Genomic DNA, 57671 nt, shown 5'->3' with positions numbered 1-57671 from the left:
AGATTACCCGGCACTAGTGAGACGTCCGCTTACGGTTTATGCGGATCAGTCTGTTTCGGTTGGCTTTAATGAAAAACGCTTCACTGAAAAGCTAGGGATCAAGTGATGGATGCTAGTGTGTTGTCGATTGTCACGGTACTTGCGAGCGTCTGTGCTGCCATCTTTGCCGGCCTGGCTTGGCTGCGGGCGCAGCGGGCTGGCGGCACCGCTAGTGAGCCCAAGCTTGATCAGATTTTGAGCGCACAAGAGAGACTTGAGCGCAGCTTAAGGCAAGAGCAGACCGAGGCACATCGTCAGTTACGCACCGAGTTAGCAGAGTCCTCGCGCGCACTACGCGCTGAGCTCGCTCAGAGCGATAACGATTTTCGCGCAGCCATGGCTCGCGACGCAGCCGCTGGGCGCACAGAAAGTGCAGAATCGCTCAACCGTTTCGCAATGGGGTTCTCTGAGCAGCTGCAAGCACTGATCCAAGCCAACGAGCGTCGGATCAACGAATTACGCACCGCCGTTGAAGAGCGCTTATTGTCCTTACAAACGGATAACTCCGCCAAGCTTGACGAGATGCGACGAACAGTCGATGAAAAACTCCATGCAACCCTTGAACAGCGTTTGGGCGAATCCTTTAAGCTTGTTTCTGATCGCCTAGAGGCCGTACACAAAGGCTTAGGTGAGATGCAGACACTTGCCGCAGGGGTAGGTGATCTCAAACGCGTACTGACCAACGTAAAGTCCCGTGGGACATGGGGTGAGGTCCAGTTGGCACGCCTCATCGAAGACAGCATGACGCCGGATCAATACGCTCGTAACGTCAAAACGGTTCCGGGTAGCGATGCACAGGTCGAATTCGCGGTGCGTTTGCCAGGGCAAGGTCAATTTGATGAGCCTGTTTGGTTGCCGATTGACGCTAAGTTTCCCAAAGAGGAATATGAGCGTTTAATGGATGCGCACGAACTCGCTGATCGCGACGCGATGAAGGCTGCCGGGTCGGCACTGGGCCGCGCGATCGAACTGCAAGCCAAGACGATTGTCAGCAAGTATGTATCGCCACCACACACGACTGATTTTGCAATCATGTTTTTGCCGAGTGAAAGTCTTTATGCCGAGGTGTTGCGACAGCCAGGCCTTCTAGACAAATTGCATGACCTGCGTGTGAACGTGGCAGGTCCTGCCAACTTAGCGGCGTTGCTCAATAGTCTACAGATGGGTTTCCGCACCCTCGCCATTCAGCAACGCTCCTCTGAGGTATGGCAGGTTCTCCGTGCCGTGAAGACAGAGTTTGGCAAGTTTGGCGACACGTTGGCAAATGTTAAGAAGTCGCTTGATACGGCGAGCAATCGCATCGGACAAACCGAATCTCGTACCCGTATGATGTTACGCAGTTTGAAAAACGTCGAGGCGATGCCGGAGGACCAGGCCAAAGCGTTGTTTGCCCCAGAGACTGGTGACGCCGATCTATACGATGGTGATGCGGATCCTGATGTGGGTGACGTCTCGACCGACATATCTAAAAAATCCTAGAGGACAAGAGTATGCTTTCCCAACACGATCTTAAATTACAGGCTGCTGAGGCAGCGCTTTCACTGATTGAGCCCATGCTGACCGCTGAGGCCGTAATTGGTGTGGGTACGGGCTCGACCGCCGACTTGTTCATCGATGGGCTAGCGCGATTTCGTGGACGCTTTCGTGGTGCCGTCGCAAGCTCTGAGCGCAGTGCAAAGAGACTGAGCGATTTAGGGATTACCGTGTTGGATTTGAATCAGGTAGAGTCAATGCCCGTCTACGTCGATGGCGCCGACGAAATTAACGCCTCTTTGCATATGATCAAAGGGGGAGGCGGGGCACTCACCCGTGAGAAAATCGTCGCCTCTGTCGCACAAAAATTTGTTTGTATTGCAGACGAGTCAAAGCTTGTTCAAATCTTGGGGAAGTTTCCCTTGCCGATTGAAGTGCTGCCGATTGCACGGCAAGCTGTCGCTCGGGTCGCCTTGTCGCTAGGTGGTATGCCCAAACTACGCGAAGGTTTTGTGACAGACAACGGAAATCAAATTCTGGATGTGTCTGGACTGAGCATTACAGATGCCCTCACACTTGAAAAGCAATTGAATAGTGTGCCCGGAGTTGTGACGAACGGATTATTTGCAATCCGCCCGGCTGATGTGGCTTTGTTGGCTACACAGCATGGCATACGCCGCCTGTAGGCGCAGACCTCTTCGAGCGTGGGTGATTTTTAGGCAGAAGGTGGCACGAAGCCTTGGGCTTCTACGTCGATGTCTTCAAACAGATGTTTTTCCATTTGTTCTTTCAGGTACTTGCGGGCGCGTGTGTCCGCAAGATTCAATCTGTTTTCGTTGACCAGACGCGTCTGGACATTTAGCCATTCCTGCCAGGCTTCTTTGGAGATACTTTGCCAGATACGGGTGCCCATCTCGCCCGGATAGGGTGGGTAATCCAGCCCTTCGGCTTCTTTTTTAAGCTTTAAACACTGTACGGTACGGCCCATGGCGGTTAATCCTGTCTAGAACAAAGTGGCTGCATTGTAGGGGGTTCGAGGTTTTGCTGGCGAAGAACCCCCAAACACTACAGGCGTTTTATAAAAATGAGGCTGTTACGCGAGCGGTTGTAATGCGCTTGTTTTTCTTTTGGTAAGTCAGCAACCCCACCTTGAACGAAGCCGCGTTTGATAAACCAGTGCGAGGTGCGGGTGGTGAGCACGAAAAGACGTTTGGCTCCGTGGCCTCTGGCACGTGATTCCATATGTCGCAGGAGAATTTCTCCCTCGCCTGTTCCTTGCCATTCAGGATGCACGATCAGACAACCCATTTCCGCCATCTGATCCTTTGGGAAGTCGTGCAGCGTTGCGCAGCCGTAAATCACGCCGTCGTGCTCGAGCACGGTAAAGTTCTCGACATCGCGCTCAATGACCGCACGGCCCCTCGGGACCAGCGTTCCGTCTTGCTCCAACGGTTCGATCAGTTGCAAGATGGCGCCAACGTCATCGATCGTTGCGGGCCGTAGGTCGTCTAGTGTGTCTTCCACCACCATGGTGCCAACACCATCGTGCGTAAAAATTTCAAGCAGTACGACACCGTCCATTGAAAACGGTATTAAATGTGCGCGCGTCACGCCGCGCTTCACAGCACGCGAGGCGAACTGCAGATAGAACGCAGTGTCCGAATCTACCGAGCCCGAGGCGAGCAGCGCATCAGCATCAAGCCGTGCTAATTCCGTGTCAACACTGCCATCTTCAGAAATCACCCCAGGTGATTCGGTCAGAAAGATCAGTTTCTCGGCGCGCAAGGCGGTCGCGACACTCGTGGCCAGCTCTTCCATCGCGAGGTTAAAGGCTTCACCCGTTGGCGAGAACCCCAGAGGGGATAGCAAGACGATTGAGCCGCGATCAATCGATGAGCGCAAAGCCTCGACATCGATCTTGCGAACCTGACCGGTATGTTTGTAATCTACGCCGTCAATAATGCCGGTGGGGCGCGCGGTCACAAAGTTACCTGAAATGACCCGAATTTGGGCGTGAGACATCGGGGTGTTCGGCAACCCTTGGCTGAAGGCCGCCTCGATATCAAGGCGTATCTCGCCGGCCGCCTCTTTGGCGCACTCAAGTGCATCGGCATCCATCGGCGAACGACCACGGTCAAATTGTTGACTGAAGCCTTTCAGGCGCAATTGTTCGTTGACTTGGGGGCGCGAGCCGTGCACGAGTACGAGCTTGATGCCTAGGGCCGAAAGGAGGGATAAGTCCTGAACTAGCGTATTCAGGACATTTGCCTGAACAAGTTCGCCACCAAAGGCGACGACAAAGGTCTTTCCACGAAATGCGTGCACATAAGGAGCTACCTCACGGAACCACCGGACAAACTGTGCGGCAGCGAATTCTGGGGCTTCTTGCGCGGATACGGTCTCTTGTTCTAGGGAATCAGGCATGGTGGCTAGTGTTGTAAACCTCGTGGTCTGTGAGTTTGAGAGATAAATTTTATAATGTCCCGTTCAGCGGATCCGAAAATATGCCCGATTCAAAGCGCTCAGCCGATCTAAGGCCAGAAAGCGTTGTCATTTCCCCACGACTTGCCCCTCCGATCACCTATCCAGAGGATTTGCCGGTCAGCGGACGTCGTCAGGAGATCGCTGCCGCGATCGCCGCGAATCAGGTTGTTATCGTCAGCGGAGAGACTGGCTCGGGGAAAACCACCCAGTTACCCAAAATCTGTCTAGAGCTCGGACGAGGGCTCTCCAAGATGATCGGCCATACCCAGCCGCGTCGATTGGCGGCAAGCTCGGTCGCCCGACGCATTGCCGAGGAACTGCAGTCCCCGCTGGGGGAGTGGGTGGGCTATCAGGTACGGTTCCAGGATCGCAGCAGCGCGCAAACTGCGATCAAACTCATGACTGACGGGATTTTGCTTGCAGAGTCCCAACGCGACCCACTCCTGCGTCGGTATGACACGATCATCATTGATGAAGCCCATGAACGCAGTCTGAATATCGATTTTCTGCTCGGCTATCTGCGGCAGCTCTTGCCCAGGCGCCGGGATCTTAAACTGATCATTACCTCGGCGACGATTGATGCAAGCCGGTTTGCCAACCATTTTTGTGATGCTCGAGGAAAACCTGCTCCAGTCATTGAGGTTTCAGGACGTCTGTATCCGGTAGATATTCGCTATCGCCCGGTTGAGCCTCCTGAATCAGAGACGGCCAGCGCCCCAGGTGGCTATGCGGCATCCGAGCGAACGCAAGCGCGCGATGATGAGCGCGACCTCATGAGTGCATTGGTGGATGCAGTCGACGAATGTGCCCGCGTGGGTGCGGGTGATATTCTCGTGTTCATGCCAGGTGAGCGTGAGATTCGCGAAGCCGCCGAGACGCTACGCAAGCATCATCCCCCAAGCACTCAGATACTGCCGCTGTACGCACGCCTGTCACAGGCCGAGCAAGAGGAAATCTTTCGCCCGAGTACCAATGCGAGAAGGGTAGTGCTTGCCACGAACGTGGCAGAGACCTCGCTCACGGTTCCCGGTATTCGCTTCGTGATTGACAGTGGACTCGCACGGATCAAACGCTATTCGTGGCGCAATAAGGTCGAGCAGCTGCGTGTCGAACCCATTAGCCAGGCCTCTGCGAATCAAAGAGCAGGGCGTTGCGGTCGTTTAGGGCCCGGGGTATGTATTCGTCTCTACGACGAGCAAAGTTTCAAAGACCGTCCAGCCTTTACGGATCCTGAAATTTTGCGCTCCTCACTGGCCAGTGTGATTCTGCGTATGAAGGCCTTAAAGCTCAACAACATCGAGGCCTTCCCTTTTGTAGATCCACCGAGTGGGCGGGCGATTGCTGACGGCTACCACTTGTTACAAGAACTAGGGGCCATGGATCCGGACGGGGAGCACCCAGAGGCTCTCACACCAACTGGGCAGGCTTTAGCGAAGCTTCCAGTTGACCCCCGGATAGGTCGCATGATTCTTGCAGCATGCGATCAACATTGCCTCACTGAAATGTTGATCATCGCCTCTGCGCTGTCGGTGCAAGACCCGCGTGATCGTCCCATGCAAGCGCGCGAAGCTGCAGAGAACGCGCACTCCAAATTTTCGGATGACAAGTCGGAGTTTGTTTCCTACATCAAACTTTGGCGCTGGTATCACGAGCAGGTTGCGCATAAAGACTCGCAACGCAAGCTCGTGGCTCAGTTGCGTCAGCAGTTTCTTTCACCGCTACGTTTGCGCGAATGGCACGATATCCACAGCCAACTCATGGCACTTGTTGGTGAACAAGGGTGGCGTTTGAATAAAACCGAGGCCACACACGAACAGTTGCACCTCGCGTTGATGTCGGGTCTCTTGGGAAATTTGGGTTTGAAGTCCGAAGAGTCAGGGCATTATCAAGGGGCGCGTGACATTCGTTTTTGGATTCACCCTGGATCCAAGCTTCTTAAAAAAGCCGGCAAGTGGGTGATGGCCGCTGAGCTTGTGGATACCTCTAAGCTCTATGCACGCTGTATCGCCAAGATCGAACCTGTCTGGGTTGAGCGGGTGGCCGGGCATTTGATTAAGCGCTCCTACACGGATCCGCGTTGGGAGCGCAGGCTCGGACAAGTGGTTGCGAACGAAAAGGGTTCGCTATACGGGTTACCAGTGTATTCAGGTCGGCGGATTCACTATGGTCCGCTAGATCCCGAACGTGCTCGGGAAATCTTCATTCTGCAGGCGCTCGTTCCAGGCGACCTAGAAAGCAATTTGCCGTTTATTGCCCAGAATCGAAAACTGATTGCGCAGATTGAAAAGTTGGAGCACCAGACCAGGCGCCCAGATATTCTGGTGGATGACGCGTTGATTCAAGCCTTCTATGACCGCTTGTTACCGGCCGATATTCATCAAACGGCGACGTTTGAGCACTGGTTTAAAGGTTTGTCGGCGGACCAGGCGAGCAAGTGGCTTCTGACAAAAGACGCGCTCATGCGTCATGAGGCTGCTGGCGTCACAACGGAAGTCTTCCCTAAGTTTTTTGAATGGCAGGGCGTGCGTCTGGCGGTCGATTATCACTTTGAGCCGGGCTCGCCCAAAGATGGATTGACGGTAACCGTTCCACTGTACTTCCTGAACCAAGTTGATGCGGCTCGTTGTGAATGGCTTGTGCCCGGCATGGTCAAAGAGAAAGTGCAGCTGTTGCTGAAGTCTCTTCCACAAAAAATCCGGCGACATTGCGTACCGCTCCCCGACTATGCAAGTGGCTTCTATGAGCGTTGGTATGAGCGCCTCGATCAACCCGGCTGCAGCCTGATCGACGGCATTATTCAAGATATGTGGACGCAACTAAAGATTCGTCCCCTACAAACCGACTTCAAACTAGAGACGCTACCTGCCCATTTGTTCATGGCCTTTAAAGTCATTGACGAGCACGGACGGATGCTGGCGGCCGGACGTAATTTGGCACAGATTCGCGCAGAGCTTGGCAAGCAGGCGCAGGCAACCTTTCAGCAGCTCGCCAATCGAGATCAAGCCGTTGCCAACGTCTTGGCGCAGGACGAAATTACCGACTGGAGTTTTGGTGCGCTGCCCGAACTGATGGAGATTCGTCGAAAAGGTCAGACCGTGGTGGGGTATCCTGCCTTGGTCGAGCGTGGCGCAACCTGCGCGCTCGATGTGTTTGATGATCCTCACGTGGCATTACAAGCGCACCAACGCGGCTTGGTGCGGCTCTTTAAGATTGCCTTGCGAGAGCAAGTTAAATTTCTTGAAAAAAATCTGCATGATCTGACTCGGTTGAGTATGTTGTATTTGCCGCTGGGGTCTCAGGAGAAGCTGCGAGATCAAATTATTGATTGTGCAATTGAGCGTGCCTGTTTGGCAGAGCCTTGGCCGTCTGATGCCGCGTCTTTCGAGGTGCGTCGCCAAGAGGGGCGAGCCAAACTTGGCTTGCTTGCGCAGGAAGTGGCGCGTCTTGCCGGTGCAGTCCTAACCGACTGGGCTGCGCTGCAACGCAAATTGCCGCAAGCCAAAACTCACACCAACACCTATCAAGATGTACAGAACCAAAGCCAGCAGTTGGTTCCCCCGGACTTTGTCTCGCGTATTTCGTATGTCCAGCTCGGGCATGTTCCGCGCTACCTGAAGGCGTCGATCGCAAGGATCGATAAGTTGCGCACAGATCCCGCGCGTGACGCAAAGTTGATGGCAGAGATGGCGCCTTTGCAAAGTCAGTACATGCGAGCACGCAACGCCCTTAAAGGGGCGGAGGATAAGAGGCTGGATGAGTTCTACTGGATGCTCGAGGAGCTGCGGGTTGCGCTTTTTGCGCAAGAGCTTCGCACCCCTATGCCCGTCTCAGTCAAGAGACTACAAAAGGCATGGGAAGCGATGCAACGCTAGCTTTATACGGTAACGAATAGGTAAATCGCGAGTGCGATTAATGAGAACTTTGTGACTTTGTATAGCGTCCGATTCGCCTTTTTAAAGGCGCGGCGTTTTTGGTCTAGCAGCCAATGGTAGTGGGTCAGCTTGTTGATCAGACCTGTCTGGTCGCTCTCTGCATTGGGGGAGCTCGCAGCCGACATGGCGACACGGCCAAACCAATGATTGAACGCCGTGACCCAACCCCATTTCGTTGGTCGTTCTACATCGCAAAATAAAATGATGCGGTTTTCTGAGGTGTGATTGTAGGCGTCGTGTATGTAGGTTTCATCAAAAATAACGCCTTTGCCGTCGCGCCAACTATGCCGAATACCATCCACATCGATGTAGCATAAGTCGTTATTTGGTGTGGCCAGACCTAAGTGGTAGCGCAGCGAGCCCGCAAACGGATCGCGGTGTGGATTGAGTTGTCCTCCGGGAGGCAATTCGGCAAACATGGCAGCTTTGACGCTCGGAATCTGGTTAAGTAGGGCGACCGTTTTTGGGCAAAGTGTTTCGGCCGAAGGGTGGCGCGCGTCGTACCACTTCAAATAAAAGCGCTTCCAGCCGTACTTGAAGAACGAGTTGAAACCAATGTCGTTGTGTAGTTCAGGGGCTTTGATTTGCTGTAAGTGGTTCAGGTGCAGCGCCTCATCACGGATGACCTCCCAATTGTCTTCCAGCAGCTTGAGCTCCGGCATCGTTTCGTTTGGGATGTAAGGTGTAGTGGGTACCCGCGAATTCAATACCATGAGCGCATTGATCGGCGCCAAGATGATTGAGTGATCCAATAACTGGCGTCCCAGCGGCAAGCGCACGCGGCCTCGAAAGTGGGCAAAGAGGATCGATGCAATCCAGCCTGTCAAAACGATCCATTTCATGCGCTTTCCTATTTAAAGCTTATGTCTGCTAGGGCTATTAGACCCTAAGAATCATCGAATAAAAATCGGTTTGATTGAGGCCGAAAAAGGTACAATGACCACATGCACGCCCAAGCTCAGTCTCCTGTACAAAGCCACCCTTTTGTGCACCTGCGCGTTCACTCCGAATACTCGGTTGTGGACGGTACGGTGCGCATACCGGATCTGATCGAGCGTGTGGCAGAGTTAGGTCAGCCAAGCGTCGCGCTGACGGATCTGTCAAATGTTTTCGGTCTAATCAAATTTTACAAAGCAGCTCGGTCTGCAGGCATCAAGCCTGTTGTGGGCTGTGATGTTTGGCTCACCAACGACGACGACCGCGACAAAGCAACCCGTATTTTACTGCTCGTCGCAACCCAGGCAGGTTACCTAGCCCTATGCGAACTGTTGACTCGAGCTTGGCTAGAGAACGCGCATCGCGGTCGTGCCGAAATGCGTCGCGAGTGGTTTGAGGGTGTTCAGGGCCTGATCGTCTTGTCGGGTGCCCGGGGCGGCGATATCGGACAGGCATTGTTAGCCGGAAATCCTGAATTGGCCAAGTCTTTGGCACTTTCCTGGAAAAAAACATTTCCGGATAGCTTTTATATTGAACTGCAGCGAACCGAGGCCGAGGCTGACCAAGCCTATGTGCACGCAGCACTAAGTCTCGCTTCAGATTGCGGTCTGCCGGTCGTGGCTACGCATCCAGTTCAGTTTCTAGGGCCCACTGAGTTTCAAGCCCATGAGGCGAGGGTGTGCATCTCTGAGGGTGAAATCCTCACCAATCCCCGTCGTCCTCGTTGGTTCACGCGCGACCAGTACTTGCTGTCGAGCGCTGAGATGGTCGAGCGGTTTAGCGATGTACCTTCCGCACTGGCTAACGCGGCGGCTATTGCGCAGCGCTGCAATCTAACGCTCGAGCTAGGGCAACCTCGGCTACCGAACTTTCCCACTCCTGAAGGGGTGTCGCTTGATGACTACTTGGTACAGTTATCAGAACAAGGGCTTGAGCGACGTATGCAGCACTTGTTTCCGGACGCTGCCAAGCGTCAGGAAGCGTATCCCTTGTATGCCGAGCGTTTGGCCCTTGAATGTGAAACCATCATCAAGATGGGTTTCCCTGGGTATTTTCTGATCGTTCAGGATTTTATTAATTGGGGTAAGAGCAATGGGGTGCCTGTTGGACCAGGGCGGGGTTCTGGTGCGGGCTCGCTGGTGGCCTACTCGCTGGGCATCACTGATTTAGATCCCATCCGGTACGACTTGCTCTTTGAGCGCTTTCTGAATCCAGAGCGCGTATCGATGCCTGACTTCGATATCGATTTTTGCCAGGACAATCGCGAACGTGTGATTGAGTATGTGAAGACCAAATACGGTCGCGAGGCGGTCAGCCAGATCGCCACCTTTGGTACGCTTGGTGCGAAAGCGGTGGTGCGTGACGCCGGACGCGTACTGGACATGCCCTACCTGCTGTGTGATGGTCTGTCCAAGCTGATTCCGCATAATCCAGCCGATCCTTGGACCTTGGACCGCGCACTGAAAGATGAACCTGCTTTTAAAGAACGCTACGAAAGCGAAGAAGAGGTGCGTGCGCTCGTGGACCTCGCGCGGCCCCTAGAGGGCTTGACACGCAACGTAGGCATGCATGCAGGTGGGGTGCTGATTGCCCCGGGCAAACTGACCGACTTTTGCCCGCTGTATTGCCAGCCTGGTCAAGAAGGCAGTGCGGTATCGCAGTTTGATAAGGACGATGTCGAAGCTGCCGGTCTTGTTAAGTTCGACTTCCTTGGTTTGCGTAACCTAACAATTTTGGATTGGGCTGTGCGCTTTGTGCGCGGCTTTAACGCCGAGCTGCATGACTTCGATTTAATGTCCTTGCCGCTTGACGATCCAGCCACCTACCAAATCCTGTGCGATGCCAACACCACGGCGGTGTTTCAGCTCGAGTCGCGCGGGATGAAAGAGTTGCTGAAAAAGCTGCGCCCGAACACGTTTGAAGACATTGTCGCCGTGCTTGCGCTGTTTCGGCCGGGCCCACTTGAGTCGGGCATGGTCGACGACTTTGTGAATCGTAAGCATGGTCGCGCCTCTGTTGATTACTTCCATACGGATCTTGAGTCAACGCTAAAAAGCACCTATGGTGTGATCGTGTATCAAGAGCAGGTGATGCTGATCTCGCAAATCGTGGGCGGCTACTCGCTTGGCGGAGCGGATCTCTTACGACGGGCGATGGGTAAGAAAAAGCCCGAGGAAATGGCCGAGCATCGCGGGCTATTCGAACAAGGCGCACTAAAAAAAGGATATGACCCCAAGCTCGCCGTCAAGCTCTTTGATCTGATGGAGAAGTTCGCTGGTTACGGCTTTAACAAGTCGCACTCTGCGGCCTATGCGCTGATTGCGTACCAAACGGCTTGGCTCAAGGCACATCACCCTGCAGAGTTCTTTGCCGCTACCTTGTCGTCTGACATGGATGACACAGGCAAAGTGCAAATTTTCTGGCGCGACTGTCTGGCTAACGGAATTACCGTGTTGCCGCCGGATGTGAATGCTTCAGGCTATCGGTTCGAACCCGTGGCTGACGCGCATAGCGCCAAGGGTGAGCCGCCGCGGACCATTCGCTATGGCATGGGTGCTGTCAAAGGAACCGGGCAGGCAGCGGTTGAAGAAATCTTGCGTGCGCGCAAAGAGGCTCCCTTCACGTCGTTATCTGATTTTTGCCAGCGCGTCGATCGCCACACCGTGAATCGCCGGAGTATCGAAGCATTGATTCGTGCGGGCGCCTTTGATCTGATTGAACCCAATCGTGCCGCGTTGATCAATTCACTTGGTACGGCACTCGAGGCTGCAGAGCAATTCAGTCGTAGCGCCAACCAAGTTTCGCTTTTTGGCGATGATAGTCACGAGGTCGTGGCTACCGAACTCGCGCAATGTCCTCCTTGGGATTTGCGTGCGCGTCTGACCGAAGAGAAACTCGCGCTTGGGTATTTCTTCAGTGGGCACTTGTTTGACGCATGGCGCGACGAAGTGCGACATTTTGTAAGTAAACCCTTGTCTCGCATCGAGCCATCGCGTGACCCTCAATGGGTGGCCGGCGTCATTGCAGGCACGCGAACGATGATGGGGCGTCGCGGCAAGATGCTCTTTGTTATTTTGGACGACGGTAGTGCACAGGTAGAAGTGGCGGTTTACTCAGAGTTGATCGATCAACACCGAAACAGACTACGCGATGATCAATTACTGATTTTGCAGGTCAAAGTCAGTAACGATGAGTACTCGGGTGGTATGCGGGTTGCTGCTGAACATATTTACGATCTGCAGCTTGCAAGAGAGGCGAGGGCCAAGTCTCTACGGATTCGACTCAATGGCAATGCGGATGCCGCAATGCTTAAGCGGGTGTTAAATCCATTTCGTGCCTCGCCCGAGAATGGGTTTGCCGGTACGCCCGTTGAGGTTATCTACGAAAACGCCAGTGCGCGGTGCACCTTGCGTCTCGGTGAGGGCTGGCGAGTACGACTCTCCGATACGCTGGTCGAGCAGCTGACCACCTGGACCTCACCTGCTGATGTGGAAGTCACTTACTGATGAGCGCCAAGCCGTTGCGTATCGTGCACTCCGAGGCTGCGACCAGTTTCGGGGGACAAGAGAACCGCATTTTTAAAGAAATGCTCGCGATGCGGGATCAAGGTCACTACCTCGAGGCAATTTGCCAGCCGGATGCTCAATTAGCAGGTCGTTTGCGCGAGGAGGGCTTTGTCGTGCACACCTTAGGGATGGACGGCACGCTGAATATTGTTCGGGGTATCTTTGCCATCAAGCATATTTTGCAACAAGGTAAGTTTGATGTGCTCAACACGCATAGTCGCCAAGACACGATTATTGCGGCACCAGCAGCTCGCCTAGCCGGTACACCCTTGGTTGTGCGCACGCGTCACTTGTCGAGCAAGATCAACTCATTGTTGTCTTATACCTGGCTGCCTCATCGAATTACAACCGTCAGTGATTACGTCAGAAAGCAGCTTCTTGCCAAGGGTGTTGCCCCGTCGAATATCGAGACGGTTTATAGCCCGATTGCGTTGCCGCCAGTGCCTGAGTCCTCCACATTGCGTGCCGAGTTGGGCTTGTCGGATTCGGATGTCGTTGTAGGCTGCGTGGCGGTGATGCGACCGAACAAAGGGCATGATATCTTGCTTGAGGCGATCGCTCCGTTATTGAAGGCTCGGCCGAATTTGCATTTAGTTCTGGTTGGCGCTGGCTCGCCCACCTATGAGCGAGTCGTTCAGAAAATTGCTGATCTCGGAATTAATAGTCAGGCGCATTTGTTGGGAATGCGCAAAGATGTTCCGAATCTTTTAATTGGGATGGATCTGTTTTGCCTAGCCACGAAAGAAGAGGCGAGTGGTACAGTATTTGTGGAAGCCGCTGCATATGGTCTTGCTTCGGTTAGCACCAATGTGGGTGGTGTCGGAGAAATGCTGGTTGATGGTGTAACTGGTCTGTTGGTGCCCAAGGATGATGTGATTGCGTTTCGCCAGGCGCTCACACGGTTAATTGATGATCCCGCGCTACGCAAAAAATTAGGGCAGGCGGGCTACGACCGGGTGCACACAGAGGGTATGTTTGACACGCAGACACTTTCACGTAATACCGAACGTGTTTATCGCCGCTGGTTAGCAGAGCTAGCGCCACAAGAGCACGCATAAGAATACAAAGAATATGAAAACTGCGCATTGTGTTCCTGTGTTGATGTATCACCATGTCTCTCCAGAGACAGGGCCCATTACGACCTCACCGAAAAACTTCGAAAGCCAAATAAAGGGTTTGGTAGAGAAGGGCTACACAACGCTTACGTGCAATCAGTTTGCTGATTTTTTGGCTGGAAAGCCAACACCGCCAAAGTCTGTGCTTTTGACTTTCGATGACGGCTACCTAGACAACTGGGTTTACGCGCATCCGATCTTAAAAAAATACGGTCTGCACGCGACGATTTTTTTGGTCACGGGACTTATTGGCGAGGGACCCGTGCGCCCCTGCGCCGAACAAAGTGACAATCCGTTACCACGTTTGCCCAGCCACCTTGAGTGTCGAGCCTTATGGGCTGCGGGCTCGACCGATTCCGCTATGTTGCGCTGGAGTGAAGTGCAGGCAATGCGTGAGGCGGGGACTTTTGAATTTCACAGCCATACCCACACGCATACACGCTGGGATCAGGTCTCAAAAACGCGGGATGAATGCCTGGCGCATATGCGTAAAGAATTCGAGGCGTCGCGGGCCTTGTTGAAGGCGCACCTTGGTGAAGTCTCTGAGCATTTTTGCTGGCCGCAAGGTTATTTTGCCGAGGACTACGTGCGCATGGCTCAAGAGTTTGGCTTTCAGTATCTGTATACGACCCAAGCGTACGGACAAAACCTGTGCGCATCGGACCCAGCTCATATTTACCGCTTTGCAGTAAAAAATCGCAGCGCACGTTGGTTCTTACAGCGCGTCTGGACTGCGGCGCATCCGGTAGTTGGGCCACTCTACAATAAATGGCGGTCATGGAAACGCAAGTTTCGAGCTTAGGTTTGGGTCTCTCGGTGATTGTTATCACCAAGAACGAGGCTGCAAATATTGCAGATTGCCTCGCTTCGGTCGCATTCGCTGACGAAATCATTGTGCTGGACTCGGGTAGTACCGACGGCACGGTAGAGCTCGCGCGTCACGCTGGCGCACAAGTGCATCAGTCATCTGACTGGCCAGGTTTCGGAATCCAAAAAAATCGAGTGTTGGCGCTGGCGACCAAGGAATGGGTGTTTTCGATTGATGCGGACGAACGCGTCACACCAGCGTTGCGCGACGAGATCATTGCTACGCTTCAGGCACCAAAGTGCTCTGGTTACGAGGTGAATCGCCTGTCTGAGTTCTGCGGCAAGCCGATCCGGCACAGTGGTTGGTGGCCAGACCCGGTGTTAAGGCTATTCAGACGGGATTCTGGAACGTTTAATGACGTACTGGTGCACGAGAGCGTGTCGCTGTCACAAGGCAAGACGGGTCACCTGAGATCGCACCTCTTGCATTACCCGCACCCTACGCTTGACTCTTTAATCGATAAGGTCAATCGCTATTCAGGCGAAGCTGCAAAAATGATGTTTGCAAAGGGTAAGCGCGCAGGCTTGCCAAAGATTGTGGCGCACAGTATGTGGACATTTATCCGAATCTATTTTTTAAGACTCGGCATATTAGACGGCCGACATGGCTTTGTACTAGCGGTGACCGCGGCATCGGGTAATTTTCTGCGGTACTCCAAGTTGATGTTTTTGGCGGAAGCCAAGGACCAATCTGAGCAGGACAAAGACCGCAAGCCATGAAGGTTCTGTATACAAACTTTCATGGACGTAACGGGGGCGGTCACGTCACCTACATCGTCAATCTGCTGCTTGGTCTTGGAGCGCAACACGAACTGACCGTTGCGACCCCTTCTTCTAGTCGACTGTACCGTCATGCAGCGGGCATCCAAGGCGTCAGGATGGTCGACATGTCATACACGACACGTCCCTCATCATGGCTTGGGCCTCGGGCACAATTGCGAGCGTTGATTGAGCGCGAGCGCTTTGATGTCATTCATGTCAATGGCTCGGCTGATCACAAGCAGGTGATGCTCGCGGTGCTCGGCATGCGTCCACGTCCGCGTATTGTCTTCACGAAGCATAACGACCATGCGCTAAAAAGTTTTGGGCATTGGATGCGTGCGCGCTTTGCAACGGATTGCGTCATCGCCGTGAGCGATTTTGTTAAGGGCTTGGTACTCGATTCGCCCTACAAACGTTGTGAGGTTAGAACTATTCGACATGGGATTGATACGGATTTTTTTTCACCCGTTTCTGCGCAAGAGAAGCTAGCCCTGCGACAGGCGCAATTCGGTTCAGAGATGCAGGATAAGTTGTTGTTGGTCAGCACGGGTGGTACCGATTTCGAAAAAGGTTGGCTCGATCTCGTTGCGGGCGTTGCGCTATTGCCCGAGTCGCTTAGGCAGCGCTTTCATATTGTTGTCGCAGGGGATCATCCCGGACCGGAGAAACTCGGACGTGTAGAGTCCTTAGGGATGACCCCGCAGGTCAGTTACCCTGGGTTGATTGATGATGTCCGTTCGGTTTTAGCAGTCGGTGACATCGGGTTTGTACTGTCTTATCAAGAAGCTTTGTCTTTTGCGTGCCGTGAACTGATGGGTCTGGGGCTGCCGGTGCTTGTGACCCGCGTCGGTGGACTACCTGAAAATCTCGTTGATAACGAATCTGGTTGGATTGTGCCTGCGCGATCGCCTGAGCAAATTGCGCTAACCTTGGCAAAGGTGCTTGAGCAGCCCGAGATTCTCAAGCAAATGGGGCAGTGTGCGAGGCAACATGCCGTGCAGCATTTTCAGCTGGCGGATTTTGCACGACTCACCCTCGCTGCTTATCGCGGACAGTCTGTAGGGTAAGTATGAGTCAATCTATTCCTATCTTGATGTATCACCAAGTCGCTGTCCCCGCGCCGCGTGGCACACAGTTCCGTGGTTTGACGGTGCACCCCACGAGCTTCAGGCGTCAGATGACTTGGATGAAGCGACTTGGGTATCGCGGTCTGAGCATGCGTGATTTAACGCCTTATCTGCGTGGAGAGTGTGAGGGCAAGGTTTTCGGTATTACCTTCGATGACGGTTTCCGTAATGTGTTTGAAAACGCCTTGCCCGTGCTGTCAGATTTAGGGTTCACGTCAACCAACTATTTTGTTGCCAATCAATTTGATGGCGGAAACGTGTGGGACCGAGAAAAAAACATACCCTTCTCGCCACTGATGTCCCTGACAGAAGTGCGCACGTGGGCAGCTGCTGGACAGGAGGTTGGTTCGCACACGCTGGATCATGTGCATCTCCCAGAGGTCGCTCCAGACGAGGCCCGACGTCAGATTCGTCTCTCGCGAGAGATTCTTGCGCAAGAGTCCGGAACCGAGGTCACCGCCTTTTGTTATCCGTATGGTGATTTCACGGCTGAGCATGGCTTGTTGGCTAAAGAGGCTGGGTACACCAATGCAACGACCACGAGCCGTGGGCTAGCGAATGCTGCCGATGATCCGTTCTTTTTGCCTAGGGTAGGCATCTGGCGCACGACCCACATGCTGCGCTTTCTGCAGAAATGTTTGACTCGTCATGAAGACCGTCGACGTGCCTAAGCGCTTGCGCATCGCGCTGCTCACAGAACGTTTTGGCCAGAAATTTGGGGGTGCTGAGTCGTATGCGGTAAGTTTGTTTCGTATCCTCGCGCAACGGCATGATGTCACCGTGTTCGCTCGTGAGTTTGATCACGACTTACCGGTCAAGCAGCATCTAATCTCTATTCCTTGCTGGTGTCCTAACTGGTTGCGTCTTTGGTTGTTCTCTGCACGGTGTCACGCGCTTACGCAGACTGGTTTTGATGTTATCCACAGTCACACGAATGCAGGCTCAGCCAATATTCAGCTCATGCATGTGTCGCCGGTGCGCTATCGCCGTTTTTTTAATCGGACGTTGTTTCAAAAGCTCTTGGTTTGGCTGACCCCTGTGCAAGTCGCGTACCTGTGGTTAGAGGCGCAAGCCGTGAAGCCGACTCCTGGGCATGTGCTTGTGACGGTTGCTCCCTTGGTTAAGCAACAACTCCAGTTAGCCTACGGGCGGGACATCGCGGTTGAGGTCGTGACCCCAGGTGCTGAGTCTGTCCTTCCAAACGAAGAGGTTCGTCAGCGAGTGCGTGCGGAATTAGGCTGGGGTCCGCAGGACATTGGTTGTTTGCTCGTGGCGCGTAATCCTCTTAGAAAAGGCTTGCTGGCCGTCTTGCGCGCGATGCTTCTATTACCGAGCACGTTTCGGCTCGCGGTGGTGGGTGCAGGTGCTGACGTTCAGCAAGTATTGGCTACGCAGTTTCCTGCCTTGCTTGAGCGCGTGCGTCTGGTGCCCGCTACGCCAGAGGTTTCCCCTTATTACCTATCGGCCGATGTATATGTGCACCCTACCTTGCAAGATAGTTTTGGGATGGCGCCGCTCGAGGCCATGGCACATGGACTGCCTGTTGTTTTGAGTGGAACCGCCTATTGTGGTTTTGCGCAGTACGTGACGCATCAGGAGAATGCTTGGGTTCTACTTGATCCCCAAGACGCAGAGCAGATTGCTGCAGGCTTGCGCGCTTTAGGTACAGATCCGACAGTGCGCGAACGACTGATTACGCAAGCGACTAAGCTGGTTGCAGATTTTTCTTGGACAGCGATTGCAGACCAGTACGAAAATCTTTACGCAAAAAGTTTAGCTGAGCGGGCTTAAAACAGCGGTAGGCTCACGGCGACTAGATCCAGCCCCTGAGCTTGTAGCCTAGGAGTCCTAGGTACTCTTTAATAATCGTACGGCTCGCTTCCAAGCTACGTATATGGGGCCACCAAAGTGCCGGTGGCTCTTCCTCTGGCAGCACGATTTGTGGTGCACTGCTTGCAGGGATGGCTTTGATCCCGCGCTTTTCTGCCGCCGCCTGGGCGCGTGGCATATGCAACGCAGACGTAACTAACAACGCAGAGTGCAACTTGTGCGAGCGCAGCAGAATTTCGCTGTAGCGCAGGTTTTCATAGGTGTTACGGCTTTCGTTTTCGAGGATGATGGCAGAGTCCGGAATACCTCGTTGCTTGAGCAGTCTTGCCATGCCTTGCGCTTCGCTAACTTTCCCTTCTCGGGCTCCCCCTGCAAGCAATATCCGGGGCGCACGTCCTGCCAGATAGAGTGCTTCGGCGCGATCAATGCGATCCACGGCGGTGGCTCGGTTGTAGGGCTCGAACCAATTTGCACGGTTAGCCTGCGTATTTCCCCCCAGAACAATAATGACGTCTGCTTTAGGTAGCTCGCGAGGCGTCTGATAGGGATATTTTTCTTCCAGGATGCGACCGAAGTGAATTGAGGTGATCGGCAAAGACCAGACCCCCACCCAAGTGATAGCCAAGAGCGTCAGAAAGACTGCGAAGCGTTTAAAAGAAAAAAGTGCAACAACGACGGCTGCAGTGAGTAGGATCAGGCAGAGCCCTGGCGGATATAGAAGTAGGCCGGATAAGGGGATGTCTGAAAGCACGATACTTAAGCCTTGGTTACGCTAAGCATTTGTTGCACTCGCGCGATCGTCTCGGCTAATGCAGGCCAGCCATTGTTAGAACCTATCAGCACGGCATCCGGATTCCAAGGACCTGTACGCGCTGGGTCTGTGACGCCAAAGAGGGTGAGTTGCTTGGCACCAGCTGCTGCACAAAGATGCGACACCCCAGAGTCGTTACAGATCACTAATTTGGCATGACGCGTTAGTGCGCAAAACGCACCGAGCTCGAGTGGACGAATTTGTGTGGCAGTAGGTGTTGTGCGAAACGCACTGTCTACCTCTTCGTCGGGCGGACACATTGCGACCTTGATTTTGTTGTTTTGCAAGACACGCGTGAGTGCATCGAAATGAGGCCAAACTTTAGCCTGACCCTTATGACGTCCCGTTGCGGTCGGCGCGATCAGCACAAAATCCCCCGCGGTCAGCCCAACCTCTTGGAGAGCAGCCTGAGCCGCTTGCTCGTGATGCTTCGCAATGGGCAGACGCAGACGGCTTGCCGGGGCGCTTGTGGTTGACTCAATCCCCCAGGCGCTCATCGCACGCCTTGTTAAATCTAACCAGGACTCCACCGCGTGACCGGTCGACGCAGGTTTTTTAAATCCCCAGCGCAAGAGCAGACTGCGCCCATCGTCTCGCCATCCAGCGCATTTCAAGCCTGCTAGTCTGAAACTTAGCGCACTTGATAAGGAGTCTGGCAAGAGTAAGCCACGCTTGTAATTGGGGTGCTGACTGAGGAAAAGCTTGACCGAGCGCAGATTGCCGAGCACGGAGTCTGTCATTGGGATAAAGCCGGCCATCGCCTTGCCTCCCAATAAAGACCTTACCCACGGACGGCCGCATAGTGCGTACGGAACCCTATGTTGATCCAAAAGCTCGAGTGCGGGGAGCACCATACAGACGTCACCTACCCAATTGGGTAGACGGATTAAAACGGGTTCGGGGCGAGGGTTTGATGCGTTTGCGTTCATAGAGTGTAAGGATACGATAGGCTAGCCGAGCTTCCAAGTGATCATTGGTGGTTTGGGCGGGTAAAATCAATACTTCACGAATTTTAGAGTCACATTTTGAGCTCATCCACCAGATCGGCACCTGCGACTTCTGAGCCGACCAATAACAAACTATGGGGCCGAATTTACGGTCGGGTAGGCGCCTATTGGAAAGGGCTGGCGTTAGCGGTCCTTTTTATGGCTGGCGCAGCTGCAACGCAGCCCACCTTAGCCGTGGCCATGAAACCGTTGCTGGACGAGGGCTTCTCCGGGGCAAAGCCAGAATACGTCTGGCAAGTACCACTCGCGATTATTGCGCTGATCACACTGCGCGGCGTGTGCAACTTTTTTAGTGATTACCTGCTAGCCTGGGTTGCAAATAACGTGCTGTTGGGCGTTCGTGCCGACATGTTCGAAAAGCTCTTGACCATGCCCGACAGTGAATTCAAAAAAGGTGACACTGGGCGCCTACTGAATCGCTTCACGGTTGATGCCGGCAATGTGACTAGCTACGCAACGGATGTCCTGACCGTCATCGTGCGCGAGTCCCTTGTTGTTTTGGCGATGATTGCGGTGTTGCTTTATATGTCCTGGGAGCTGACGCTGATCATCCTTGTGACGATGCCGATTTCAGTGCTGATATCGCGCGCGTTTATTGCGCGCTTGCGGCGTATTAATCGAGATACGGTCAACATGAATGCTGAACTTACGCGCGTCGTGAGCGAAGGGATTGATGGACAGCGCGTGATCAAACTCTTTGATGGGTACGCGTTTGAGCGGAAACGTTTTGCTTATGTCAGTGGCAGATTGCGCCGCTTCGATATGCGCGCCGCGACCTCAGATGCTGCGATGACGCCAATCACCCAGGTGGTGACGGCGATTGCTGTGGCTGCGGTCATTGCGGTAGCCCTAAGCCAGGCTAACAGCGGCACCTTAACGGTTGGCAGCTTTGCTGCCTTTATGGCGGCACTTGCCCAGATCTTCGATCCGATTAAGCGTCTGACCAAGGTCGCGTCGCGCATGCAAAAAATGCTCGTGTCGGCGGAAAGTGTGTTTACGCTTGTCGATCAAGCGTCCGAACCGGAGACCGGCACGCAGACCTTCGAGGGTAGGGCACGTGGGCAGGTGGAGTTTCGCAACATTTCCCACAGGTTTGCAGATGCTCAAACCAATACTTTGTCAGACGTGAGTGTGACTGCAGAACCTGGTGAGACAGTTGCGCTGGTCGGGCGCTCGGGTAGCGGTAAAACGACATTGGTCAATATGCTGCCGCGCTTTGTGTTGCCCACGCTGGGGCAGGTCTGTATCGATGGTCGTGATATTTCCAGTCTACGTTTGGGCGATCTTAGAGAGCAGTTGTCTCTAGTGAGCCAAGATGTTGTGCTGTTCGATGACACCATTGCGGTGAACGTCGGCTACGGTGCCTTGCACGAGGCCTCTGAGCAAGAAATTCGCGAAGCCTTGCGCGCTGCGAACTTACTGGATTTTGTGGAGGGGCTTCCGCTGGGCTTACAGACGCAGGTTGGTGAGAATGCAACGCGTTTATCTGGTGGACAGCGTCAACGACTGGCCATCGCACGTGCATTGATCAAGAATGCGCCGATTCTGATTTTGGATGAAGCGACCTCGGCACTCGATAATGAGTCCGAGCGGCAGGTGCAGGCTTCACTCGAGACCCTGATGAAGGGGCGCACGACCTTGGTCATTGCCCATCGCTTGTCGACCGTACAGAATGCTGACAAGATTGTCGTGATGGATGCTGGTGTGGTCGTGGAGCAAGGATCGCATCAAGAGTTGTTGGAGCGAGGGGGTGCCTATGCTGCCCTTTATCAAATGCAATTCAGGGACGAATAAGGATGAGTGACCCCAACCTAGAGCAGCAAGAGCGGCTCCTGAAAGCGATCGCAGCGCGTTTCGGTGCTGAGTGTGCACCCCCGCGCTCCGCGTTCGATCGGGTGGGCGGAAGTCTTCCCGGTCTGGAGGAGCTGGTGCGAATGCTTGAGCACAGCTCGCATCGCCGCTGGACCGAGAAACCGGTGGATGCGGCCCTTTTACGGGTTTTGTTTGCGGCGGCCTTGTCCGCGCCCTCGAAGTCGGATCTACAGCAAGCGGACATTATTCATGTCGCCGACCGCCTGAAGGTGCAGGCGCTCGCTGATTTAATTCCGGATATGCCCTGGATTAGCCAAGCGCCTGTTGTCTTGGTGTTCTGTGGCAACAATCGTCGTATTCGTCAAATAGGCGAGTGGCGAGGCAAGCCTTTTGTAAACGATCATCTCGATCATTTCATGAATGCAGCAGTCGATGCTGGGATTGTGATGGCGCAGTTTATCCGCGCGGCGGAGGCTGTTGGGTTGGGCGTAGTGCCCATTAGTGCCATGCGCAATCACAGCGCTGCAACCAGCGATATTTTAGGCTTGCCCGATGCGGTGTTTCCCGTTGCTGGCTTGTGCGTTGGCTACCCTGTGGAGTCTGGCAGAATCATTCCACGCTTAAGTATGGATGTGACGGTGCATACCGATGTTTTCTCGGAAGAGGGTGTGCAAGAGCATATTGATGCATATGATCAACGTCGACACGCACAGTTTCCCTTGCGACGGCAGCGTTATCCCGATCGATACCCCGATGTACCTTTTAATGGCTGGTCAGAGGACAAGGCGCGTCATTACTCGGTTCCCGAGCGCGCAGAGTTTGGTGACTTTATTCGTAAAAAGAAATTCAGTCTTCGTTAAGGAGTGACTGTCATGGCAGAATCGACTACCCCAAACCTTGAGTCCGAAGAGGCTCAAATTATGATGCTCGCAAGAATGGCGGGCCTAGACCTTGCCTTGCAGGCACACCGACAAGACGTGCTCACGGCGGCGCGCGTTGCGCTCAACGTACAAAAATCTTTTTCAGGTCCCGCACTCAATACGACTGAGCCCTGGCCTGCCATGAAGGTGAAAGCATGAACGCTTGGTTGACAGCAGCCCAGCTGCGAGATGCATATGCAAAAAAATCTTTGTCGCCTGTTGATGTCGTCAAAGAGCAGTTAGCGCGAATAGAAAAGATCGACTCTCGCTACCATTCTTTTTTACAAGTTGATGCTGATAATGCCTTAAAAGCAGCACAACAGGCTGAGCAGGCACTCTTGGCGGGTAAGTGTCTAGGCCCCTTACATGGTGTGCCAGTCGGTATTAAAGACATTATTGACATTGCTGGACAAACAACGACCTGTCATTCGAAGGTCATGCAGGGTACCGTCGCGACACGGGATGCGGACTGCATTACAGCCTTGCGCCAGGGTGGCGCGATACTGATGGGTAAGCTTGCATTGCATGAGTTTGCCATTGGCGGGCCGTCGTTTGATTTGCCTTTTCCTCCTGCTCGTAATCCCTGGAATACCAGTCACCATCCGGGTGGATCGTCCTCAGGTTCCGGAGCAGCGCTCGCGGCAGGGCTAGTGCCTTTGGCACTTGGAACCGATACCGGAGGCTCGGTGCGGCATCCTGCTGCCGCCTGTGGTGTAGTCGGGCTAAAACCTACCTACGATTTGGTCTCGCGTCGTGGGGTTTATCCCCTATCGTTTTCGTTAGATCATGTGGGCCCAATGGCGCGCACCGTGCTCGACACTTCTTTACTTTTGGAGGTGCTAACGGCAACATCTACTAGCCCGCGCGCTTTCAAAGCTCGTCCGCTAGATCAAGGGGTGGCCGGTTTGCGAATTGGCGTTGTGCGGCACTTCCACCTCGAGGACGAAGTCGCAGAGGCTGATATGGCCGCGGCGTTCGAAGAGGCCTGCCGCGTTTTCGAAGGCTTAGGTGCCCAGTTAGTGGAGATACGTCTTCCAACGTTACAGGAATTTTTTGGACCACAAAAAATAATTTTAATGGCGGAAGGTTGGGCGGTGCACGCCAAGTCTTTACGCGAGCGACCCGGAGATTTTGCGGAAATGTCGCGTCGTAAGTTGTTGTGCGGGGCGTTTCTTTCAGCGGGCGATTATGTGCATGCCATGCAGTGCCGCGAGGCGCTAATGGACCAAGTGGATCAAGTGTTGCGACAAGTTGATGTGCTCTTGGTGGCTAACTCGATGGATCCGGCCTGCGTCATTGATGATATGCCCGAGGTCGTGCGTACCTACACCCGACAGGCCCGTGTGCCTTTCAACCTAACAGGTCATCCCGCGTTGGCAGTGCCTAATGGGTTTTCTAAAACGGGTCTGCCCCTGTCGATGCAAATCGTGGGTCGTTACTACGATGAGGCGTCAATCTTTAGGGTAGGGGCCGCGTACGAGCAGGCAACTGCTTGGCATACGATGCACCCCCAGGCCTGCGCAGACTAACTAATCTCTGCCCTGACGATGGCAGCACCCTGACTAAGCGCTTGAAGCTTGCCGAACGCAACGTCGCGAGGCAAATACTTCATGCCGCAGTCAGGCGCTGGGATCAGATTTTCTGCGTCGACAAACTTTAAGCCTGCACGTATCCGCTGGGCCACTTGCTCGGCGGTTTCGATTTTATGCGTGCCTAAATCTAAAACACCCAGCATAATTTTCTTGCCCGACAAGTCTTTGAGCACACCAAGGTCTAGATTCGGCTGGGCGGCCTCAATCGAGATCTGTTTGGCAATCGTGCCGCTTAACCCTGGCAAAAAAGAATAGCCGCTTGGTTTTTGACCAGTGACAACTGCCGCGTAGCCAAAACAGAGATGGACGACGGTAGGGACGGTGATGCCCTGCAGCGCACGATTGATTGCTTGAACAGCATAGCGTTTGGCAGCTTCTGGATTGTTGCGAAGCCAGGGCTCGTCGAGCTGAATGAAGTCTGCTCCTGCGGCCTGTAGCTCTAGGGCCTCTGCATTGACTGCTGCAGCGAAATCCATGACCATTTCTTCGTCGTCACGGTAGTACTCATTTTTGGCTTGCTGGCCCATCGTGAATGGTCCAGGCAAAGTGATCTTGGCCTTGCGATCCGTGTGCGTCTTCAGAAAGACGAGGTCGCGTACTTCGACTGCGTGGGTGCGAATGATTTTTCCGACGACACGAGGTACAGGCGTTTTTATACCGGCATTGGAAACGACGATACCGGGGTTGCGGTCGTCTATTCCCTCTAGCTCTGTAGCGAAGCGATTGGAATAGCTTTCGCGCCGAATTTCACCGTCTGTGATGATGTCGATCCCGGCGCGTTCCATCTCGCGAATGGCCAGAATCGTTGCGTCGTCCTGCGCTTGTTCTAAGAACTCTGGCGCAATGCGCCACATTTCATGTACGCGGGTTCGAGGAACCCCTTTTGCAAGCATCGCGCGATCGACTAGCCAGTCCGGTTGCGGATAACTCCCTACGACGGTTGTAGGGAGTAACTGCGGTGAATCATTGGAGTTCATGCTAGTCGACCTTTGCTTCGTTGGTTAGTTAACTTTTGCACCAGAGTCTTTAACGAGTTTGGTCCACTTAACAAGCTCTGTGGCCATAAACGCGTTGAAGTCCTTTTGGTTCATTGGTGTGACGATTACCCCGATGTCAACGAGTCGCTTTTGCATATCGGGGTCTTTCAGGAATTGCATGGTCGCTTTTTCAAGTTTATCGACGATATCCTGAGGCATGCCAGCAGGACCTGCCAAGCCCCACCACGGGCGAATGTCGTAGCCTTTCACGGTGTCACCAATTGGTGGTACCTCTGGGGCGATCGGGCTGCGCTCGGATGTTGCGACGCCCATTGCCTTGAGGCGACCCGATTTAACGTGGGGGTAAATCACAGGGACGTGGTAGAACGACATGGCAATCTCACCTGCCAGCAAGTCTGTTAAGCCTTGCGTGACCTGCTTGTAGGGGACGTGCTGGATGTCGATGCCTGTCATTGTTTTCAGCAATTCACCCGCCATGTGTGGCGATGTTCCCGAACCCGCTGACATATACGTGAGTTTGCCGGGGTTGGCTTTTGCATAAGCGATCAGCTCAGCCATATTGTTTGCTGGAATCTTTGGGTTGATCACCAACATATTTGGTGCGGCCACCATTAAAGTGATGTGCGTGAAGTCTTTGATTGGATCGAAAGGAATCTTGCCATAGAGGGCAGGGTTTGTTGCGTGGGTAGCACTCGTTGAAAACGTCAGTGTGTAACCATCTGGTGCCGAGCGAGCCACAGACTCGGCCGAGATGTTGCCACCGGCGCCTGCCTTGTTGTCGACCACTACCGACTGCCCTAAGATTTCACCAAGTTTTTGTGCGTAGAGACGGGCAATCACATCCGTGGTGGTGCCAGCCGAATAAGGGACGACAAACTTAATGGGTTTGTTTGGGTATGCTTGTGCCTGAGCGTTTGCGTGGCTCGCCGTTAAAGCCCCACACAGTCCCAGAAGGGTCGTGCCGATAAGACGGTTTAGACGTCCAGTTTTGAAAATAGGTGACATGCTTGCTCCCTTGCGTGTTGTTGGAGTTTTGTTGCCTTGCGTTACGTGGTTGAGTGTATCGTCTAGAACGGGTCTGTGGGCGGGCGGTAGTCTAGAGGTCAACCCTAGATTGACATTCTTCTCGAATGCAGGGGAATTAATCAACACTAGGTCAAGACAATATCGTATTGCTCTTGGCTGTACCCCGTAGATACCTCCAGCGAGATCTTTTTTTCGATAAAGTCCCCCAGCATAGCTAGGTGCTGACTTTCCTCCTCGAGAAACAGATCGATCACCTCTTGCGAGGCTAGGATGCGAAATTCACGGGGATTGAACTGGCGGGCTTCGCGCAAAATCTCTCGCAAAATTTCATAACAAACACTGCGGTTGGTGCGGACATTGCCGCGGCTTTGACACGTAGGGCAGGGTTCGCACATTTGGTGTGCAAGCGAGTCGCGCGTGCGCTTGCGCGTCATCTCCACGAGGCCTAATTGTGTGAAGCCATTAACCGTCATGCGTGTCCGATCACTCGCGAGCGCCTTATTCAGTTCAGCCAGTACCGCCTCGCGGTGTGTCGCATCGTCCATATCAATGAAGTCGAGAATGATGATGCCACCAAGGTTGCGCAGGCGCAGCTGCCGGGCGATCGCTTGCGCCGCTTCAAGATTTGTCTTGAAAATCGTATCGTCAAAGTTGCGTCCCCCGACAAAGCCACCCGTGTTGACGTCCACGGTCGTCAGCGCTTCGGTTTGATCGATGATCAAGTAACCCCCAGACTTGAGGTCAACACGGCGAGATAACGCGCGAATAATCTCTTCTTCGATATTGGCTATATCGAACAGGGGGCGCTCGCTGCTGTAGTGTCCGATGCGGTCTGCCACGGACGGGGTGTAGATCCCAGCCCAGGCTTTTAGTTCGGCACACACGCTACGCGAGTCCACCAGAATTTGCCCTGTAAGAGGAGACACCATGTCGCGCAACACACGCTGGGCCAAGGTCAGGTCTTGGTGCAAAAGGCTCGTGACAGGGAGCGTGCGGGCTGCATGCTGAACGCTGCCCCATAGTTTCTTCAGATAAGCGAGGTCTGCCTGCAGCTCTTCATCGTTCGCGCCTTCAGCCTGTGTGCGTACGATGAAGCCGCCTTTCTCTTCGGCCGGCACAAGCGCCTGAACCCTGTCACGCAACACCTGACGTTCGGTTTCTGAGCCGATTTTTTGTGAGATCCCAATGTGCGGCTCATGTGGAAGGTAAACCAACATGCGTCCCGCGATGCTTATTTGGGTTGACAGCCGAGCGCCCTTTGTACCCAACGGATCTTTGATGACTTGCACCATCAGGCTTTGACCTTCAAAGATGAGCTTTTCGATGGGGGTGGGGGTCACGCCAAGCGCACGTTCGCTGCGGTTTTCCCTGAGGTCTGCGATGTGAATAAATGCCGCGCGCTCAAGGCCAATCTCAATGAAGGCGCTCTGCATACCTGGCAGTACGCGGACGACTTTGCCCAAGTAAATATTGCCGACTTGCCCGCGCTGAATACTGCGCTCAAGGTGCAGCTCCTGCACGGCACCTTGGGCGACAAGCGCCACTCGGGTTTCAAAGGGCGTTACGTTGATCAGTATGTCTTCAGTCATGCGGATTCTCTGCGAAGTAATGCGTAAATATTCGTGCTATAGTAGCGGGCTTGGCTAGACAAATTGTGGTTGAAAATTCATCTGTTTCTAAGTATTGCTTTTTAAGCAATCCTGGCAAGTACGTTTTAAGTAGATTTTGCTGAAGTTTTTGCAAAATAAAGCGTTCTTGGTTTGACACAGATAAAAATGTCCTTCATAATCTCGCCTCTCTGCTTGTGACAGTTTTCTTACAAGTAAAGCGCGGTACCTTGTTCTTTAAAAATTTGACAACCGATAAGTGTGGGCGCTTGATACGCGTAGCGCAGGTCACACAGCTGTAACAGGCTGCTGTGATTGCAAACGAAATCAAGTGCTCACTTGAAGTGAAATAGTAATGTCTCTGGGTGTTAAAGCCTGGAGATAAAACGAAGTCACTTCCTTTGAGCAGCGACGTATAACCGGCCCGAGCTTTGGCTTGGGTCATGGAAATACGATTTATACAGAGATTAAACTGAAGAGTTTGATCCTGGCTCAGATTGAACGCTAGCGGGATGCCTTACACATGCAAGTCGAACGGCAGCGCGGACTTCGGTCTGGCGGCGAGTGGCGAACGGGTGAGTAATGTATCGGAACGTGCCCAGTAGCGGGGGATAACTACTCGAAAGAGTAGCTAATACCGCATACGCCCTACGGGGGAAAGGGGGGGATCGAAAGACCTCTCACTATTGGAGCGGCCGATATCGGATTAGCTAGTTGGTGAGGTAAAGGCTCACCAAGGCGACGATCCGTAGCTGGTTTGAGAGGACGACCAGCCACACTGGGACTGAGACACGGCCCAGACTCCTACGGGAGGCAGCAGTGGGGAATTTTGGACAATGGGGGAAACCCTGATCCAGCCATTCCGCGTGTGCGATGAAGGCCTTCGGGTTGTAAAGCACTTTTGGCAGGAAAGAAATCGCATGGATTAACACTCTGTGTGGATGACGGTACCTGCAGAATAAGCACCGGCTAACTACGTGCCAGCAGCCGCGGTAATACGTAGGGTGCAAGCGTTAATCGGAATTACTGGGCGTAAAGCGTGCGCAGGCGGTTCGGAAAGAAAGGTGTGAAATCCCAGGGCTTAACCTTGGAACTGCACTTTTAACTACCGAGCTAGAGTATGTCAGAGGGGGGTGGAATTCCGCGTGTAGCAGTGAAATGCGTAGATATGCGGAGGAACACCGATGGCGAAGGCAGCCCCCTGGGATAATACTGACGCTCATGCACGAAAGCGTGGGGAGCAAACAGGATTAGATACCCTGGTAGTCCACGCCCTAAACGATGTCAACTAGCTGTTGGGGCCTTCGGGCCTTAGTAGCGCAGCTAACGCGTGAAGTTGACCGCCTGGGGAGTACGGTCGCAAGATTAAAACTCAAAGGAATTGACGGGGACCCGCACAAGCGGTGGATGATGTGGATTAATTCGATGCAACGCGAAAAACCTTACCTACCCTTGACATGTCTGGAATCCCGAAGAGATTTGGGAGTGCTCGCAAGAGAACCGGAACACAGGTGCTGCATGGCTGTCGTCAGCTCGTGTCGTGAGATGTTGGGTTAAGTCCCGCAACGAGCGCAACCCTTGTCATTAGTTGCTACGAAAGGGCACTCTAATGAGACTGCCGGTGACAAACCGGAGGAAGGTGGGGATGACGTCAAGTCCTCATGGCCCTTATGGGTAGGGCTTCACACGTCATACAATGGTCGGGACAGAGGGTCGCCAACCCGCGAGGGGGAGCCAATCCCAGAAACCCGATCGTAGTCCGGATCGTAGTCTGCAACTCGACTACGTGAAGTCGGAATCGCTAGTAATCGCGGATCAGCATGTCGCGGTGAATACGTTCCCGGGTCTTGTACACACCGCCCGTCACACCATGGGAGTGGGTTTCACCAGAAGTAGTTAGCCTAACCGCAAGGGGGGCGATTACCACGGTGGGGTTCATGACTGGGGTGAAGTCGTAACAAGGTAGCCGTATCGGAAGGTGCGGCTGGATCACCTCCTTTCAGAGCAGCGTCTAGGCGTGTCGTAGCGCTCACACTTATCGGTTGTTTGAATGAAGAAGCAAGGGTATTAGGTCGTGCGTGAGAAGCTTGCGCATGAGCAGTGGTAGTGCAGCAGTAGTGGAGTAGTGGAGGCCTGTTTACGGGTAACTGCTACGCTCGCCGAGTCGGCCGGGTCTGTAGCTCAGCTGGTTAGAGCACCGTCTTGATAAGGCGGGGGTCGTTGGTTCGAGTCCAACCAGACCCACCACAACATGGGGTATCTGGGGGATTAGCTCAGCTGGGAGAGCACCTGCTTTGCAAGCAGGGGGTCGTCGGTTCGATCCCGTCATCCTCCACCAACGACTGGTGGGAAGAAAAGACAGAGAGCGGATAGAGTCTAACTCTTAGTGCACACGTGCAGACACCTAGGGAGTTGAGGTGATTGACGAGAAGGTAGTGTGTATTAAGAGTTAGGCCTTGTGCCTAATAGATTTACCTTGTTCTTTAACAATCTGGAAGAAGCACAACGAAAAGTTTTTGGTGGTGCGCGGCATGTAAAAGTGTTGTGTGTCACGAATAACGGGTTGTGATTGCATAGTAATTTGTTCAATTCTCAAGCTCTATTGAGTTGGCTGTTGGGTGTAAGAGCCTGGTGGTTGATGAGATAGGGTGCCAAAGATGAAGAACGGCACAAACGCTACAAGTAAATCAGCGTCTTATAGCCTATATGGTTATAGGATCAAGCGACTAAGTGCATATGGTGGATGCCTTGGCGATCACAGGCGAAGAAGGGCGTGGTAGCCTGCGAAAAGCTACGGGGAGCTGGCAAACAAGCATTGATCCGTAGATGTCCGAATGGGGAAACCCACCGCGCAAGCGGTATCCCAGACTGAATACATAGGTCTGAGGAGGCGAACCGAGCGAACTGAAACATCTCAGTAGCTCGAGGAAAAGAAATCAACCGAGATTCCGAAAGTAGTGGCGAGCGAAATCGGAAGAGCCTGTACGTTTTAGCTGTTGCAATAGTTGAATGGGATGGAAAGCCCAGCCATAGCAGGTGATAGCCCTGTAGACGAAATTGCGGCGGTGGAACTAAGCGTACGATAAGTAGGGCGGGACACGTGTAATCCTGTCTGAAGATGGGGGGACCATCCTCCAAGGCTAAATACTCGTGATCGACCGATAGTGAACAAGTACCGTGAGGGAAAGGCGAAAAGAACCCCGGAAGGGGAGTGAAATAGATCCTGAAACCGTATGCATACAAACAGTAGGAGCCTCGCAAGGGGTGACTGCGTACCTTTTGTATAATGGGTCAGCGACTTACATTCAGTGGCAAGCTTAACCGAATAGGGAAGGCGTAGCGAAAGCGAGTCCGAATAGGGCGTCTAGTCGCTGGGTGTAGACCCGAAACCAGGTGATCTATCCATGGCCAGGTTGAAGGCACGGTAACACGTGCTGAAGGACCGAACCCACTAATGTTGAAAAATTAGGGGATGAGCTGTGGATAGGGGTGAAAGGCTAAACAAACCTGGAGATAGCTGGTTCTCTCCGAAAGCTATTTAGGTAGCGCCTCACGTATTACTGCCGGGGGTAGAGCACTGTTATGGCTAGGGGGTCATGGCGACTTACCAAACCATGGCAAACTCCGAATACCGGCAAGTACAGCGTGGGAGACAGAGCACCGGGTGCTAACGTCCGGACTCAAGAGGGAAACAACCCAGACCGCCAGCTAAGGTCCCAAACTATCGCTAAGTGGGAAACGAAGTGGGAAGGCATAGACAGTCAGGAGGTTGGCTTAGAAGCAGCCATCCTTTAAAGAAAGCGTAATAGCTCACTGATCGAGTCGTCCTGCGCGGAAGATGTAACGGGGCTAAGCGATAGACCGAAGCTGCGGGTGTGCAATTTATTGCACGCGGTAGGAGAGCGTTCCGTAAGCCTGCGAAGGTAGCTTGTAAAGGCTGCTGGAGGTATCGGAAGTGCGAATGCTGACATGAGTAGCGATAAAGGGGGTGAAAAGCCCCCTCGCCGTAAGTCCAAGGTTTCCTGCGCAACGTTCATCGGCGCAGGGTGAGTCGGCCCCTAAGGTGAGGCAGAGATGCGTAGCTGATGGGAAGCTGGTTAATATTCCAGCACCATTGTATGGTGCGATGGGGGGACGGATTGCGGAAGGTTATCAGGGTGTTGGATGTCCCTGTTGCTGCATTGGAGAAGGCGTTTAGGTAAATCCGGGCGCGTAATTCAAGGGTGTGGCACGAGCGAACTTGTTCGCGTAGTAACTGGAAGTGGTTCCAAGAAAAGCCTCTAAGCTTCAGCCATACAAGACCGTACCGCAAACCGACACAGGTGGACGGGATGAATATTCCAAGGCGCTTGAGAGAACTCAGGAGAAGGAACTCGGCAAATTGATACCGTAACTTCGGGAGAAGGTATGCCTCGGTAGTGTGAAGGGCTCGCGCCCGGAGCATGATGAGGCCGCAGAGAATCGGTGGCTGCGACTGTTTATTAAAAACACAGCACTCTGCTAAGACGAAAGTCGACGTATAGGGTGTGACGCCTGCCCGGTGCCGGAAGGTTAATTGATGGGGTGCAAGCTCTTGATCGAAGCCCCGGTAAACGGCGGCCGTAACTATAACGGTCCTAAGGTAGCGAAATTCCTTGTCGGGTAAGTTCCGACCTGCACGAATGGCGTAACGATGGCCACACTGTCTCCTCCTGAGACTCAGCGAAGTTGAAGTGTTTGTGATGATGCAATCTACCCGCGGCTAGACGGAAAGACCCCATGAACCTTTACTGTAGCTTTGCATTGGACTGTGAACCGGCCTGTGTAGGATAGGTGGGAGACGTTGAAGCGTGGTCGCCAGATCGCGTGGAGTCAACCTTGAAATACCACCCTGGTTTGTTTGCGGTTCTAACCTTGGCCCGTTATCCGGGTCGGGGACAGTGCATGGTGGGCAGTTTGACTGGGGCGGTCTCCTCCCAAAGTGTAACGGAGGAGTTCGAAGGTACGCTAGGTACGGTCGGAAATCGTGCTGATAGTGCAATGGCATAAGCGTGCTTGACTGTGAGACTGACAAGTCGAACAGGTGCGAAAGCAGGACATAGTGATCCGGTGGTTCTGTATGGAAGGGCCATCGCTCAACGGATAAAAGGTACTCTGGGGATAACAGGCTGATACCGCCCAAGAGTTCATATCGACGGCGGTGTTTGGCACCTCGATGTCGGCTCATCTCATCCTGGGGCTGTAGCCGGTCCCAAGGGTATGGCTGTTCGCCATTTAAAGAGGTACGTGAGCTGGGTTTAAAACGTCGTGAGACAGTTTGGTCCCTATCTGCCGTGGGCGTTGGATACTTGACGGAGCCTGCTCCTAGTACGAGAGGACCGGAGTGGACGTACCTCTGGTGTACCGGTTGTCATGCCAATGGCATTGCCGGGTAGCTATGTACGGAAGAGATAACCGCTGAAGGCATCTAAGCGGGAAACTCGTCTGAAGATTAGGTATCCCGGGGCCTAGAGCCCCCTGAAGGGTCGTTCAAGACCAGGACGTTGATAGGTCAGGTGTGGAAGCGCAGTAATGCGTTAAGCTAACTGATACTAATTGCCCGTGCGGCTTGATCCTATAACCCTACAGGTTAAAGACCTGATTGTTGTAGAGTTTAAGTGCCGTTCAAATAAATGAAGTTGCAAGTGTGATTGAGTCACACTGCAGAGCAGTCAAAACATCCAACCCGTATTCAAAAACACCAAAAACACCCCTAGGTTCGTCCTAGTGGTCAGCCACACAGTTGCGCTTCTTCCCAGATTGGAACGAGCACTGCCCCATCAGGGCCGTGAGCGTTCAACAAGCTACGCTTGATGACCATAGCGAGGTGGTCCCACCCCTTCCCATCCCGAACAGGACCGTGAAACACCTTAGCGCCGATGATAGTTGATTAACGTCTGTGAAAGTAGGACATCGTCAAGCTCTTACCCCTCAAACCCCCAGTCGCTAAAGCGTCTGGGGGTTTGTCTTTGTGGGCTATAAGTTCTTAAGTAGTTGGCTAGTCTCGTACAGGGGCAGCCCCATCACTCCGGTATAGCTGCCACGTAGCTCGCGTATAAAACGAGCCGCATCACCTTGAATACCGTAGGCGCCTGCTTTACCGAAAGGTTCTTTTGTTGCGATATAGGCGTTGATATCGTCCAACGATAATTGAGCGAAGCTCACTTCTGACGTTGAAAGTGCTTCCCAGCGCTGTTCGCCTCGCGCGCACACCACTGCTGTGTGCACAAGATGTGTTTTGCCAGAAAGCAATGAAAGTATTTCTTTGGCGTCAGACTCGTCGAGCGGCTTGCCCAGGATGTGCGCGCCAAGAGCAACGGTGGTATCTGCCGTTAAGATTGCTGCACTTAGATTAAAGCTATCCGGTTTTTGTATTGCGAGCCACTTTACGGCCCGATCGGCCTTGTCGCGCGCAGTGCGCTGTACATAATCAAGTGGGCTTTCGTTTTTGAGGCGAGGTTCATCTTCACCAGGCGCTGCCGGTATATCGACGACTTGATGTGCGACGTTGATTTGTAGGAGTAACTCGTGCCGTCGCGGGCTCGCCGAGGCAAGATACAGGGTAGTTGGTGACATTAGGCGCGATGGTAGGGATGATTCATGAGGATAGACCAGCCTCGGTAGATTTGCTCAATCAGCACAACGCGCACCAAGGGGTGCGGCATCGTCATTGAAGAAAGCCGTAAGAGTTGGGTGCATGAAGCTTTAAGCGCCGGGTCAAGGCCGTCCGGCCCACCAATCAACAAGGCGATTGGCTGGCTTGCGTTCTGCCAAGCTTGAAGTGTGGCAGAAAACTTTGTGGTGCTGAGGTCTTTACCGTGCTCGTCGAGCGCAATCCGAAGTGCATCGGATGGAGTGGCCGCCTCGATGCGCTTGGCTTCTGCTGCCATCATTTGTGCAACCGTTTTGCCGGTGGTGCGGGGCTCGGGTTTGATCTCTTTGAGTACGATAGCCCAGTCAGAGGGCAGTCGTTTCGCATAGTCGTCCCAAGCTGTGTTGACCCAGTCTGGCATTTTTGCCCCGACGGCGATCACATAAATTTTCATGTGAATGGTCCTAGTCGGGGCGCGCTGTTTGCAAAGCGCGTTTAGCGAGTTGAACGCGGTGAGCGAGCAGGACGTGAGGTTCGGCTAGCCACCCGTCGCGTAGAGGTCGCCTCACGCTGGATCATCGGGTCAAACTTGACGTCGCCAGTCACGACGGTGGGTCGTGTTGAGTCGGCTGCGAGTTTCATACGAACCGCCTTGCCACCCCAGACTTCTTCGAGGTTGTAATACACGCGAATCGCTGGCTGCATGACGTGCACGATGATGTCGCCTAAATCCACCAAGACCCATTCGCCGGTTTCTTCGCCTTCGGTCGCGATGACGGTGCCACCTGCTTCGCGTGTTTTATCCGCAACGCTCGAGGCAAGCGCACGCGTTTGACGGTTCGACGTCGCAGAGGCGATGATGACTCGATCAAATAGGCTGGTGAGGTGTGTGGTGTTAAAGACTTTAATGTCTTGCGCCTTCACATCTTCGAGGGCGTCAACAACGACGCGTTGTAATTTCGTAATATCCATTAAGTATCCAGTGTCAGGCTGTGCGCTGGCGATAGAGGCCATGCTCGGAAATGTATTGCGCCACAACCCCAGGGATGAGGTCACTCGTAGATTCTCCGCGGGTGATCCGATTACGGATTTCGTTGGCAGAGACGTCTAGTGGGTGAAACGGTAGTTCAATTAACTCGCGTTGATTGGCGGCAAGCCATTGCGCGAGTTCTTGCGGAACGGTTAAAGGTGAACCAGGTCGTTGTGCTACCACGAGCTGGACGCGGGCTGCGATTTCAGACCAGTGTCGCCAAGTACAGAAATTAGAGAGTTGATCTGCACCAAGAATCCAGAAGTAGTCTGGTCCCTGTGGCAGTGCATTCAACGTTTCCAACGTATAGGTGGGGCCAGATCGGTCCGTTTCAATAGGGTTGGCCGTCAAGCCCGGGTGACCTTGGATGGCGAGAGTCACCATTTCAAGTCGCTGAGAGGGCGAGGCCCCTAGTGGTAGCCTTTGCCACGGCTGGCCCGCCGGGATCAACTGAACCTGGTCCAAGCCGAGCGCTTCGCGCGCCGCAGAGGCGAGTGCCAGGTGCGCACAGTGCACGGGATCAAAACTGCCGCCGAGTAAGCCGATGCGCATTAGAACCAATCCCGTGGTTTAAGGTACTGCTCAAGTGCAGCCTCGGGCGTACCCGCGTCGGCTTGCCAGTTGTAACGCCACGCAGCCATGGGAGGCATCGATAGCAAAATAGATTCTGTACGACCCCCAGACTGTAAGCCAAAGAGCGTGCCGCGGTCAAAAACCAGGTTGAATTCAACGTAACGACCCCGTCGATACGCCTGGAAGTCACGCTCACGGTCTCCATAGGGTAGGTTGCGACGGTTCTCAACGATAGGCATGTAGGCGGGTAAGAAAGCGTCACCAACAGAACGCATGAGTGCAAATGAGGCATCGAAACCGTTAGCACTTAGGTCATCAAAAAATATGCCACCCACGCCACGCGTTTCGTTACGGTGTTTTAAGAAGAAATACTCATCACACCATTTTTTGTATTCAGCGTATGCGGTCGGACTATGTGACGCGAGTGCATCTTTATTTGTCTGGTGAAAATGTCGGGCGTCTTCTTCAAACACATAGTAGGGGGTCAGATCCATGCCGCCACCAAACCAGAAAATATCTTCTTGACCAGAGCCCAGTGGCGCTTGCGCTACAAACATACGCACATTCATGTGCGTCGTTGGAATGTATGGGTTGCGCGGATGTAAGACCATCGATACCCCCATGGCCTCCCAGACACGCCCGGCAACTTCAGGGCGATGCGCGGTTGCAGACGGGGGGAGTGTCTTACCCTTTACGTGACTAAAGAGCACGCCGGCGCGTTCAAACAAATCACCGCCCTCAATGAGTCGGGATATGCCACCGCCACCTTCCGTACGTATCCATTCGTCGCGCAAGAAGCTTTGATTCCCTGCGACTTCAAGTGCAGAGACGATGTTTTGCTGCAAGCCTAATAAATAGGTTTCTACGGCAGCCAGGTTCACACTCGACACTTAGCGGAGCTCCCCATTGGCCGCATCAAGTGCGCGCCAGCCGATGTCGCTACGATATTGGGCACCGTCAAACTTAATCGCCGCAACAGCCTGATAAGCGCGCTGCTGCGTCGCGCGCACGCTATTGTCTAGCGCTGTGACGCACAGTACGCGACCACCGGCAGTGTGTAACACACCGTCTTTTAGTGCGGTACCAGCGTGAAACACCACGCAGTCCGCCGTGGCCTCAGGAATGCCTTGAATCGTGTCGCCAGTGCGTGGGGTGTCTGGATAGTTTGCACTGGCCATGACAACGCCAAGAGCAGTACGAGGATCCCAGTCGATCTTTGCTTGGTCCAGTGTGCTCTTGACTGCGTGTTCAAACACCTCGAGCAAGTCGCTACGAATCCGCATCATGATGGGTTGTGTTTCAGGGTCACCCATCCGGCAGTTGAACTCGAGTACTTTAATTGCACGCTGTGCGTCAGCGCCCGGCCCAATCATCAGGCCTGCGTAGAGAAAACCAGTGAAAGGAATTCCGTCCGCTGTCATGCCGGCAATCGTGGGCTGAATCACCTCTTGCATAATGCGCTGATGCAAGGCGGGCGACACCACTGGGGCAGGGGAGTAGGCACCCATGCCACCTGTGTTCGGTCCTTGATCCGCGTCTTTCAGCCGTTTGTGATCTTGACTGGTTGCTAGGGGCAGTATGTTCTTGCCGTCGCACAGAACGATGAAGCTGGCTTCTTCGCCGAGCAGGCACTCTTCAATGACCACGCGTGCACCGGCTGCACCCAGCGAGCCGTCTCCCAGCATTGCATCAACCGCATCGTGCGCTTGTTTGAGTGTCTCGGCGACGACAACGCCTTTGCCCGCAGCAAGGCCATCAGCCTTGATCACAATGGGTGCCCCTTGTGCGTCGATGTATTTGTGTGCGGCAATCGGGTCAGTGAAGGTTTGGTACGCAGCCGTCGGAATCTTATGACGCACCATGAACTGTTTGGCGAAGTCTTTAGAGCTTTCGAGTTGTGCGGCAGCCTTGGTCGGCCCGAAGATTTTTAAGCCATGGCGACGAAAGGTATCTACAACCCCTTTTGCCAAGGGAGCCTCGGGGCCCACGACCGTGAGCGCAATGCCATGCTCTTTCACAAAAGCGGCCAGTGCCTCTGGCTCAGAGAGCTCGATGTTGGAGGCACCCGACATGAGAGCGGTGCCGCCGTTACCGGGCGCGACATAAATGTGCTTGACACGTGTCGACTGTAATAAACGCCAAGCTAAGGCGTGTTCGCGGCCACCAGAGCCGATGACTAAAAGCTTCATGCGTCAGCGCCTTGCTCGTCGATAGATGCGTTGGTGTAGACCTCCTGCACGTCATCGAGACCCTCGAGTGCATCAAGCAGCTTTTGCATTTTGATCGCATCGTCGCCAGTGAGTTCGATTTCGTTTCCTGGCTTCATCACGATATCTGACATCTCTGGCACTAAGCCTTTGGCTTGCAGGGCATCACGCACTGCGGCAAACGCCGTGGTCGCGCAAATGACTTCTACGACACCTTCTTCGTCAGTGATGACGTCGTCAGCGCCGGCCTCGAGCGCGACTTCCATGATGGTGTCTTCAGAAGTGCCAGGTGCAAAAATAAACTGACCGCAATGCGTAAACATAAAGGCGACCGAGCCTTCTTGCCCAAGATTGCCACCATTTTTTGAGAAGGCGTGGCGCACTTCTGCCACCGTACGGGTCCGGTTGTCTGTCATGCAGTCGACCACGACCGCAGCGCCACCGACGCCATAGCCTTCATAGCGAATTTCGTCATAGTTGGCGCCATCTGCACCACCCGCACCGCGGGTGATCGCGCGCTGGATGTTGTCTTTGGGCATGTTTGCGCCCATAGCCTTGTCCCAAGCCATACGCAAACGAGGGTTTGCCTCTGGGTCTGCACCGCCTGCACGGGCCGCCACGGTGATCTCACGGATAATCTTGGTCCAAAGCTTGCCGCGCTTCGCGTCCTGGCGACCTTTTCGGTGCTGGATATTGGCCCATTTACTGTGTCCGGCCATAGTTCCCTACAAATTGTCTTGATAATGGTTCATTTTACCTTGGCCACGATATAAACTCGCCCCTCGGCATTGAATTTATGCCCCGAATATCGTTTGTTTAACTATTGCTTTATTTCTTTCCGTCTGGAGCATCCATGAGCAATCTCGTCAAAGCCATCCGCATCGAACAAAACGGCGGTCCCGAAGTCCTAAAACTGGTCGAAATCGAAGTGCCAGCTCCTGCTGATAACGAAATCACGATTCGTCAGCATGCAGCCGGTCTGAACTTCATCGACATCTATTTCCGCGACGGTCTCTACAAGAATCCGCTGCCACACGGCTTGGGTTTTGAAGGCGCGGGCGATGTGATCGCGGTCGGCAAAGCAGTCAAGCAATTTAAAGTGGGTGATCGTGTTGCCTACGGCCAGAGCCCCTTGGGTGGCTATGCTCAAGCGCGTAACGTGCCAGCCGCACAAGTGGTCAAGTTGCCAAAGGGCATTACGTACGAGCAAGCTGCCGCAATCATGCTCAAGGGCTTGACGGTTCAGTACTTGTTTCGCCAGACCTATCGCTTGCAAGGTGGCGAAACCATTTTGTTCCACGCAGCTGCGGGTGGCGTTGGCCTGATCGCTTGCCAATGGGCAAAAGCCTTGGGCGTCAAGCTCATCGGTACGGTATCGAGCCCCGAGAAAGCCGCTCTGGCAAAAGCACACGGCGCATGGCAAGTGATCGACTATTCGCGTGAAAACGTGGTCGAGCGCGTCATGGAACTGACCAAGGGCAAGAAAGTCCCAGTCGTGTATGACGGCGTAGGTAAAGACACTTGGGTTACCTCGCTTGACTGCTTGCAGCCACGTGGCTTGATGGTCAGCTATGGCAACGCCTCTGGCGCGGTCGACGGCGTCAACCTCGGCATCCTCGCTGCAAAAGGTTCGTTGTTCGTGACGCGTCCAACGCTGGGCACCCACGTCAATACTGCTGAAAAAATGCAGGCTGCTGCGGATGAGCTCTTTGATTTGGTTCTGAAGAAAAAAATCAAAGTTCGCATTGATCAGCGTTATCCGCTTGAGCAGGCTGGTGCTGCACAAACGGCGCTCGCTGCACGCAAGACCACGGGTGCGACGGTCTTCACTCTGGATTAAGTCTGCCGGGGCGTTGCCCACAAAAAAGCCTGCCGAAAAATTGGCAGGCTTTTTTGCTTTTGAGGAGCTTAAACTTTGGCTTCATGGTGGTAGCGGGTAACGCGTTCCACCTCGTTTTTAGAACCCAAGACTACGCCCACACGCTGGTGCAGACTGGTCGGTTGAATATCCAAAATACGCTGATTGCCGTCGGTGGCTGCGCCGCCTGCTTGTTCCACTAGCATGCTCATCGGATTGGCTTCGTACATCAGACGTAGCTTGCCTGGCTTGTTTGGTTCGCGCGAGTCCCAGGGGTACATGAAGATACCGCCACGCGTAATGAGGCGATGCACGTCTGCAACCATGGACGCAATCCAGCGCATATTGAAGTCTTTGCCGCGCTCACCTGTTTTGCCTGCCAAGCACTCGTCAATGTATTTGCGCACGGGTGGTGCCCAGTGACGCATGTTCGACATGTTGATTGAGAATTCTTTGGTGTCCTCAGGGATTCTGATGTTCTCACTTGTCAGAATCCATGAGCCCATTTCACGGTCCAGCGTAAAGGCGACTACACCTTGGCCAATCGTTAAAACAAGCATGGTTTGTGGACCATAAATGGCATAGCCTGCAACGACTTGAGTGGTGCCGGGCTGCAGGAAATCCTCCTCGGTGATTTCACGGCCCGAGGCGCTGGCGGGCGCGCGTAACACGGAGAAAATAGTTCCGATCGAGACGTTGACATCGATGTTCGACGAGCCATCCAGAGGGTCAAACAAGAGCAAAAACTCGCCCTTTGGGTAGCGGTTGGGAATCAAGTGAATGGTTTCCATTTCTTCGGACGCCATCGCGGCCAGGTGTCCACCCCATTCGTTTGCTTCAAGCAATACTTCGTTAGACATCACATCGAGTTTTTTCTGCACTTCACCTTGTACGTTTTCACTCTCCAAGCTTCCTAGTACGCCGCCCAAGGCGCCTTTACTCACAGCATGGCTGATCGTTTTGCAGGCGCGCGATACGATTTCCACCAAGAGGCGTACCTCTGCGCTCAGTGCGTGTGCTGCGCGTTGTTGCTCAACTAGGTATTGCGTAAGGGTTTTGCGTTTCATGGTTTCAAGTCTGTCCTGAAGGTCAAAGTGAAAGTGCTTTGGAGACGATTTCTAGTGTATTGCGAGATAGGGTCGGATGGGTAGCGATACGCTCGAGTTGGGCATGCAGGCGCTGACTGACTTCGGGGATAAAGCGCGCCCACTGATCGCCCACCCGAGCCAGACGGGCTGCAATCTCTGGGTTAATGGCATCGAGCGCGAGAACCTGATCGCTCCAGAAATGATAGCCCTGGCCATCCTGCGCATGGAAGCCGCGCGTGTTGCTCATGCAAAAAGCAAAGACAACGGCGCGCACGCGGTTCGGATTACGCATGGTGAAGGCAGGATGTGCCATCAGGCCTGTCAGCTCGTTGACGCCTGTGCGTGGTGAGCTTGCCAGGGTGCTAAACCATTTATCCACCACCAGTTGGTCGTGTTGCCAGTCTTCGTAAAACTGTGTGGCGGCGGGCGCATTAAGTTCCGACGACCCATCATGGATCAGCGCAGTAAAAGCAGCCATTCTGTCTGTCATGTTTGTGGCGTGCCTAAACTGTGTTTGCGTTAGGTTGGCCGCCTCGGGATGTTTTGAGGCCATGAGATACGTCAGCGCGAGGTTCTTTAAGGCGCGCTTTCCTGCTGGGCCTGGGGAGGGTGAGTATTGCCCTGGAGTTAGGTTCGCTTGATAAGTGTTTAGTAGCGTGGCTGCATGCGTCGTGCCTAACTGCTCGCGGATACGTGTGCGAACTTCAAGAACGGCCAACGGATCCATGTGTGCCATACGTTCGATGACGGCATGGCTTGGTGGGATTGAGAGCAAGCGTGCGCGGTATCCTGCATCCAAATCCTTTGCCAATAAGGAGGCTGACCAGCTCTTGGCCAAAAGAGGATCAAGTTCTTCGAATTTGGCATGTTGTCGCCAGGCCTGAGCCAGAGCGATCATTTTGCGAGAGGCGATCTCTTGCCCAGCCTCCCATCGTGTAAAGGCATTATCATCATGCGCACTGAGCAGGGCTAGCTCTTGATCTTGGTAAGCATAATCAATCAAAACAGGCGCTGAAAAATTCCTCAATAGTGATGGCGTGGGACGTGTAGAAATATTGTCGAACACCCAGGTTTGTGAGGCTTCTTTTAGTTCTAGGGTTACCTGTGGTGACAAAGATTTCCCTGTGTCATCGAGCAGACCAAGAGTGACGGGAATGTGAAACGGTTGCTTAACGATTGGCGACGCTTTCTCAACACCGACCGCAGGGCAGTCTTGCGTAAGTGTCACTGTGCAGCGTTTGGCGACTGGATCATGCTGTAGTTGCACGGACACGCGGGGCGTACCTGCTTGACGATACCAGTGCCGAAACACATCCAGATTTTTTTGCGGGGCGGTTTGTTGAAGAGCCCATTGCATGGCATTAATGAAGTCGTCGCAGGTCACCGCTTGCCCATCATGGCGTCGGAAGTACTCATCCATACCCGCGCGGAATGCTTGTTCTCCCAGCAGTGTGTGCATCATACGAATGACTTCTGCACCTTTTGAGTAAACCGTCGCCGTGTAAAAATTGCTGATCTCTTGGTAGCTCTCGGGACGAATCGGGTGGGCCATGGGCCCACGGTCCTCTGGATACTGGCTCAGGCGCAGACCCATCACATCGTCGATGCGTTGAACCGCGCGAGCGCTGGCCGCCTCGGTGGCGGGCAGTCCTGCAGCCATCATGTCGGCCGTGAATTCCTGGTCACGGAATACCGTTAAGCCTTCTTTTAAGCTCAGTTCAAACCAGTCGCGGCAGGTCACCCGATTGCCAGTCCAGTTATGGAAGTACTCATGCCCGATGACAGATTCAATCGCCTGAAAATTACCGTCGGTGGCAGTGTTGGGATTCGCGAGAACGTAGGCCGCGTTAAAAATATTGAGGCCCTTGTTTTCCATCGCGCCCATATTGAAGTCGCGCGCAGCCACGATCATGAAGCGGTCGAGATCGAGCTCCAGACCAAAACGCGTTTCGTCCCAACGTAACGCTCGCTCAAGCGATTCCATCGCCCACTCGGTTTGATCTTCTGTTCCGACATCGCTGTAGACCTGTAGCAGCACTTCGCGACCACTTGCCGTGCGTGTGTGATGTTCACGACAAACAAAATCACCCGCGACAACGGCAAAGAGATAACTAGGCTTTGCGAAGGGATCGTGCCATTGCGCTTCATGGCGTCCCGCCTCGAGCTCACGCTGCTGCAAAAGATTGCCATTGGAAAGTAGGAGTGGGAATTCGCTTCGACTGGCGCGTAAGGTCACCCGATAGATCGACATCACGTCAGGCCGATCAGCGAACCAAGTGATTCTGCGAAAGCCTTGTGGTTCGCATTGTGTGAATAGGTGCTTACCTGAAACGTAGAGACCCGACAGACTTGTGTTTTGTGCGGGCTGACACGTGCCCACGATCACGAGTTCGGCGCGGTCGGGCACGTTGTGTACGGTAAGGGTGGCCTCGGTCAGTGTGTACTGTGTCTGGGAAAGTACTACGCCATTGAGCTCCAGAGAGACAAGTGTCAGGTCCTCGCCATTGAGGATCAAATCGCTCGATATCAGCACGTCCTTTCTGCGCTCAACAACCAGCCGGCTGCGCACCTGGGTGCGTTCGGCGCTTAATTCAAATTCCAGCTCGATCGTCGGGATGAGAAAGGGGTAGGGCTGATAATCTTCGCGGCGAATGGTGATGCCGGTCTCTGTACGCATGTCAACTCCAATTGGTATGCTTTGCATTGTAGGGGTGGCAGCCAAAAAAATTGCGGGATTGCTTTGGCGATTCGATTTTCTGCCCTATCATGTTCCTCATTCAAATCAACTATCGTGAGTTCAATATGGCTAATTTCGGAATCCGGTCGCTCGCCAGTCTTTTTGTTGGCGCTATGGCCTCGTTTAGTGCCTCGATTGCGATCGCTCAAGTGCCTTCAGCACTTGCTGGAAAAAGCGTCAAAATCATTGTTCCGCAGACCGCTGCGGGCGCGTCAGATTCGATTTCGCGCTTAATGGCTGCAGAGCTCACAAAGCGTTGGGGTATTTCGGTCATTGTTGAGAACCGTCCCGGTGCGGGTGGCAATATCGGCAGCGATGCCGTGGCGAAATCAGCGCCAGACGGCACCACATGGCTGATGAGTTACTCCGGCACGCATGCCATTAACCCAGCACTTTATGGAAAGATGCCTTTTGATCCTAAAAAAGATTTGGCTCCCTTGGCCTCGTTGGCAACTTTGCCCTTTGTGTTGGTGATTAATCCTCAGTTGCCTTACAAAACGCTGGCCGAGTACGTGGCCTACGCGAAAGCCAACCCTGGAAAGATCAACGTCTCCTCGTCTGGGAATGGTTCGGTTAACCACTTACTAAATGAAATGCTAGGTACCGCAGCTGGCATAAAGACCTCACATATCCCTTACAAGGGTGCTGCGACGGCCCTGAACGATGTGATGTCAGGGCAAGTGCAAGCCTTTTACGCCAGCGCACCGTCTGTGATGGGTCAAATTAAGAGCGGTGCGGTGCGTCCGTTAGCGGCTGCTGCGACCAAACGCGCTGCCGCGCTGCCAGATGTGCCCACTTTCGGTGAGGCAGGTTATCCCGCTTTAAGTATTGATTCGTGGTTTGCATTTTTTGTGCAGGGGGCAACACCGCAAGAGTTGAAAGCACAAATTCATTCAGAAATTAATAAGGTCCTGGCGGATCCCGCGATTGTGGAGCAGCTCTCACAGCGGGGGGCAGCGACAATGTCAACCACGTTGCCCGCATTTCAAAAAATCGTAGATGACGATATGGAAACTTGGGGTAAAACGGTGCGTGCATCGGGTGCCAAGATCGATTAATTGTTATGTTGATCTTATCAAGAACTGATTATATAGATTTGTTATAAATACATATATAACAATTACTTACGGTATTTTATTAAAGTAATTTGTAGATGTTGTTTTTTATTTTTTGATATAAAAAAAGGCCGATAAAGTCGGCCTTTTTTAGCAAGCTGAATAAAGCGTATTAAATTAAAAACTGCTGGCGCATTTGGCCATTTTTCTCGGCCTCGACGATCCATAATGGTGCTTTTCCACGACCGGTCCAGGTCGAACCAGAACTTGGGTGGCGGTATTTAGGTGCAACAGGTTTTTTAACACGCGCTGTTTTGGGTGATTTGGTCGCTTTGACGCCACTGCTTGCTTTTGTTTTAGATTTGCCAAAGGCTGCAGCGATTTCTTCGGGAGAAATGTCGTTCTCTTTCATAGAGCGAACGATCGATGCAATGGCGGGTTTACGCTGCTTGCTCTGCAGGGCTTGGGCCTGTTTCTGAAGCTTTTCGATTTCTTTACTGATTTTCGCTTGCAGCGTCGAATAGTTCTGGCGAGTCATGGAGTGAACCTTTTTAAGTAATTAAAGTATTAAACATAATTATGGGTCGCGATTCGATAAAAGGTAACCGAACTTCTGTGATGCTTATTTTATAACTAATTATATTAATCTTTATTCATGGTATTCAGTATTTGGATTAATTATTAATTTCTTATTTGGAAAGTAGATGAAAGATTCTCTTGCCGTTGCGGCAATACAAATGGTCTCGGCAGCCTCGCTAGAGCGCAATTTGGCTGAGGCTGGCGCCTTAATTGCCCAAGCTGCGGATGCGGGCGCCAAGTTTGTGGCACTCCCTGAATATTTCTGTTTCATGGGTAAAAAAGAGACGGATAAACTCGTCCTAGCAGAAACCGAGGGTGTGGGACCTATTCAAGATTTTTTATCTAAAACAGCCCAGCGACATAATATTTGGCTATCCAGCGGTAGTATTCCGTTAGTCACTCCAGACCCCGCACGCGTATTTAATACCCAACTTATTTACGACCCCACGGGAAAACAAATTGCCCGTTACGACAAGGTGCATTTATTTAGTTTTGCGCGGGGTCAAGAAAGTTACGATGAGTCCCGCAGCATTCTGGCCGGTGATGCGGTCAAACGCGTTGATACCCCTGTGGTCAATCTGGGCCTGTCGATTTGTTACGACCTTCGGTTCCCAGAGTTCTATCGCGCGCTCGGTGTGGTGGATCTTATCTTGGTGCCGTCGGCATTCACGTACACAACGGGTAAGGCACATTGGGAAACCCTGCTGCGTGCAAGGGCAATCGAGAATCAGTGTTATGTACTTGCTCCGGCCCAGGGCGGGGTGCACGAGAACGGTAGACGCACATGGGGCCATACGATGCTGATCGATCCTTGGGGTGAAGTCCTGAGCGTTTTACCTGAGCAAGCCGGGGTCGTAAGCGGTACGATAGAGTTCAGCCGTTTGCTCGAGGTGCGGCAATCCTTGCCGTCGCTTTCGCACCGTGTTTTATAGCTTGAGATATGAAATTGATTGATCCAGCACTTGCCTCCTTAGCGACTGCAAAAAATTTGCTCTTAGACCCTTGGGGGTTGAGTGAGTCGGACATGGCTCGGGCGATTGGCGAAATTTTTACGCACAAAGTCGATTACGCCGATCTGTATTTTCAATACACACGCAGCGAAGGCTGGAGCCTTGAGGAAGGCATCGTCAAGACCGGTAGTTTTTCGATCACACAAGGTGTGGGCGTGCGTGCGGTTGCCGGCGAGAAGACTGCGTTTGCCTATTCAGATGCCTTGTCGCCTGAAGCCTTGTTGTCATCGGCGCGCGCGGTGCGCAGCATTGCCCGCCAGGGTGCAGGTAAGGCTAAAATTCACGAGGGAAAAATTGTCACAGGCCGTGATCTTTATCAGCCGATCGATCCCTTAGACACGTTGAGTGCACCTGAAAAAGTTGCCTTGCTCGAGCGTGTCGAGAAAATGGCGTGCGCGCGCGATCCGCACGTCAAGCAAGTGATGGCAAGTCTTGGGATGGAGTACGACGTGGTCATGATCGCCGCGAGTGACGGTCGCTTAACCGCTGATGTCCGTCCCTTGGTGCGCTTGTCCTTGTCTGTCGTGGTTGAGCGCAATGGGCGTCGCGAGAGTGGTAACGCGGGCGGCGGTGGTCGTAGCGGTTTGATGTACTTCACAGATGAAGTTTTGCGAGACTATGTCGAGAAGGCCGTGCATGAAGCGATGGTGAGTCTCGATGCACGACCCGCACCAGCCGGAGAGATGACGGTGGTGCTGGCCGCCGGTTGGCCCGGCATCTTGCTACATGAAGCCGTCGGACACGGTTTGGAAGGTGACTTCAACCGCAAAGGGTCTAGTGTGTTTTCTGGTCGGATCGGACAACGCGTTGCCTCTAAAGGTGTGACGGTTGTCGACGACGGCACGATAGAAGGGCGGCGTGGTTCGTTAAACGTCGATGACGAAGGTAACGCGACGCAACGCAATGTGTTGATCGAAGACGGCATCTTGCGCGGCTATATGCAGGACACGCTTAACGCACGTCTCATGAAGACCGCGCCGACGGGTAACGGGCGGCGCGAGTCTTTTGCACATCTGCCCATGCCGCGTATGACCAACACTTTTATGTTGTCGGGCAATACTGAGCCAGAGGAGATCGTTGCCTCGGTCAAGAAAGGGATTTATGCGGCGAACTTTGGCGGCGGACAAGTTGATATTACGAGCGGTAAGTTTGTTTTCTCTGCCTCAGAAGCCTACATGATCGAGAACGGTCGTATTACCTATCCGATCAAAGGTGCCACGTTAATTGGTAGCGGGCCAGAGGCCATGAATCGCGTCGAGATGATTGGAAACAATATGAGTCTAGACAGCGGAGTGGGTACCTGCGGCAAAGAAGGGCAGAGTGTGCCGGTCGGTGTTGGAATGCCAACGATCAAGATGGCTGGACTCACGGTCGGCGGAACCGCCTAATACGTTTTTTATATTGAAGTTGTTTGATTCAGGAGCTAGTCGTGCCACACAATACTGATGATCTGCGTATTCGGGAAATCAAGGAGCTTGCTCCACCTGCGCATGCGATGCGTGAATCGCCTTGCACTCCGGAAGTGTCCTCTCTCGTTTATGAAACGCGTCAGGCGTTGCATCGTATTCTGCACGGTATGGACGATCGCCTTGTCGTAGTGATTGGGCCATGTTCGATACACGATACGAAAGCTGCGATTGAATACGCAAACAAATTGAATGCACAGCGTGCGCGCTTCAAGGGTGAGCTTGAAATCGTCATGCGCGTCTATTTTGAAAAACCACGCACCACGGTGGGCTGGAAGGGGCTGATCAATGACCCAGATATGGATGGCAGCTTCAATATCAATGAAGGCTTGCGCATCGCCCGCGCCTTGTTGCTAGAGATCAATGCCATGGGTCTTCCCGCAGGGTGTGAGTTCCTGGACATGATCACGCCGCAATATATTGCGGACCTTGTGTCCTGGGGTGCTATTGGTGCGCGTACAACAGAGAGCCAGGTCCATCGTGAGCTGGCCTCAGGCCTGTCGTGCCCGGTTGGTTTTAAGAACGGTACCGATGGCAACATCAAGATCGCGGTTGACGCAATGAAAGCCGCGTCACAGCCACATCATTTCTTGTCGGTCACCAAGGGTGGCCATTCCGCCATCGTGTCGACACTTGGGAACGAAGATTGTCATGTCATTTTGCGGGGCGGTAAGGCACCCAACTTTGATGCAGAGAGTGTGCAGGCCGCTTGCGCCGAGATGGCCAAATCAGGGCTTGCCCAGCGCGTGATGATTGACGCGAGCCATGCCAACAGTAATAAGAAGCCTGAGAATCAGCCGGCAGTGTGCGCGGACGTTGGCGCACAAATTTCGCAAGGCGAGACCCGCATTATGGGCCTGATGATTGAAAGCAACTTGGTGGCAGGTCGTCAAGATCTGATTCCGGGCCAGCCCTTGGTCTACGGCCAGAGTGTGACCGATGGTTGTATCGATTGGGATAGCTCCTTTAAGGTGCTCGAAGCGCTTGCGGAGTCAGTACGCGAACGCCGTCGCACCCTTCTGAAAAGCGAACAATAACGAAACCAAGGACTGCGACGATGAATGCTCCCCATGACCTGCAAACCCTACGTCGACCACTGCCGGTAGAGATGAGCGAGGCACTGCGTGCGCGCTTCGGCGACCGCTTTTCGGTTGCGAATGCCGTACGCGATCATCATGGTAATGATGAATCACCGTACCCCTCGATGCTGCCTGATGGCGTGGTCTTCGCGCAGAGCACAGAGGATGTCGTCGCTGTCGTCAATTTATGTAATCAGCATGGCGTTCCGCTGATTGCGTATGGTGCGGGATCTTCGCTTGAGGGGCATATCCTCGCGATCGAGGGCGGTATCTCGCTCGACATGACACAAATGAATAAGATCGTTGTCTTGCATGCTGAAGACCAAACGGTCACCGTGCAAGCGGGACTCACGCGTAAGCAACTGAACGAACAAATTCGGGATTCAGGTTTGTTTTTCCCGATTGATCCCGGTGCAGATGCTTCGTTAGGCGGCATGTCGGCTACGCGCGCCTCTGGGACGAACGCTGTGCGCTACGGCACGATGCGCGAAAACGTTGTGTCGTTGACGGTGGTCACCGCGCAGGGCAAGGTCATACGGACCTCGCGTCGTGCCCGCAAATCCTCCGCTGGTTACGATTTGACGCGTTTATTTGTCGGCAGCGAAGGCACACTGGGCATCATCACTGAAGTGACGGTCAAACTCTACCCACAGCCTGAAGCCGTTAGCGCTGCGGTTTGTAATTTCCCGACCGTGCACGAGGCTGTGCAGTGCGTGATCCAGACGATTCAACTTGGTGTGCCCGTTGCACGTGTCGAGTTAATGGACGCCAACGCCGTCATGGCGGGTAATCGTTACGCCAAACTCACCCTGCGTGAAACACCTTTATTGTTATTTGAATTCCACGGCTCCGAAGCCAGCGTGAAAGAGCAAGCACAGACGGTGCAAGAGCTCGCCAAAGACTGCGGTGGGATGGATTTTGAATGGGCAGAGCGTCCAGAAGATCGCAACCGCCTCTGGACTGCGCGCCATAACGCCTATTTTGCTGGCTTGCAATTGCGCCCCGGGTGCCGTGCAAGTACGACCGACGTGTGTGTGCCGATTTCTCGTCTCGCAGAGTGCATCGACGAAGCCACTATGTTGTTAGAGAAAGCGAGCTTTCCGAGCACCATCGTGGGTCACGTTGGTGATGGTAATTTTCACGTGCTGATGCTGCTTGATCCAGACAGCCAAGAGGAATGGGAAGAATCCGAACGCCTGAATCACCATCTCGTGACACAAGCGATTGAGGCGGATGGCACTTGCACTGGTGAGCATGGTATTGGCTTGCATAAGAAACAATTCATGGCGCACGAGCACGGTGAGGACGTGTTAGACCTCATGCGGTCCCTCAAGCATGCGTTTGATCCGAACAATATTTTGAATCCGGGAAAGATCCTGGATGCACGCCCTTAGGCTACCAACATGAACGCGATCACTGAACCTGGTTTGAACTCTTCTGCGATCGCGTCGCGTGAGCAGGTATTGCTCGCCTTGCGTGCGGTACTGCCGCCACACTGTATTTTGAGTCGCGAAGAAGAAACGCGTCCCTATGAGTGTGACGGCTTGTCGCTCTACCGTTCAGTGCCGATGGCGGTGGTATTGCCCGAGTCCGAGGCGCAGGTGCAGGCCGTACTCAAAACGTGTAAGCGTTTGCGTGTACCTGTGGTTGCGCGCGGTGCTGGCACAGGTTTGTCGGGTGGTGCGATGCCCCACGCGCAAGGCGTGTTGCTCGGTTTAGCCAAGTTCAATCGTATTAAGCATGTGGATAAAGAGGCCGCGATCGCCGTGGTGGAGCCAGGCGTGCGCAACTTGGCTGTGTCAGAAGCTGTTGCGCCCTTTGGTTTGTATTACGCACCGGATCCCTCGAGCCAGATCGCCTGCACCATTGGTGGCAATGTTGCAGAGAACTCTGGCGGCGTGCATTGCCTTAAATACGGGTTGACCGTTCACAACGTGTTGAAAGCGCGCGTGATCACCATCGATGGTGACGTGATTGAGTTGGGCTCTCTTGCGCCCGATGCGCCTGGCCTGGATTTGTTGTCGGTGTTCGTCGGCTCCGAAGGGATGCTAGGTGTGGTGACTGAAGTCACCTTACGTTTAACACCCAAGCCCGCGCTCGCACGCGTCATCATGGCGAGTTTTGATGATGTAGAAAAAGCGAGTGATGCGGTTGGGAAAATTATTGGCGCTGGCATTATTCCCGCAGGCCTTGAAATGATGGATAAGCAAGCAACGCAAATGGTTGAACCCTTTGTGCGCGCGGGCTATGACACTGAGGCCGAAGCGATTCTGCTATGTGAGTCCGACGGCACGATCGAAGAAGTCGCCGAAGAAATCGAACGTATGGAAAAAGTCTTCCAGCAGGCTGGTGCGGTGCGTCTACAAGTATCGCAATCAGAGAACGAGCGCTTGTTGTTCTGGGCGGGTCGCAAGAATGCCTTTCCCGCAGCGGGACGGGTATCGCCTGACTACTATTGCATGGATGGCACGATCCCCCGACGACGCCTCGGGCACGTACTCAAGGCGATTCAGCAAATGGAAATTAAATATTCCATGCGGTGTGCGAACGTTTTTCATGCTGGTGATGGAAACCTCCATCCCTTGATTCTGTTTGATTCAAACATCGCGGATGAAGTGCGTCGCGCAGAGGACTTCGGTGCAGAAATCCTAGAGCTCTGCGTCGAGGTCGGTGGAACAATCACCGGCGAGCACGGAGTCGGGATGGAGAAAATCAATCAAATGTGCGTGCAATTTACGCGTGATGAGTTGGACTCCTTTATGGCCGTCAAACGCGGCTTTGATCCCGACTGCTTGTTGAACCCTGAGAAAGTCATTCCCACCTTGGTGCGTTGCGCCGAGTATGGAAAGATGCATGTGCATGGCGGTGCCTTACCGTTCTCTGATCTGCCGAGGTTCTAAGCGATGTCGACAGAAATTTTGGCTGCTTTAGCCGAGCAAGTGCGCAGTGCTGCTGCGGATCAGCGACCCGTGCTGATTCGTGGTGGGGACACCAAGGCCTTCTACGGTAATCCGTTTGTGCCGAATGGTGTGGCGCCAGTCATCATGGATATGCGGTGCTTAAAAGGCATCGTGAACTATCAGCCCTCAGAATTGGTTGTTACTGCGCTTGCCGGTACCCCTTTGCAAGAAGTTGTGGATACGCTTGACGCTTCCGGGCAGATGCTTGCGTTTGAGCCGCCAGGGTTTGGTGGCGGGGCAACCGTTGGTGGCACTGTATCTGCCGGTCTCTCTGGCCCGGGACGCCTTGGCGCAGGTCCTTTAAAAGATTTTGTTTTAGGTGCGCATCTGCTAGATGCTCAAGGACGCATCCTCAAGTTCGGCGGTGAGGTCATGAAGAACGTGGCAGGCTATGACGTCTCGCGTTTGTTGGCCGGTGCGATGGGTTCCTTCGGTGCGTTGACACAGATATCGCTCAAAGTTGCGCCAAAGCCGTTTGAGACCTGCACACTCGAGTGGTGGCTTGATGAAGCCGAGTCACTCAAGCGCTGCCATAGCTGGCGTGCGCACCCGTTATCGGTATCCGCCACCGCGTGGGAGTCGCAGGGCGCAACAGGTCGCCTTCGTGTGCGTCTAGCCGGTGCTGCAGCGGCGCTGCGCTCGGCGCGTCAAAAGCTTGGCGGTACCGTCGTGGATCAAGAGCAAGCACAGGCCTACTGGAATGCGCTACGCGAGCAACAATTACCGTTCTTCAAATCAGAGGTGCTCTGGCGAGTTGCCGTCGCACCCGGCACTGGCCCGCTTGGCTTAGGCCCCACACTGATAGAGTGGGGTGGTGATCAGCGTTGGATTGCCGCATCCTTAGAGGCCGCGGTCGTGCGAGACGCAGCGGCGCGTGCCGGTGGGCATGCGACACAGTTCCGCGCGCAAGTGCCGAGCGCACATCCGCAATCGGGTGTATTCCATCCTGTCGCACCGGGCTTGGCGCTCATTACGCAAAGACTCAAAAATGAATTCGATCCTCAGGGCTTATTCAACCCTGGTCGTTTGATCCCTAAGGCTTAAGCGCTATGCAGACAAATCTTGCCGAATGGGCACGCGATTCAAAATTAGGTCAGGAAGCCGACGACATCCTGCGTCGCTGTGTGCACTGTGGGTTTTGCACCGCAACCTGTCCGACCTATCAGGTGTTGGGAGATGAACTCGACAGCCCGCGTGGTCGCATTTATTTGATTAAAGAAGTACTGGAAGGTAAGGAGCCTACCCAGGCAACGCAACAGCACCTTGACCGTTGCCTAACTTGCCGCAATTGCGAAACGACGTGCCCTTCAGGTGTGCAGTATGGGCATCTGGTGGATATTGGTCGGCAAATCGTCGAAGAGAAAGTTGAGCGTCCTTTTATGCAGCGCTTGCAGCGCACGTTGCTCCGCAAAGGTTTGGTCTCTCCGCTTTTTGCGCCAGCCTATAAGCTTGGCCAATCGCTGCGCGGATTCTTGCCGCAGAGCTTGCAACGCAAGATTGTTGAGGCACGTCCCGCGGGGGCGATACCTCAGACGCAAGCACACGTCAAGCAAGTATTGCTGTTAGCCGGTTGCGTGCAACCCACGATGATGCCAACGATTGATGCGGCAACGATTAGAGTCTTAGATCGTTTGGGCATTGGTACGCAAATTGTTGCCGGTGCGGGCTGTTGCGGCGCGTTGAATTTTCATTTGGATGATCAAGACACGGCGCGTAGTCAGATGCGCGCAAATATTGATGCCTGGTTACCGTATGTTGAGTCTGGCAAGATTGACGCGATCGTGATGAACGCCTCGGGTTGTGGTGCGATGGTGGCAGAGTACGCGCATCATCTGCGTGATGATCCGGTTTATGCACCGAAGGCCGCAAAGATCGTGGCGCTGGTGCGTGATGTGGCACAGGTTGTCGGACCCTACGCAGAGCAGTTAGCACAACAGCTCAATCCACAGAAGCTCCCTAAGCGCCCCGTGTTTCATCCACCTTGCACACTGCAACACTGGCAAGGCTTGCGTCCGGCAAGCGAACAACTCTTGACGCAGTTGGGGATGTCGTTGCAACCCTTTACTGAAAGCCATTTGTGCTGTGGCTCGGCCGGTGCCTATTCGGTCTTACAACCAGAAATATCGACCTCGTTACGCGATCGCAAACTGGGTCATTTGAATGCAGCGCAGCCTGACATCATGTTGTCGTCGAACATTGGTTGTATTGGGCACCTGCAAAGTGGGACGGATACCCCTGTGCGCCACTGGATTGAAGTGGTGGATGCTGCGTTGAAGTGATGGTGTCGTGCTATGTAGCAAAAGAGCGTGGATGACGCGATAGACTCGTTAAGCCGCAATCCGATAATTAAGGAGGCTAGTTTGAAGAAATCGTGGCAGCGTAAATTCGGTGCACGTCAGTGGCTTTTGTTACTGAGCGTTGCGATCTTGGGCTTAAGTCATTTATCGGCCGCTGCGGCGTGTCTATCGCCCGATCCCTACGCGGTGAACTCCAATACCAGTACAAATTTGGTACAGGCCAGTGGATGTACTCTCGGCAGCTTTACTGTGGGTGCGGGGATCACACTTTCAAGTCCTGGTGGGTCTCCCATAATCCAGAATGATGGCACGATAACAACCATCACTAATAATGGCACTATTTCTGATAATGGCGTTGATAGACCCCATGAATTGATCTTTAACGCTAGCGCCGGGAGCAACATAACAACAATCATTAATACGGGAACGATGTCATCATTTATCGGTGCGATTCGGAATGCGGGCGCCATAGCGACGATCAATAATTCTGGCGCTATAAGTAGTAATGATCAAACAGTTCGCAACACTGGAAGTATTCTCGAGCTCATCAACACAGGCACAGGCACTATCGTCGGTGGATCTATTGGCATTGTGAATTCTGGCGTGATATCGCTAATCAATAATTCTGGCGCTATCAGCAGTAATTCTCAAACAGTTAACAACACCGGAGCCATTATCCAGCTCATCAATACAGGCACTATCGTCGGTACAAGTGCTGGCATTGATAACTCCGGCGTGATCACTACGCTGCATAACCAGCAGGGTAGTAACGGGGGTAGTCTGTTGACCTACAGTGGGATCTTGCCCACAAAATACAGGATTGTTATTGCTGGCACGACAAATTTTGGTCGATTGTCTGCTGGGTCGGTGACAGGCGTTACACAATTTGGTGTCTCGACGTTTTCGACGACGAGTCCATCAATTATCAACATGACATTTGCGAATGTTCTAGTCGGTATAACCCCTGCAAATCTTGGCCTTGGGTCAGCCACGACTGTCAGCGACGTATCTAATGGCTACTCATATACATTGACTCAAACCGATTTGGTCTCAAAGTCCTGGAGCTTGACTATTACGGCTTGCCGCGATTGCACCTCAGGTAGCTCAGGCTCATCGTCCGGCGGGACAGGCGTCTCAAATATTTCCAGCGGCACAAGTGTTGGGCTTGCCTCAATTGGTGCGAACCCCGTTTTGTCTGGTGGCACACTTGTATTGTTAAGTGGCGATAGCTCAAGCACCGCGTTTAGCGTGACCAGCGCAAGTACGATTCAAAACCCGACCTCAGGTTCTGCCACGCTTTCTGGCGTGTTCTCTGGCGCCGGTGGTTTAACGTTCATCGGCACTGGCAGCACGATCATGAGCGGTGCCAACACCTACAGTGGCGGCACGACAGTAGCTGGCGGCACCTTGGTAGTGGCTGGGCCGTCACCAACGGGTACTGGCGATGTCTTCGTAGCCTCTGCTGGCACGTTGATGGGCACAGGAACGATTGCAGGTAACAGCATTGTGAGCGGTGTGCTTAAGCCGGGCAACTCACCAGGCTATTTGTCGTTCACTAAAAACTTGACGCTGAACTCTGGGTCGACCTATCAACAAGACATCGCTGGTACTGTGCAGGCAAGCAGCTCTACCCCTGTCGGTGCTTCAGGCTATTACTCATTTGTGAATGTCGGTAGTCAACTGGTGATTAATTCCGGCGCGACCTTAACCCCGCGCTTATCCAACTTGTTTAGCGCAAGTGAATCGGGCTACGGCAGTGCGATCTATGTCCCAGCGCTTGGCGATCGCTTCCGCATGGTGACGGCTACGGGTGGCATCTCGGGTCGCTTCAGCACACTGACGCAACCAACTGAGCTCGCAAGCGGCACACAGTTCATCGCATTCTATAACGTCAACAGCGCCAATAGCCTTGATCTGGCTGTGACACCGACTTCTTACAGTTCTACGTTGTCATCTAGCACCACGAACGCTAAGGAAGTTGCAAACGTCTTGGATCAGCTCTTAAGCGTTAACAAGACGGGTACTGCGACAGCCGCACAAGACTCTTTACTCTACGCAGTGGCCGGTCAAACCGCAGCAAGCCTTCCAGGCTTTGCGCAGTCGCTCTCGGGTGAGATCCACGCAGCCTCGGCAGCCACGCTGCCACAGGCCACACAACGTGTGCAGCAAGCCGTGTTGGCACGCTTAGGCGACTTCCCGATGGCTCCGAATCAACTTGGTGGCGGTGCTGGCAATACACCCACCCCCTTATCGTCAGGTGCTGTCACAGGTAATAACCCCTCGGGGCTACCTACCGCCAACATGAGTTCAAATCCCGCCGTCAACCCCAACGCTGCAAACTTCACGAGCGCAGCCGTCGCAGACGGTCGTGCCTGGGGTGAGATCGCCTACCAGCGCGGTGAGCGTTCGGGTAATAGCGGTGGTAATGGATTCAATAACAACCTATACCAAGCTGTGTTTGGTGTGGATGCGTACACGAACGCTGCGCTTGGGCTCAAACTTGGTGCTGGCTTAGCGCTCTCAAACACCACAGTTAATGCCACGGGTGGCAACAGCACTATCCAGCAGGGTGCCTTGTTCCTCTACGGAAAGATGCCTGTGGCAGAAGATTATGTACTCGACGGTATGGTCAGCCTTGGCCTAAGTTCCACCAACCTCTCGCGCAGCGACGTTACCGGTATCAGCAGTGGCTTTAGTAACAAGTCTGTGATGGGTAACGATGTGCTGGTCAGTGCAGGCTTGAGCCGGCCGTTTGAGACGAGCGGTGTGCGCATCACGCCGTATGTACGACTCACTTACCAGTACGTGGGCCAAGCCGCTTACGATGAAGGCGCAAGTGCTGCAGCCCTTACCGTCGCACGGATGAACGCCAATGGTGTGCGTGGAGTGATCGGTGTGGGCGCCGGGTCACTGAACAAAGACCCACTCAAAGATGAATACACCTACCGCGCGAACCTCGCGATCGGTGCTGACTCGCAGGGCTTACTCAACCCAACACTCAATACCACCCTCGGTGGCTACTCAAGCAGCGTCACCACACCCACAGCAGGCTCCACGTTTGTGCAAGCTGGTTTGTACGGCACGGTAAAAGTGGCTGATAGTGCCTACGCTTACGCAGGCGTCTCGGTCGAGGCTAGGACAGGGCAGACGTTGTATGGCGGGAGTGTGGGATTGAGGGTGGCGTTTTAGGGGGGTGGTGCCTAAAGTTAGTATCCCTC

At 53.7% G+C, this 57671-nt stretch carries 43 protein-coding genes, 2 tRNA genes and 3 rRNA genes (1 of these 48 running past the window's edge); 30 read left to right on the top strand and 18 right to left on the bottom strand.

From position 1 onward, the window contains the following. The 3 genes in view from KZZ10_RS08385 to rpiA are tightly spaced (at most 11 nt apart) and all read left to right on the top strand, a layout consistent with a single transcriptional unit that may run on beyond the window. Nucleotides 1–106, top strand: the final stretch of a protein-coding gene (locus KZZ10_RS08385; protein WP_259661071.1) for a Spx/MgsR family RNA polymerase-binding regulatory protein. Its footprint begins 254 nt before the window's first position; 106 of the gene's 360 nt are visible here — the last part of the coding sequence; its start codon lies off the left edge, out of view; its stop codon occupies nt 104–106. Beyond that, nucleotides 106–1518, top strand: a complete 1413-nt coding sequence (locus tag KZZ10_RS08380) for a DNA recombination protein RmuC (RefSeq protein WP_259661070.1) — start codon at nt 106–108, stop codon at nt 1516–1518. Before KZZ10_RS08385 ends, KZZ10_RS08380 begins: the two co-directional genes overlap by 1 nt. A gap of 11 nt (nt 1519–1529) precedes the next feature. Then, nucleotides 1530–2198 carry a ribose-5-phosphate isomerase RpiA gene (rpiA, locus tag KZZ10_RS08375; protein ID WP_259661069.1) on the top strand — a complete coding sequence of 223 codons (669 nt, stop codon included), beginning with the start codon at nt 1530–1532 and terminating at the stop codon, nt 2196–2198. Between the two features lie 29 nt (nt 2199–2227). Here the strand turns inward: rpiA and KZZ10_RS08370 are convergent, their stop codons facing one another. Both KZZ10_RS08370 and argA read right to left on the bottom strand, forming a co-directional pair. Next, nucleotides 2228–2500: an oxidative damage protection protein gene (locus tag KZZ10_RS08370; RefSeq protein ID WP_259661068.1), complete on the bottom strand. Its 273-nt coding sequence runs from the start codon at nt 2498–2500 to the stop codon at nt 2228–2230. A 77-nt stretch (nt 2501–2577) separates the two neighbouring features. Then, nucleotides 2578–3936 carry an amino-acid N-acetyltransferase gene (argA, locus tag KZZ10_RS08365; protein ID WP_259661067.1) on the bottom strand — a complete coding sequence of 453 codons (1359 nt, stop codon included), beginning with the start codon at nt 3934–3936 and terminating at the stop codon, nt 2578–2580. 80 nt (nt 3937–4016) lie between these two features. Here argA and hrpA point away from each other — a divergent pair, with 80 nt between their 5' ends. Then, entirely contained in the window at nt 4017–7868 is a 3852-nt protein-coding gene (hrpA, locus tag KZZ10_RS08360) for an ATP-dependent RNA helicase HrpA (RefSeq protein WP_259661066.1), read from the top strand. Between the two features lie 2 nt (nt 7869–7870). On the opposite strand, the gene KZZ10_RS08355 is transcribed toward hrpA, so the two are convergent. Continuing rightward, the gene (locus KZZ10_RS08355; protein ID WP_259661065.1) at nt 7871–8770 is read right to left on the bottom strand and encodes an aspartyl/asparaginyl beta-hydroxylase domain-containing protein; all 900 of its coding nucleotides are present in this window, start codon (nt 8768–8770) and stop codon (nt 7871–7873) included. A gap of 102 nt (nt 8771–8872) precedes the next feature. Here KZZ10_RS08355 and dnaE point away from each other — a divergent pair, with 102 nt between their 5' ends. The 7 genes from dnaE to KZZ10_RS08320 are packed head-to-tail and all read left to right on the top strand — an operon-like array spanning nt 8873 to nt 18092. Then, nucleotides 8873–12370, top strand: coding sequence for a DNA polymerase III subunit alpha (gene dnaE / locus KZZ10_RS08350; RefSeq protein WP_259661064.1), 3498 nt, complete (start codon nt 8873–8875; stop codon nt 12368–12370). After that, nucleotides 12370–13488 (top strand): glycosyltransferase family 4 protein, encoded by a 1119-nt coding sequence (locus KZZ10_RS08345; protein WP_259661063.1) that lies wholly within the window; start codon nt 12370–12372, stop codon nt 13486–13488. Before dnaE ends, KZZ10_RS08345 begins: the two co-directional genes overlap by 1 nt. Nucleotides 13489–13501: 13 nt before the next feature. Further along, nucleotides 13502–14347 (top strand): polysaccharide deacetylase family protein, encoded by an 846-nt coding sequence (locus KZZ10_RS08340; protein ID WP_259661062.1) that lies wholly within the window; start codon nt 13502–13504, stop codon nt 14345–14347. A gap of 2 nt (nt 14348–14349) precedes the next feature. Continuing rightward, nucleotides 14350–15132 carry a glycosyltransferase family 2 protein gene (locus KZZ10_RS08335; RefSeq protein ID WP_259661494.1) on the top strand — a complete coding sequence of 261 codons (783 nt, stop codon included), beginning with the start codon at nt 14350–14352 and terminating at the stop codon, nt 15130–15132. Beyond that, entirely contained in the window at nt 15129–16241 is a 1113-nt protein-coding gene (locus KZZ10_RS08330; RefSeq protein ID WP_259661061.1) for a glycosyltransferase, read from the top strand. The genes KZZ10_RS08335 and KZZ10_RS08330 overlap by 4 nt, the downstream gene beginning before the upstream one ends. Before the next feature lie 2 nt (nt 16242–16243). Continuing rightward, nucleotides 16244–16972: a polysaccharide deacetylase family protein gene (locus tag KZZ10_RS08325; protein ID WP_259661060.1), complete on the top strand. Its 729-nt coding sequence runs from the start codon at nt 16244–16246 to the stop codon at nt 16970–16972. Further along, a complete protein-coding gene (locus tag KZZ10_RS08320) occupies nt 16950–18092 on the top strand; it encodes a glycosyltransferase family 4 protein (RefSeq protein ID WP_259661059.1) in 1143 nt (380 codons plus the stop codon). The genes KZZ10_RS08325 and KZZ10_RS08320 overlap by 23 nt, the downstream gene beginning before the upstream one ends. A 22-nt stretch (nt 18093–18114) precedes the next feature. On the opposite strand, the gene KZZ10_RS08315 is transcribed toward KZZ10_RS08320, so the two are convergent. Further along, nucleotides 18115–18882: a YdcF family protein gene (locus tag KZZ10_RS08315; protein WP_259661058.1), complete on the bottom strand. Its 768-nt coding sequence runs from the start codon at nt 18880–18882 to the stop codon at nt 18115–18117. 5 nt (nt 18883–18887) lie between these two features. Beyond that, nucleotides 18888–19871: a glycosyltransferase family 9 protein gene (locus KZZ10_RS08310; RefSeq protein ID WP_259661057.1), complete on the bottom strand. Its 984-nt coding sequence runs from the start codon at nt 19869–19871 to the stop codon at nt 18888–18890. Nucleotides 19872–19967: 96 nt separating this feature from the next. On the opposite strand from KZZ10_RS08310, the gene msbA reads away from it, so the two are divergent. Genes msbA through KZZ10_RS08290 form a run of 4 tightly spaced genes read left to right on the top strand, consistent with a single transcriptional unit; the run spans nt 19968 to nt 24210 of the window. After that, the gene (gene msbA / locus KZZ10_RS08305; protein ID WP_259661056.1) at nt 19968–21743 is read left to right on the top strand and encodes a lipid A export permease/ATP-binding protein MsbA; all 1776 of its coding nucleotides are present in this window, start codon (nt 19968–19970) and stop codon (nt 21741–21743) included. A gap of 2 nt (nt 21744–21745) precedes the next feature. Next, on the top strand, nt 21746–22621 hold the full coding sequence (locus tag KZZ10_RS08300; RefSeq protein ID WP_259661055.1) for a nitroreductase family protein: 876 nt from the start codon (nt 21746–21748) through the stop codon (nt 22619–22621). 12 nt (nt 22622–22633) lie between these two features. Further along, on the top strand, nt 22634–22840 hold the full coding sequence (locus KZZ10_RS08295; RefSeq protein ID WP_259661054.1) for a hypothetical protein: 207 nt from the start codon (nt 22634–22636) through the stop codon (nt 22838–22840). Then, a complete protein-coding gene (locus KZZ10_RS08290) occupies nt 22837–24210 on the top strand; it encodes an amidase (RefSeq protein WP_259661053.1) in 1374 nt (457 codons plus the stop codon). The genes KZZ10_RS08295 and KZZ10_RS08290 overlap by 4 nt, the downstream gene beginning before the upstream one ends. Here the strand turns inward: KZZ10_RS08290 and KZZ10_RS08285 are convergent. The 3 genes from KZZ10_RS08285 to rng all read right to left on the bottom strand — a co-directional run bounded on the left by KZZ10_RS08285 (nt 24207) and on the right by rng (nt 27886). Continuing rightward, a complete protein-coding gene (locus KZZ10_RS08285; RefSeq protein WP_259661052.1) occupies nt 24207–25250 on the bottom strand; it encodes a hypothetical protein in 1044 nt (347 codons plus the stop codon). The two genes, KZZ10_RS08290 and KZZ10_RS08285, sit on opposite strands and share 4 nt — an antisense overlap. A gap of 24 nt (nt 25251–25274) precedes the next feature. Beyond that, nucleotides 25275–26276, bottom strand: a complete 1002-nt coding sequence (locus tag KZZ10_RS08280; protein ID WP_259661051.1) for a Bug family tripartite tricarboxylate transporter substrate binding protein — start codon at nt 26274–26276, stop codon at nt 25275–25277. Nucleotides 26277–26422: 146 nt separating this feature from the next. Further along, nucleotides 26423–27886 (bottom strand): ribonuclease G, encoded by a 1464-nt coding sequence (gene rng, locus KZZ10_RS08275; protein ID WP_259661050.1) that lies wholly within the window; start codon nt 27884–27886, stop codon nt 26423–26425. Nucleotides 27887–28373: 487 nt separating this feature from the next. On the opposite strand from rng, the gene KZZ10_RS08270 reads away from it, so the two are divergent. The 5 genes from KZZ10_RS08270 (at nt 28374) to rrf (ending at nt 33844) form a co-directional block, all read left to right on the top strand. Next, nucleotides 28374–29904 (top strand): 16S ribosomal RNA (locus tag KZZ10_RS08270). 170 nt (nt 29905–30074) lie between these two features. Further along, nucleotides 30075–30151 (top strand) — tRNA-Ile (locus tag KZZ10_RS08265). 15 nt (nt 30152–30166) lie between these two features. Further along, nucleotides 30167–30242 (top strand) — tRNA-Ala (locus KZZ10_RS08260). Nucleotides 30243–30620: 378 nt separating this feature from the next. Continuing rightward, nucleotides 30621–33499 (top strand): 23S ribosomal RNA (locus tag KZZ10_RS08255). A gap of 232 nt (nt 33500–33731) precedes the next feature. Beyond that, a 5S ribosomal RNA gene (gene rrf / locus KZZ10_RS08250) occupies nt 33732–33844 on the top strand. The 16S, 23S and 5S rRNA genes sit together here with 2 tRNA genes alongside, the layout of an rRNA operon. Before the next feature lie 54 nt (nt 33845–33898). Here the strand turns inward: rrf and KZZ10_RS08245 are convergent. From KZZ10_RS08245 to KZZ10_RS08215, 7 genes are read right to left on the bottom strand one after another with little or no spacing between them, the layout of a single operon-like run. Further along, nucleotides 33899–34498: a Maf family protein gene (locus tag KZZ10_RS08245; protein ID WP_259661049.1), complete on the bottom strand. Its 600-nt coding sequence runs from the start codon at nt 34496–34498 to the stop codon at nt 33899–33901. After that, the gene (rlmH, locus tag KZZ10_RS08240) at nt 34498–34968 is read right to left on the bottom strand and encodes a 23S rRNA (pseudouridine(1915)-N(3))-methyltransferase RlmH (protein ID WP_259661048.1); all 471 of its coding nucleotides are present in this window, start codon (nt 34966–34968) and stop codon (nt 34498–34500) included. Before rlmH ends, KZZ10_RS08245 begins: the two co-directional genes overlap by 1 nt. A gap of 41 nt (nt 34969–35009) precedes the next feature. Beyond that, nucleotides 35010–35486, bottom strand: a complete 477-nt coding sequence (gene rsfS, locus KZZ10_RS08235) for a ribosome silencing factor (RefSeq protein WP_259661047.1) — start codon at nt 35484–35486, stop codon at nt 35010–35012. A 13-nt stretch (nt 35487–35499) separates the two neighbouring features. Continuing rightward, a complete protein-coding gene (nadD, locus tag KZZ10_RS08230; RefSeq protein ID WP_259661046.1) occupies nt 35500–36096 on the bottom strand; it encodes a nicotinate (nicotinamide) nucleotide adenylyltransferase in 597 nt (198 codons plus the stop codon). Then, nucleotides 36096–37007 carry an oxygen-dependent coproporphyrinogen oxidase gene (hemF, locus tag KZZ10_RS08225; protein ID WP_259661045.1) on the bottom strand — a complete coding sequence of 304 codons (912 nt, stop codon included), beginning with the start codon at nt 37005–37007 and terminating at the stop codon, nt 36096–36098. Before hemF ends, nadD begins: the two co-directional genes overlap by 1 nt. Next, entirely contained in the window at nt 37008–38306 is a 1299-nt protein-coding gene (gene purD, locus KZZ10_RS08220) for a phosphoribosylamine--glycine ligase (RefSeq protein WP_259661044.1), read from the bottom strand. Next, nucleotides 38303–39043, bottom strand: coding sequence for a YebC/PmpR family DNA-binding transcriptional regulator (locus tag KZZ10_RS08215; protein WP_259661043.1), 741 nt, complete (start codon nt 39041–39043; stop codon nt 38303–38305). The genes purD and KZZ10_RS08215 overlap by 4 nt, the downstream gene beginning before the upstream one ends. Nucleotides 39044–39177: 134 nt before the next feature. Between KZZ10_RS08215 and KZZ10_RS08210 the strand changes: the two genes are divergently transcribed. After that, the gene (locus tag KZZ10_RS08210) at nt 39178–40164 is read left to right on the top strand and encodes a quinone oxidoreductase family protein (RefSeq protein ID WP_259661042.1); all 987 of its coding nucleotides are present in this window, start codon (nt 39178–39180) and stop codon (nt 40162–40164) included. A 68-nt stretch (nt 40165–40232) separates the two neighbouring features. Here the strand turns inward: KZZ10_RS08210 and KZZ10_RS08205 are convergent, their stop codons facing one another. Then, nucleotides 40233–41249, bottom strand: coding sequence for a class 1 fructose-bisphosphatase (locus KZZ10_RS08205; RefSeq protein WP_259661041.1), 1017 nt, complete (start codon nt 41247–41249; stop codon nt 40233–40235). Between the two features lie 22 nt (nt 41250–41271). Then, the gene (gene pepN / locus KZZ10_RS08200) at nt 41272–43947 is read right to left on the bottom strand and encodes an aminopeptidase N (protein ID WP_259661040.1); all 2676 of its coding nucleotides are present in this window, start codon (nt 43945–43947) and stop codon (nt 41272–41274) included. A gap of 89 nt (nt 43948–44036) precedes the next feature. Here pepN and KZZ10_RS08195 point away from each other — a divergent pair, with 89 nt between their 5' ends. After that, nucleotides 44037–45065 (top strand): Bug family tripartite tricarboxylate transporter substrate binding protein, encoded by a 1029-nt coding sequence (locus tag KZZ10_RS08195; protein ID WP_259661039.1) that lies wholly within the window; start codon nt 44037–44039, stop codon nt 45063–45065. A 169-nt stretch (nt 45066–45234) separates the two neighbouring features. Here the strand turns inward: KZZ10_RS08195 and KZZ10_RS08190 are convergent, their stop codons facing one another. Beyond that, nucleotides 45235–45600: an H-NS histone family protein gene (locus KZZ10_RS08190; protein WP_259661038.1), complete on the bottom strand. Its 366-nt coding sequence runs from the start codon at nt 45598–45600 to the stop codon at nt 45235–45237. Between the two features lie 166 nt (nt 45601–45766). Here KZZ10_RS08190 and KZZ10_RS08185 point away from each other — a divergent pair, with 166 nt between their 5' ends. From KZZ10_RS08185 to KZZ10_RS08150, 8 genes are all read left to right on the top strand, one after another. Further along, nucleotides 45767–46573, top strand: a complete 807-nt coding sequence (locus KZZ10_RS08185) for a carbon-nitrogen hydrolase family protein (protein WP_259661037.1) — start codon at nt 45767–45769, stop codon at nt 46571–46573. Between the two features lie 8 nt (nt 46574–46581). Beyond that, the gene (tldD, locus tag KZZ10_RS08180) at nt 46582–48039 is read left to right on the top strand and encodes a metalloprotease TldD (protein WP_259661036.1); all 1458 of its coding nucleotides are present in this window, start codon (nt 46582–46584) and stop codon (nt 48037–48039) included. A gap of 41 nt (nt 48040–48080) precedes the next feature. After that, nucleotides 48081–49154, top strand: coding sequence for a 3-deoxy-7-phosphoheptulonate synthase AroG (aroG, locus tag KZZ10_RS08175; protein WP_259661035.1), 1074 nt, complete (start codon nt 48081–48083; stop codon nt 49152–49154). A 20-nt stretch (nt 49155–49174) separates the two neighbouring features. Then, nucleotides 49175–50590, top strand: coding sequence for an FAD-binding oxidoreductase (locus tag KZZ10_RS08170; RefSeq protein ID WP_259661034.1), 1416 nt, complete (start codon nt 49175–49177; stop codon nt 50588–50590). A gap of 9 nt (nt 50591–50599) precedes the next feature. Next, nucleotides 50600–52096, top strand: coding sequence for an FAD-linked oxidase C-terminal domain-containing protein (locus tag KZZ10_RS08165; protein ID WP_259661033.1), 1497 nt, complete (start codon nt 50600–50602; stop codon nt 52094–52096). A 3-nt stretch (nt 52097–52099) separates the two neighbouring features. After that, nucleotides 52100–53200, top strand: a complete 1101-nt coding sequence (gene glcE, locus KZZ10_RS08160) for a glycolate oxidase subunit GlcE (RefSeq protein WP_259661032.1) — start codon at nt 52100–52102, stop codon at nt 53198–53200. A gap of 5 nt (nt 53201–53205) precedes the next feature. Then, complete coding sequence (gene glcF, locus KZZ10_RS08155; protein WP_259661031.1) at nt 53206–54435, top strand: glycolate oxidase subunit GlcF; 1230 nt, start codon at nt 53206–53208, stop codon at nt 54433–54435. An 81-nt stretch (nt 54436–54516) separates the two neighbouring features. Then, on the top strand, nt 54517–57642 hold the full coding sequence (locus KZZ10_RS08150) for an autotransporter outer membrane beta-barrel domain-containing protein (RefSeq protein WP_259661030.1): 3126 nt from the start codon (nt 54517–54519) through the stop codon (nt 57640–57642). Nucleotides 57643–57671: the final 29 nt, after the last annotated feature.

This window comes from Zwartia hollandica (assembly GCF_019923725.1).
In the GTDB taxonomy this organism is placed as follows: Bacteria; Pseudomonadota; Gammaproteobacteria; order Burkholderiales; family Burkholderiaceae_B; genus Zwartia; species Zwartia hollandica.
The sequence above is the reverse complement of the archived record's forward strand: the minus strand, read 5'-3'. Positions and strand labels throughout refer to the sequence as shown.

Coding starts and splice junctions, on each gene's coding strand:
- KZZ10_RS08285 (WP_259661052.1), bottom strand. CDS start 25,250: ATGAACTCCAATGATTCACCGCAGTTACTCCCTACAACCGTCGTAGGG.
- rpiA (WP_259661069.1), top strand. CDS start 1,530: ATGCTTTCCCAACACGATCTTAAATTACAGGCTGCTGAGGCAGCGCTT.
- rsfS (WP_259661047.1), bottom strand. CDS start 35,486: ATGGATATTACGAAATTACAACGCGTCGTTGTTGACGCCCTCGAAGAT.
- KZZ10_RS08205 (WP_259661041.1), bottom strand. CDS start 41,249: ATGAAACGCAAAACCCTTACGCAATACCTAGTTGAGCAACAACGCGCA.
- KZZ10_RS08300 (WP_259661055.1), top strand. CDS start 21,746: ATGAGTGACCCCAACCTAGAGCAGCAAGAGCGGCTCCTGAAAGCGATC.
- KZZ10_RS08190 (WP_259661038.1), bottom strand. CDS start 45,600: ATGACTCGCCAGAACTATTCGACGCTGCAAGCGAAAATCAGTAAAGAA.
- nadD (WP_259661046.1), bottom strand. CDS start 36,096: ATGCGCATCGGCTTACTCGGCGGCAGTTTTGATCCCGTGCACTGTGCG.
- KZZ10_RS08170 (WP_259661034.1), top strand. CDS start 49,175: ATGAATGCTCCCCATGACCTGCAAACCCTACGTCGACCACTGCCGGTA.
- KZZ10_RS08370 (WP_259661068.1), bottom strand. CDS start 2,500: ATGGGCCGTACCGTACAGTGTTTAAAGCTTAAAAAAGAAGCCGAAGGG.
- argA (WP_259661067.1), bottom strand. CDS start 3,936: ATGCCTGATTCCCTAGAACAAGAGACCGTATCCGCGCAAGAAGCCCCA.
- KZZ10_RS08340 (WP_259661062.1), top strand. CDS start 13,502: ATGAAAACTGCGCATTGTGTTCCTGTGTTGATGTATCACCATGTCTCT.
- pepN (WP_259661040.1), bottom strand. CDS start 43,947: ATGCGTACAGAGACCGGCATCACCATTCGCCGCGAAGATTATCAGCCC.
- hrpA (WP_259661066.1), top strand. CDS start 4,017: ATGCCCGATTCAAAGCGCTCAGCCGATCTAAGGCCAGAAAGCGTTGTC.
- tldD (WP_259661036.1), top strand. CDS start 46,582: ATGAAATTGATTGATCCAGCACTTGCCTCCTTAGCGACTGCAAAAAAT.
- KZZ10_RS08330 (WP_259661061.1), top strand. CDS start 15,129: ATGAAGGTTCTGTATACAAACTTTCATGGACGTAACGGGGGCGGTCAC.
- purD (WP_259661044.1), bottom strand. CDS start 38,306: ATGAAGCTTTTAGTCATCGGCTCTGGTGGCCGCGAACACGCCTTAGCT.
- KZZ10_RS08380 (WP_259661070.1), top strand. CDS start 106: ATGGATGCTAGTGTGTTGTCGATTGTCACGGTACTTGCGAGCGTCTGT.
- KZZ10_RS08325 (WP_259661060.1), top strand. CDS start 16,244: ATGAGTCAATCTATTCCTATCTTGATGTATCACCAAGTCGCTGTCCCC.
- KZZ10_RS08280 (WP_259661051.1), bottom strand. CDS start 26,276: ATGTCACCTATTTTCAAAACTGGACGTCTAAACCGTCTTATCGGCACG.
- KZZ10_RS08195 (WP_259661039.1), top strand. CDS start 44,037: ATGTTCCTCATTCAAATCAACTATCGTGAGTTCAATATGGCTAATTTC.
- KZZ10_RS08310 (WP_259661057.1), bottom strand. CDS start 19,871: ATGAACGCAAACGCATCAAACCCTCGCCCCGAACCCGTTTTAATCCGT.
- KZZ10_RS08215 (WP_259661043.1), bottom strand. CDS start 39,043: ATGGCCGGACACAGTAAATGGGCCAATATCCAGCACCGAAAAGGTCGC.
- KZZ10_RS08295 (WP_259661054.1), top strand. CDS start 22,634: ATGGCAGAATCGACTACCCCAAACCTTGAGTCCGAAGAGGCTCAAATT.
- glcF (WP_259661031.1), top strand. CDS start 53,206: ATGCAGACAAATCTTGCCGAATGGGCACGCGATTCAAAATTAGGTCAG.
- KZZ10_RS08345 (WP_259661063.1), top strand. CDS start 12,370: ATGAGCGCCAAGCCGTTGCGTATCGTGCACTCCGAGGCTGCGACCAGT.
- KZZ10_RS08185 (WP_259661037.1), top strand. CDS start 45,767: ATGAAAGATTCTCTTGCCGTTGCGGCAATACAAATGGTCTCGGCAGCC.
- glcE (WP_259661032.1), top strand. CDS start 52,100: ATGTCGACAGAAATTTTGGCTGCTTTAGCCGAGCAAGTGCGCAGTGCT.
- KZZ10_RS08165 (WP_259661033.1), top strand. CDS start 50,600: ATGAACGCGATCACTGAACCTGGTTTGAACTCTTCTGCGATCGCGTCG.
- KZZ10_RS08355 (WP_259661065.1), bottom strand. CDS start 8,770: ATGAAATGGATCGTTTTGACAGGCTGGATTGCATCGATCCTCTTTGCC.
- KZZ10_RS08245 (WP_259661049.1), bottom strand. CDS start 34,498: ATGTCACCAACTACCCTGTATCTTGCCTCGGCGAGCCCGCGACGGCAC.
- rng (WP_259661050.1), bottom strand. CDS start 27,886: ATGACTGAAGACATACTGATCAACGTAACGCCCTTTGAAACCCGAGTG.
- rlmH (WP_259661048.1), bottom strand. CDS start 34,968: ATGAAAATTTATGTGATCGCCGTCGGGGCAAAAATGCCAGACTGGGTC.
- KZZ10_RS08320 (WP_259661059.1), top strand. CDS start 16,950: ATGAAGACCGTCGACGTGCCTAAGCGCTTGCGCATCGCGCTGCTCACA.
- KZZ10_RS08290 (WP_259661053.1), top strand. CDS start 22,837: ATGAACGCTTGGTTGACAGCAGCCCAGCTGCGAGATGCATATGCAAAA.
- KZZ10_RS08210 (WP_259661042.1), top strand. CDS start 39,178: ATGAGCAATCTCGTCAAAGCCATCCGCATCGAACAAAACGGCGGTCCC.
- dnaE (WP_259661064.1), top strand. CDS start 8,873: ATGCACGCCCAAGCTCAGTCTCCTGTACAAAGCCACCCTTTTGTGCAC.